This is a genomic window from Pontibacillus salicampi (genome assembly GCF_042434395.1).
GTDB classification, from domain to species: domain Bacteria; phylum Bacillota; class Bacilli; order Bacillales; family BH030062; genus Pontibacillus; species Pontibacillus salicampi.
Genome location: NZ_JBHLTP010000009.1, coordinates 114,423 through 172,093 on the forward strand (window position 1 = coordinate 114,423; position 57,671 = coordinate 172,093).

At 41.2% G+C, this 57,671-nt stretch carries 59 protein-coding genes (2 of these 59 cut by a window edge); 56 read left to right on the forward strand and 3 right to left on the reverse strand.

The features are described 5' to 3' along the window. From gmk to spoVM, 13 genes are all read left to right on the forward strand, one after another. Positions 1–576 carry the 3' portion of a guanylate kinase gene (gene gmk / locus ACFFGV_RS10905; protein WP_377347677.1) on the forward strand. Its footprint begins 45 nt before the window's first position, so 576 of the gene's 621 nt are visible here — the last part of the coding sequence; the start codon falls outside the window, past its left edge; it ends in the stop codon at positions 574–576. Beyond that, positions 573–797, forward strand: a complete 225-nt coding sequence (rpoZ, locus tag ACFFGV_RS10910; protein ID WP_377347679.1) for a DNA-directed RNA polymerase subunit omega — start codon at positions 573–575, stop codon at positions 795–797. The genes gmk and rpoZ overlap by 4 nt, the downstream gene beginning before the upstream one ends. Positions 798–966: 169 nt before the next feature. Next, positions 967–2,172 (forward strand): bifunctional phosphopantothenoylcysteine decarboxylase/phosphopantothenate--cysteine ligase CoaBC, encoded by a 1,206-nt coding sequence (gene coaBC / locus ACFFGV_RS10915; protein WP_377347681.1) that lies wholly within the window; start codon positions 967–969, stop codon positions 2,170–2,172. After that, a complete protein-coding gene (gene priA, locus ACFFGV_RS10920; RefSeq protein WP_377347683.1) occupies positions 2,172–4,583 on the forward strand; it encodes a primosomal protein N' in 2,412 nt (803 codons plus the stop codon). The genes coaBC and priA overlap by 1 nt, the downstream gene beginning before the upstream one ends. A gap of 15 nt (positions 4,584–4,598) precedes the next feature. Continuing rightward, positions 4,599–5,546: a methionyl-tRNA formyltransferase gene (gene fmt, locus ACFFGV_RS10925; RefSeq protein ID WP_377347685.1), complete on the forward strand. Its 948-nt coding sequence runs from the start codon at positions 4,599–4,601 to the stop codon at positions 5,544–5,546. Next, the gene (gene rsmB, locus ACFFGV_RS10930; RefSeq protein WP_377347686.1) at positions 5,539–6,900 is read left to right on the forward strand and encodes a 16S rRNA (cytosine(967)-C(5))-methyltransferase RsmB; all 1,362 of its coding nucleotides are present in this window, start codon (positions 5,539–5,541) and stop codon (positions 6,898–6,900) included. The genes fmt and rsmB overlap by 8 nt, the downstream gene beginning before the upstream one ends. A gap of 4 nt (positions 6,901–6,904) precedes the next feature. Next, positions 6,905–7,996, forward strand: coding sequence for a dual-specificity RNA methyltransferase RlmN (rlmN, locus tag ACFFGV_RS10935; protein WP_377347943.1), 1,092 nt, complete (start codon positions 6,905–6,907; stop codon positions 7,994–7,996). A gap of 5 nt (positions 7,997–8,001) precedes the next feature. After that, entirely contained in the window at positions 8,002–8,757 is a 756-nt protein-coding gene (locus tag ACFFGV_RS10940) for a Stp1/IreP family PP2C-type Ser/Thr phosphatase (RefSeq protein ID WP_377347688.1), read from the forward strand. After that, positions 8,757–10,796, forward strand: coding sequence for a Stk1 family PASTA domain-containing Ser/Thr kinase (gene pknB / locus ACFFGV_RS10945; RefSeq protein WP_377347691.1), 2,040 nt, complete (start codon positions 8,757–8,759; stop codon positions 10,794–10,796). Before ACFFGV_RS10940 ends, pknB begins: the two co-directional genes overlap by 1 nt. Then, positions 10,797–11,678 (forward strand): ribosome small subunit-dependent GTPase A, encoded by an 882-nt coding sequence (rsgA, locus tag ACFFGV_RS10950; protein WP_377347693.1) that lies wholly within the window; start codon positions 10,797–10,799, stop codon positions 11,676–11,678. It begins immediately after the preceding gene. 3 nt (positions 11,679–11,681) lie between these two features. Then, positions 11,682–12,332 (forward strand): ribulose-phosphate 3-epimerase, encoded by a 651-nt coding sequence (rpe, locus tag ACFFGV_RS10955; RefSeq protein ID WP_377347695.1) that lies wholly within the window; start codon positions 11,682–11,684, stop codon positions 12,330–12,332. Between the two features lie 537 nt (positions 12,333–12,869). After that, positions 12,870–13,544, forward strand: a complete 675-nt coding sequence (locus ACFFGV_RS10960) for a thiamine diphosphokinase (protein ID WP_377347697.1) — start codon at positions 12,870–12,872, stop codon at positions 13,542–13,544. A gap of 35 nt (positions 13,545–13,579) precedes the next feature. Further along, positions 13,580–13,663 (forward strand): stage V sporulation protein SpoVM, encoded by an 84-nt coding sequence (gene spoVM / locus ACFFGV_RS10965; RefSeq protein WP_377347945.1) that lies wholly within the window; start codon positions 13,580–13,582, stop codon positions 13,661–13,663. Between the two features lie 105 nt (positions 13,664–13,768). On the opposite strand, the gene rpmB is transcribed toward spoVM, so the two are convergent. Next, positions 13,769–13,957: a 50S ribosomal protein L28 gene (rpmB, locus tag ACFFGV_RS10970; protein ID WP_377347699.1), complete on the reverse strand. Its 189-nt coding sequence runs from the start codon at positions 13,955–13,957 to the stop codon at positions 13,769–13,771. A gap of 353 nt (positions 13,958–14,310) precedes the next feature. On the opposite strand from rpmB, the gene ACFFGV_RS10975 reads away from it, so the two are divergent. Then, on the forward strand, positions 14,311–14,673 hold the full coding sequence (locus ACFFGV_RS10975) for an Asp23/Gls24 family envelope stress response protein (protein ID WP_377347701.1): 363 nt from the start codon (positions 14,311–14,313) through the stop codon (positions 14,671–14,673). 38 nt (positions 14,674–14,711) lie between these two features. Continuing rightward, positions 14,712–16,379: a fatty acid kinase ATP-binding subunit FakA gene (locus tag ACFFGV_RS10980; protein ID WP_377347703.1), complete on the forward strand. Its 1,668-nt coding sequence runs from the start codon at positions 14,712–14,714 to the stop codon at positions 16,377–16,379. 461 nt (positions 16,380–16,840) lie between these two features. On the opposite strand, the gene ACFFGV_RS10985 is transcribed toward ACFFGV_RS10980, so the two are convergent. Then, complete coding sequence (locus ACFFGV_RS10985) at positions 16,841–18,106, reverse strand: NCS2 family permease (protein ID WP_377347705.1); 1,266 nt, start codon at positions 18,104–18,106, stop codon at positions 16,841–16,843. 267 nt (positions 18,107–18,373) lie between these two features. Between ACFFGV_RS10985 and sdaAB the strand changes: the two genes are divergently transcribed. The 9 genes from sdaAB (at position 18,374) to rnc (ending at position 26,438) form a co-directional block, all read left to right on the forward strand. Next, on the forward strand, positions 18,374–19,036 hold the full coding sequence (gene sdaAB / locus ACFFGV_RS10990; RefSeq protein ID WP_377347708.1) for an L-serine ammonia-lyase, iron-sulfur-dependent subunit beta: 663 nt from the start codon (positions 18,374–18,376) through the stop codon (positions 19,034–19,036). A 14-nt stretch (positions 19,037–19,050) separates the two neighbouring features. Next, positions 19,051–19,944, forward strand: coding sequence for an L-serine ammonia-lyase, iron-sulfur-dependent, subunit alpha (sdaAA, locus tag ACFFGV_RS10995; protein ID WP_377347710.1), 894 nt, complete (start codon positions 19,051–19,053; stop codon positions 19,942–19,944). A 5-nt stretch (positions 19,945–19,949) separates the two neighbouring features. After that, positions 19,950–21,986: an ATP-dependent DNA helicase RecG gene (gene recG / locus ACFFGV_RS11000; RefSeq protein WP_377347712.1), complete on the forward strand. Its 2,037-nt coding sequence runs from the start codon at positions 19,950–19,952 to the stop codon at positions 21,984–21,986. An 80-nt stretch (positions 21,987–22,066) separates the two neighbouring features. Continuing rightward, complete coding sequence (gene fapR / locus ACFFGV_RS11005; RefSeq protein ID WP_377347714.1) at positions 22,067–22,642, forward strand: transcription factor FapR; 576 nt, start codon at positions 22,067–22,069, stop codon at positions 22,640–22,642. Positions 22,643–22,644: 2 nt separating this feature from the next. Continuing rightward, the gene (gene plsX, locus ACFFGV_RS11010) at positions 22,645–23,652 is read left to right on the forward strand and encodes a phosphate acyltransferase PlsX (protein WP_377347720.1); all 1,008 of its coding nucleotides are present in this window, start codon (positions 22,645–22,647) and stop codon (positions 23,650–23,652) included. Next, positions 23,649–24,590, forward strand: coding sequence for an ACP S-malonyltransferase (fabD, locus tag ACFFGV_RS11015; protein WP_377347722.1), 942 nt, complete (start codon positions 23,649–23,651; stop codon positions 24,588–24,590). The genes plsX and fabD overlap by 4 nt, the downstream gene beginning before the upstream one ends. Before the next feature lie 2 nt (positions 24,591–24,592). Continuing rightward, on the forward strand, positions 24,593–25,333 hold the full coding sequence (fabG, locus tag ACFFGV_RS11020) for a 3-oxoacyl-[acyl-carrier-protein] reductase (protein ID WP_377347724.1): 741 nt from the start codon (positions 24,593–24,595) through the stop codon (positions 25,331–25,333). 87 nt (positions 25,334–25,420) lie between these two features. Beyond that, positions 25,421–25,657, forward strand: coding sequence for an acyl carrier protein (gene acpP / locus ACFFGV_RS11025; RefSeq protein ID WP_377347726.1), 237 nt, complete (start codon positions 25,421–25,423; stop codon positions 25,655–25,657). 82 nt (positions 25,658–25,739) lie between these two features. Beyond that, complete coding sequence (gene rnc, locus ACFFGV_RS11030; protein WP_377347728.1) at positions 25,740–26,438, forward strand: ribonuclease III; 699 nt, start codon at positions 25,740–25,742, stop codon at positions 26,436–26,438. 273 nt (positions 26,439–26,711) lie between these two features. On the opposite strand, the gene ACFFGV_RS11035 is transcribed toward rnc, so the two are convergent. Beyond that, entirely contained in the window at positions 26,712–26,939 is a 228-nt protein-coding gene (locus ACFFGV_RS11035; protein ID WP_377347730.1) for a DUF1128 domain-containing protein, read from the reverse strand. Between the two features lie 134 nt (positions 26,940–27,073). On the opposite strand from ACFFGV_RS11035, the gene smc reads away from it, so the two are divergent. From smc to ACFFGV_RS11195, 32 genes are all read left to right on the forward strand, one after another. Next, positions 27,074–30,646, forward strand: a complete 3,573-nt coding sequence (gene smc / locus ACFFGV_RS11040; protein WP_377347732.1) for a chromosome segregation protein SMC — start codon at positions 27,074–27,076, stop codon at positions 30,644–30,646. A 14-nt stretch (positions 30,647–30,660) separates the two neighbouring features. Further along, the gene (gene ftsY, locus ACFFGV_RS11045; protein ID WP_377347734.1) at positions 30,661–31,728 is read left to right on the forward strand and encodes a signal recognition particle-docking protein FtsY; all 1,068 of its coding nucleotides are present in this window, start codon (positions 30,661–30,663) and stop codon (positions 31,726–31,728) included. 86 nt (positions 31,729–31,814) lie between these two features. Next, the gene (locus tag ACFFGV_RS11050; RefSeq protein ID WP_377347736.1) at positions 31,815–32,138 is read left to right on the forward strand and encodes a putative DNA-binding protein; all 324 of its coding nucleotides are present in this window, start codon (positions 31,815–31,817) and stop codon (positions 32,136–32,138) included. A gap of 13 nt (positions 32,139–32,151) precedes the next feature. Then, a complete protein-coding gene (gene ffh / locus ACFFGV_RS11055) occupies positions 32,152–33,504 on the forward strand; it encodes a signal recognition particle protein (RefSeq protein ID WP_377347738.1) in 1,353 nt (450 codons plus the stop codon). 154 nt (positions 33,505–33,658) lie between these two features. After that, a complete protein-coding gene (rpsP, locus tag ACFFGV_RS11060; RefSeq protein ID WP_377347740.1) occupies positions 33,659–33,931 on the forward strand; it encodes a 30S ribosomal protein S16 in 273 nt (90 codons plus the stop codon). A 14-nt stretch (positions 33,932–33,945) separates the two neighbouring features. Beyond that, positions 33,946–34,173, forward strand: coding sequence for a KH domain-containing protein (locus ACFFGV_RS11065; RefSeq protein ID WP_377347742.1), 228 nt, complete (start codon positions 33,946–33,948; stop codon positions 34,171–34,173). A gap of 127 nt (positions 34,174–34,300) precedes the next feature. Continuing rightward, the gene (locus ACFFGV_RS11070) at positions 34,301–34,690 is read left to right on the forward strand and encodes a YlqD family protein (RefSeq protein WP_377347744.1); all 390 of its coding nucleotides are present in this window, start codon (positions 34,301–34,303) and stop codon (positions 34,688–34,690) included. Between the two features lie 9 nt (positions 34,691–34,699). Then, entirely contained in the window at positions 34,700–35,218 is a 519-nt protein-coding gene (rimM, locus tag ACFFGV_RS11075) for a ribosome maturation factor RimM (protein ID WP_377347746.1), read from the forward strand. Further along, positions 35,218–35,955: a tRNA (guanosine(37)-N1)-methyltransferase TrmD gene (gene trmD / locus ACFFGV_RS11080; RefSeq protein WP_377347749.1), complete on the forward strand. Its 738-nt coding sequence runs from the start codon at positions 35,218–35,220 to the stop codon at positions 35,953–35,955. The genes rimM and trmD overlap by 1 nt, the downstream gene beginning before the upstream one ends. Before the next feature lie 128 nt (positions 35,956–36,083). Further along, on the forward strand, positions 36,084–36,428 hold the full coding sequence (rplS, locus tag ACFFGV_RS11085) for a 50S ribosomal protein L19 (protein ID WP_377347751.1): 345 nt from the start codon (positions 36,084–36,086) through the stop codon (positions 36,426–36,428). Between the two features lie 163 nt (positions 36,429–36,591). After that, on the forward strand, positions 36,592–37,152 hold the full coding sequence (gene lepB, locus ACFFGV_RS11090) for a signal peptidase I (RefSeq protein ID WP_377347753.1): 561 nt from the start codon (positions 36,592–36,594) through the stop codon (positions 37,150–37,152). Positions 37,153–37,166: 14 nt separating this feature from the next. Further along, positions 37,167–38,027 (forward strand): ribosome biogenesis GTPase YlqF, encoded by an 861-nt coding sequence (gene ylqF, locus ACFFGV_RS11095; RefSeq protein ID WP_377347755.1) that lies wholly within the window; start codon positions 37,167–37,169, stop codon positions 38,025–38,027. A gap of 160 nt (positions 38,028–38,187) precedes the next feature. Next, on the forward strand, positions 38,188–38,961 hold the full coding sequence (gene rnhB, locus ACFFGV_RS11100) for a ribonuclease HII (protein ID WP_377347757.1): 774 nt from the start codon (positions 38,188–38,190) through the stop codon (positions 38,959–38,961). A 20-nt stretch (positions 38,962–38,981) separates the two neighbouring features. Further along, the gene (locus ACFFGV_RS11105; protein WP_377347759.1) at positions 38,982–41,027 is read left to right on the forward strand and encodes a hypothetical protein; all 2,046 of its coding nucleotides are present in this window, start codon (positions 38,982–38,984) and stop codon (positions 41,025–41,027) included. Beyond that, positions 41,024–41,293 carry an EscU/YscU/HrcU family type III secretion system export apparatus switch protein gene (locus tag ACFFGV_RS11110; protein WP_377347761.1) on the forward strand — a complete coding sequence of 90 codons (270 nt, stop codon included), beginning with the start codon at positions 41,024–41,026 and terminating at the stop codon, positions 41,291–41,293. The genes ACFFGV_RS11105 and ACFFGV_RS11110 overlap by 4 nt, the downstream gene beginning before the upstream one ends. Positions 41,294–41,572: 279 nt before the next feature. Continuing rightward, complete coding sequence (gene sucC / locus ACFFGV_RS11115) at positions 41,573–42,733, forward strand: ADP-forming succinate--CoA ligase subunit beta (protein ID WP_377347762.1); 1,161 nt, start codon at positions 41,573–41,575, stop codon at positions 42,731–42,733. An 18-nt stretch (positions 42,734–42,751) separates the two neighbouring features. Beyond that, positions 42,752–43,654: a succinate--CoA ligase subunit alpha gene (sucD, locus tag ACFFGV_RS11120; protein WP_377347764.1), complete on the forward strand. Its 903-nt coding sequence runs from the start codon at positions 42,752–42,754 to the stop codon at positions 43,652–43,654. A gap of 68 nt (positions 43,655–43,722) precedes the next feature. Next, a complete protein-coding gene (gene dprA, locus ACFFGV_RS11125; RefSeq protein WP_377347766.1) occupies positions 43,723–44,616 on the forward strand; it encodes a DNA-processing protein DprA in 894 nt (297 codons plus the stop codon). A 173-nt stretch (positions 44,617–44,789) separates the two neighbouring features. Next, on the forward strand, positions 44,790–46,871 hold the full coding sequence (gene topA, locus ACFFGV_RS11130) for a type I DNA topoisomerase (RefSeq protein ID WP_377347768.1): 2,082 nt from the start codon (positions 44,790–44,792) through the stop codon (positions 46,869–46,871). A gap of 294 nt (positions 46,872–47,165) precedes the next feature. After that, positions 47,166–48,059 carry a tyrosine recombinase XerC gene (xerC, locus tag ACFFGV_RS11135; protein WP_377347770.1) on the forward strand — a complete coding sequence of 298 codons (894 nt, stop codon included), beginning with the start codon at positions 47,166–47,168 and terminating at the stop codon, positions 48,057–48,059. Positions 48,060–48,096: 37 nt separating this feature from the next. Continuing rightward, the gene (hslV, locus tag ACFFGV_RS11140; RefSeq protein WP_377347772.1) at positions 48,097–48,645 is read left to right on the forward strand and encodes an ATP-dependent protease subunit HslV; all 549 of its coding nucleotides are present in this window, start codon (positions 48,097–48,099) and stop codon (positions 48,643–48,645) included. Positions 48,646–48,660: 15 nt separating this feature from the next. Next, on the forward strand, positions 48,661–50,052 hold the full coding sequence (gene hslU / locus ACFFGV_RS11145) for an ATP-dependent protease ATPase subunit HslU (RefSeq protein ID WP_377347774.1): 1,392 nt from the start codon (positions 48,661–48,663) through the stop codon (positions 50,050–50,052). 29 nt (positions 50,053–50,081) lie between these two features. Then, positions 50,082–50,861, forward strand: coding sequence for a GTP-sensing pleiotropic transcriptional regulator CodY (gene codY / locus ACFFGV_RS11150; RefSeq protein WP_377347947.1), 780 nt, complete (start codon positions 50,082–50,084; stop codon positions 50,859–50,861). A gap of 337 nt (positions 50,862–51,198) precedes the next feature. Next, positions 51,199–51,594, forward strand: coding sequence for a flagellar basal body rod protein FlgB (gene flgB / locus ACFFGV_RS11155; RefSeq protein ID WP_377347776.1), 396 nt, complete (start codon positions 51,199–51,201; stop codon positions 51,592–51,594). A 3-nt stretch (positions 51,595–51,597) separates the two neighbouring features. Further along, positions 51,598–52,050, forward strand: coding sequence for a flagellar basal body rod protein FlgC (gene flgC, locus ACFFGV_RS11160; protein WP_377347778.1), 453 nt, complete (start codon positions 51,598–51,600; stop codon positions 52,048–52,050). 5 nt (positions 52,051–52,055) lie between these two features. Then, on the forward strand, positions 52,056–52,373 hold the full coding sequence (gene fliE, locus ACFFGV_RS11165; protein ID WP_377347780.1) for a flagellar hook-basal body complex protein FliE: 318 nt from the start codon (positions 52,056–52,058) through the stop codon (positions 52,371–52,373). Positions 52,374–52,423: 50 nt separating this feature from the next. After that, positions 52,424–54,019 carry a flagellar basal-body MS-ring/collar protein FliF gene (fliF, locus tag ACFFGV_RS11170; RefSeq protein WP_377347782.1) on the forward strand — a complete coding sequence of 532 codons (1,596 nt, stop codon included), beginning with the start codon at positions 52,424–52,426 and terminating at the stop codon, positions 54,017–54,019. An 11-nt stretch (positions 54,020–54,030) separates the two neighbouring features. Next, on the forward strand, positions 54,031–55,044 hold the full coding sequence (gene fliG, locus ACFFGV_RS11175) for a flagellar motor switch protein FliG (RefSeq protein WP_377347784.1): 1,014 nt from the start codon (positions 54,031–54,033) through the stop codon (positions 55,042–55,044). After that, complete coding sequence (gene fliH, locus ACFFGV_RS11180) at positions 55,019–55,789, forward strand: flagellar assembly protein FliH (RefSeq protein ID WP_377347949.1); 771 nt, start codon at positions 55,019–55,021, stop codon at positions 55,787–55,789. The genes fliG and fliH overlap by 26 nt, the downstream gene beginning before the upstream one ends. Further along, complete coding sequence (gene fliI, locus ACFFGV_RS11185; protein WP_377347786.1) at positions 55,767–57,077, forward strand: flagellar protein export ATPase FliI; 1,311 nt, start codon at positions 55,767–55,769, stop codon at positions 57,075–57,077. Before fliH ends, fliI begins: the two co-directional genes overlap by 23 nt. Before the next feature lie 6 nt (positions 57,078–57,083). Next, positions 57,084–57,530: a flagellar export protein FliJ gene (fliJ, locus tag ACFFGV_RS11190; protein ID WP_377347788.1), complete on the forward strand. Its 447-nt coding sequence runs from the start codon at positions 57,084–57,086 to the stop codon at positions 57,528–57,530. A gap of 5 nt (positions 57,531–57,535) precedes the next feature. Then, positions 57,536–57,671 carry the start of a MotE family protein gene (locus ACFFGV_RS11195; protein WP_377347790.1) on the forward strand. Its footprint extends 461 nt past the window's final position, so only the first 136 of its 597 coding nucleotides appear in the window; its start codon is at positions 57,536–57,538; its stop codon lies beyond the right edge, outside the window.

Genomic DNA, 57,671 nt, shown 5'->3' on the forward strand with positions numbered 1-57,671 from the left:
GGAGTGGGAAAAGGAACGGTAAGAAAATCGCTCTTCGATTTGGACACAGAATTAAAATATTCTATATCCATGACTACTCGCCCTCCAAGAGAAGGGGAAGTAGATGGGATCGATTATTTCTTCAAGACGAAGCAAGAGTTTGAAGATATGATTGAAAATAATAAAATGATTGAGTATGCCCAGTATGTAGGGAATTATTATGGTACACCAAAAGATTACGTAGAAGAGCAGCTTGATAATGGGAATGACGTTTTTCTGGAAATTGAAGTGCAAGGGGCGCTTCAAGTGAAGGAGAACTTTCCAGAGGGTGTATTTGTATTCCTTATCCCACCAAGCCTCGAAGAATTAAAAGACCGAATTATTAGTCGTGGGACAGAAACAGAGGATAAAGTTACCAATCGATTAGCTGCAGCAAAGAAGGAAATTGAAATGATGGATTACTACGATTATGTAGTAGTCAATGATCAAGTAAGTACTGCTGTACAAACGATACAATCCATCGTTCGAAGTGAACATTGTAAACGCGAACGTGTGGCAATACAATATAAAAAAGCATTGGAGCGTGATGAATCATGATGCTAGAACCATCCATTGATTCTCTTTTGAAGAACATTAACTCAAAATACACTCTTGTGACGTTGTCAGCACGTCGTGCGCGTCAGATGCAAGATACGAAGAAATATTTGTTGGAAGACTTTGATTCAGAAAGTTATGTTGGGGTAGCGTTGGAAGAAATTAATAGCGGTAAACTCGACTTCACAAACGACTTTTGGGATGATAACGAAGAGCAGGAATAACAACCTTTTTAGGTTGTTATTTTTGTTTGTAGGTAAAACATACATACTAAAAATTAGCGTTACCTAATCATCAAATTTTATATCTTGACCCTTGCCGTTTACAATAGAAATACGATTACATTAAGAACTGATTATATACATTATCGTGAAGGATGCGGAGGTTATATACATGAATTTACGAGGGAAAAAAGTCGTACTTGGGGTTTCTGGTGGCATCGCAGCCTATAAAGCGTGTGCACTAACGAGCAAGCTTGTTCAAGCAGGAGCAAATGTCACCGTTATTATGACAGATAGTGCACAGGAATTCGTAACGCCGTTAACGTTTCAGGCTCTATCACGTAACCCAGTGTACACAGATACGTTCGATGAGAAAATCCCTGAGCAAATTGCACACATAGATGTGGCGGATTGGGCAGATCTCATTGTGCTGGCACCTGCAACAGCAAATTTACTAGGTAAGCTTGCTAACGGTATTGCGGATGATATGCTTTCTACTACATTACTTGCTAGTGAAGCGCCTGTTTATGTTGCTCCGGCGATGAACGTTCATATGTATGCCCATCCAGCAGTGCAGCGTAACCTGCTCCAGCTAGAGCAGGATGGCTACCAATTTATCGAGCCAGGGGAAGGGTATTTAGCCTGTGGTTATGTAGGTAAAGGACGGCTGGAAGAACCAGAAACCATCGTTCGAGTAATAGAAGAGCAATTAAACAAGAGGACAACCTTTCATAAGAAACGAATCCTCATTACCGCGGGACCGACCAAGGAAAAAGTGGACCCTGTTCGATATTTTACGAACCATTCCTCCGGAAAGATGGGCTATGCTATTGCGAGACAAGCTGTGCAGCTAGGTGCTGAAGTCACTCTTATTTCAGGTCCTGCGAATTTAGAGGTGCCTGCTGGTGTAAAGCATATTTCCGTTGAATCGGCTGCAGATATGTATGATGCAGTAATGGAAGCATATCCAAATCAAGATGTTGTTATTAAAGCAGCGGCAGTAGCAGATTATCGACCAAAACATCCTTTTAATGAGAAATTAAAGAAGCAAGGAGATAATCTGGTGCTAGAGCTGGAACGCACAAAAGATATTCTGCAGACGCTCGGGGAAAAGAAGAAGCATCAATTCCTAGTGGGCTTTGCAGCGGAAACAACGAAACCATTGGAATATGGAAAGCAAAAGCTCGAGAAAAAGAGGCTGGACGCTATTGTTATTAATAACATTACCGAAGCTGGGGCGGGCTTCAGTGGAGATACGAATAAAGTAACCTATGTGTCGAAGAGTGGGAATACAATAGATTTACCACTACAATCTAAGAATGACGTAGCGAAAGCCATTCTACAGCAGGTTGCTAAAGAGCTAAAGGATGATCGATAGTGAAGATAGCCCGTGTCATTGTGGATGTTCCGACTAGTCAAACAAACCGTTTGTTTGATTACACTATCCCAGATAAATATCAAGATGTACTTACTGTTGGTATGAGGGTTATTGTTCCCTTTGGCCCAAGAAAAATAATGGGATTTGTCCTCGACATCACTTCAGAATCCAAGTTAAATAAATTAAAGAACGTTCAGGATGTACTAGATTTAACTCCTGTATTGACAAAAGAGTTATTGGATGTGGGCAAATGGCTGGCTGAATCGACCCTGTGCTTTTATGTTTCTGCGTTTCAAGCAATGCTTCCTCAAGTGTTAAAGGCAAAATATGATAAGGAATTATGGCTGCTTGCAGAAGTGGAGGAGCTTTCACCTCAGCTTGAATCCTTGTTTGCAGGCAGGGGAGTAATACCATACGAAGAAATACAAGAGCATAACGTTTCGTATTCGGCTATTCAAAAGGCTGTAAAAGAAGGCATATTGGAAATCCACTATCAAGTAAATAGTAAAGAAACAAAAAAAACAGAAACGTATATAACTAATGCTTTAGAAGAAATGGAGCTGGAAGAAAAGTATGCAACGATGCCTCCTCAAGCGAAGAAGCAACGGCAAATTATTGCCTTCTTCCTAGAGCATCCGGGGGAAATAAAGCAAAAGGAGTTATTACATCGTTTATCTACAACGAGAGCTTCCTTAAAACCTTTGTTAGACAAAGGAGTATTACAAACTATCCAAAGAGAAGTGTATCGAGACCCTTATCAAGATCGAGAATACCAGCCAACGACTCCCTTCCCCTTAACGGAAGAACAAGCTGCTGCTATTGACCCCATCCATACATCCATTAGCAATCATACACACGAAACCTTTTTGCTGCATGGAGTGACCGGAAGCGGAAAAACGGAAGTGTATTTACAATCTATCCAGCATGTCCTAGATAAAGGTCAGGAAGCGATTGTACTCGTTCCGGAAATTGCTTTAACTCCACAAATGGTAGAGCGATTTAAGGGGAGATTCGGATCAAGAGTAGCAGTACTTCATAGTGCTCTATCGAAAGGGGAAAAATTCGATGAATGGCGGAAAGTTCAACGCAAAGAAGTCCAAGTAGTAGTGGGGGCGCGGTCTGCCATTTTTGCACCTTTTGAAAACCTTGGTATTGTCATCATAGACGAGGAGCATGAATCAAGTTATAAGCAGGAAGATTATCCAAGATACCATGCTAGAGACGTTGCAATCTATCGAGCAAAGCATCATACATGCCCAGTTGTTTTAGGCAGTGCAACGCCAACATTGGAGTCCTATGCAAGAGCTCAAAAAGGAGTATATACTTTGTTGTCACTTCCTAAACGGATGAACAATGCTTCTATGCCTCAAGTGGAACGAATTGATATGAGAGAAGAACTTCATGCTGGCAATCGTTCTATGTTCTCCAGAGACTTATTTGAAAAAATGGAGGATAGACTCCAAAAAGGAGAACAAACTGTTTTATTCCTTAATCGCAGAGGTTACTCAACATTCGTGATGTGCCGGGATTGCGGTCATGTAATGGAGTGTCCGCATTGTGACATTGCTTTAACCTATCATAGAAAATCAGAGCGCTTAAAATGTCATTATTGCTCTTATGAGGAAGCTATGCCAACAGAATGCCCTTCGTGCGAAAGTGATTCTATTCGGTATTTTGGTACAGGTACCCAAAAAATTGAAGAATCCTTGCAGCAATTACTTCCAGAAGCTCGAATCATCAGAATGGATGTAGATACAACGCGCAGAAAAGGATCTCACGAGAGGCTATTAACGAAATTCGGCAACCAGGAAGCAGACATTTTGCTTGGAACGCAGATGATAGCTAAAGGACTGGATTTTGCCAATGTTACACTAGTGGGGGTATTGGCTGCAGATGCCATGCTCCATTTGCCTGATTTTCGTTCGGCAGAGAAGACCTTTCAATTATTAACACAGGTTAGTGGCCGGGCAGGCCGTCACACTCTCCCTGGCGAAGTAGTGATTCAAAGCTATACTCCAGAGCATTATAGTATCGATCTTGCCAGCCAATATGATTATGAGGCCTTTTTTCTAAAAGAAATGAAGGTAAGGAAAATGTTTCAGTATCCACCCTATTATTTTTTAACGCTTATCACGGTATCACATGGGAACCATTTGTACACAATGGATGTAACACAAAAAATGACTCAGTTTCTAAAGGAGCAATTATCAGAACAATCCGTTGTGCTTGGGCCATCCCCATCTCCTCTTGCAAGGATTAAAGATAGATATCGATATCAAACCATGATAAAATACAAAAATGAACCTGGCCTTCACAAAGCCATGAATCGGTTATTTCAATTATATGAAGACCAAATCAATCAAAACGATTTACAAATATCCGTTGATTTTCAACCTTATCAAATGATGTAGAGAGGAGTGCATATGATGAAGCGTATAGTTTTCATGGGCACACCGGACTTCGCTGTACCGGTTTTACAGCAGTTAATCACAGATCAATACAACGTCGTAGCAGTCGTAACACAGCCAGACAGACCGAAAGGGAGAAAGCGAACGCTTACCCCTCCTCCAGTAAAAGTCGAAGCAGAGAAGCATGGTATTCCTGTGGTACAGCCCGAGAAGGTCAAAAAGGAATATGAGGATATCCTCTCCTTTGATCCGGACCTTATCGTGACTGCAGCATTTGGGCAAATTTTACCGAAGGCATTACTGGAGGTTCCGCAATATGGCTGTATTAACGTTCATGCTTCGTTACTGCCAGAATTGCGTGGAGGTGCTCCCATTCACTACGCCATTTTACAAGGTAAAAAAGAGACGGGCATTTCTATTATGTATATGGTAGAAGCCCTTGATGCTGGTGATGTGTTATCACAGGCTAGTGTAGCTATTGAGGAGACAGATCATGTGGGAACACTCCATGACAAACTGTCTGTTATTGGAGCAGAGCTGCTTAGCAGTACATTACCGAAGCTGTTAGAGGGAGAGATTACTCCTGTAAGACAAGATGAACACCTTGTTACATTTGCATCAAATATAAAACGAGAGCAGGAAAAAATAGATTGGAAACAGGATGCGGAGACGATTTACAATCATATCCGCGGATTACACCCATGGCCTGTAGCCTTTACAACTTATCAAAATAAGCCTTTAAAGGTGTGGTGGGGAGAAAAGGTAACTGGTTCCTTTGCAGGAGCTCCAGGAGAAATAGTGCGCTTAGATGAAGACGGGTTTGTAGTAGCTGCTGGTGATCAGAATGGTATTAAGCTTGTGGACATTCAACCTTCCGGTAAGAAACGAATGGATGCAGGAGACTTTCTTCGTGGTGCTGGGCAATCGCTACAAACTGGTGAAATGTTAGGAGAAGATCATGAGTAATATAAACCTACGGGAGGCTGCCCTCGACATTGTTACCCGGGTTGGGGAACAGGGAGGGTTCAGTCATCTTCTTATTAATCAAACCATTCAAAAGAAGGGGCTTAGTCAACGTGATACTGCTCTGTTGACAGAGATAGTATATGGCACGATACAGCGAAAAGATACGTTAGATTATTTCCTTAGTCCTTTCCTTCACAATAAGAACAAGCTAAAGCCTTGGGTGCTTTGGCTTCTTTATATGTCTTGCTATCAGATGATTTATTTAGAACGAGTGCCAGATCATGCCGTATTACATGAATCTGCCGAAATTGCTAAAAAGAGAGGACATAAAGGAATTGTTTCCATGGTAAACGGCGTGCTGCGAAATCTGCAGCGAAAAGGACCAGCCTCTCTCGATCAAATAAAGGACCCTATAGAACGTCTTGCAACCGAGACAAGTCATCCGGTATGGATGGTCCAACGCTGGGTCGCTATGTATGGGATGGAACAAACGTCTCAGATGTGTCATAAAAACCTGGAACGAGGGACGATGACTGTACGGGTGAACACCACCAAGTATTCCAGGGAAATGGTGTTACAGCATCTTAAAGAAGATGGATTTGAAGCAGCAGCAACCGATTTGTCCGCGGAAGGGATAACTATTTACTCTGGTAATATTTTGAATCATCCTTTGTTTCAAAACGGAGGATTGACGGTACAGGATGAAAGCTCCATGCTAGTCGGGGATATGCTTCAGCTGAACGATAATATGATGGTGCTCGATGCCTGCAGCGCACCTGGAGGCAAGACGACTCATATAGCTGAAAAGATGAACAATACAGGAAAAGTGTATGCTTATGATCTCCATAAGAAGAAAGTAGAACTTGTGAAGCAAAAGGCTGAGCAGCTTGGATTAACTACCATCATAACGGGAGCTTCTGATGCAAGAAATCTGCCAAACCTTCATGAACCGGAATCGTTTCATCGAATTTTATTAGATGCTCCTTGCTCAGGACTTGGTGTAGTAAGAGGCAAACCGGACATTAAGTATGCTAAATCAGAGAAGGATATTGACACCCTTTCCAAAATACAGTATGAATTGTTAGAATCGGTTAGTCTGTTGCTACAATTAAATGGTAAACTAGTATATAGTACGTGTACCGTGGACAAGAAAGAAAATGAAGAAGTGGTGAAAGCTTTTCTAACAGAGCATCCTGACTTTGAAATAGATGAAACATTTTTCGATGAGCTTCCGGTAGAGGCACAGCATTTACCTGGTAGAACTAAGTGGGGCTTGCAATTATTCCCGCAGGATTTTGATACAGACGGATTTTTCATAACGAGAATACAACGAAGGAGTGAACATCATGGCTGAATTAATGAAGAAAAAAAAGCAAAAAGAAACAAGGCCAAATAAAGGGAACTCCATCTATTCACTAACGCATGAAGAGCTAAAGAATTGGTTAGTTGAGAATGGGGAGCCTAAGTTTCGTGCCACCCAGATTTTTGAGTGGTTATATCAGAAACGAGTAGAATACTTTGAGGAGATGACAAACCTTTCCAAGGGGCTTCGAGAGAAATTAAACAATTCTTTCTCCATTACAACCCTAGAAACGGTTGTTGAGCAAAAATCCTCTGACGGCAGAACAATGAAATTTTTATTTGAAATGCATGATGGATATACGATTGAAACAGTACTCATGAAGCATGATTATGGTTACTCTGTTTGTGTAACCAGCCAGGTAGGGTGCCGAATAGGCTGTACGTTTTGTGCGTCTTCTATAGGAGGACTAAAACGACAATTGGAATCAGGAGAAATCGTAAGTCAGGTAATTAAAGTACAAAAAGCATTAGACGAGCGCAATGAGCGTGTTTCTTCAATCGTATTGATGGGAATTGGAGAGCCGTTTGATAATTATGACGAGATCATAGCATTTCTACGAACTATTAATCATGATAAAGGGATAAATATTGGAGCACGTCACATTACGTTATCTACTAGTGGGATTGTCCCTCGCATTTACGATTTTGCAGATGAGAAGACGCAGATTAATTTTGCCGTTTCCCTCCATGCCGTAACGAATGAACGACGGTCCAAATTAATGCCGATTAACAAGGCGTATCCTCTAGAAAAATTACTGCCATCGGTTAAATATTATAATGAGACGACTGGAAGACGTGTGACATTTGAGTATGGGCTGCTCGGAGGCGAGAACGATTCTGTAGAAGAAGCGAAGGATCTTGCTAATCTGATCAAGGATTATGACTTAAACATTCACGTCAACCTTATCCCGGTAAACTTTGTACCAGAGCGTAATTATGTTCGTACGGAAAGAAGTCAAATATTTGAATTTGAACGTACTTTGAAGGATGAAGGTATTAACGCCACTATTCGCCGTGAACAAGGGCATGATATTGATGCTGCCTGTGGTCAATTACGCGCGAAGGAGCGTAAAAGAGAGACGAGGTGAATCCCATGAATGGTTATTTTTTAACAGATAAAGGACAAGTAAGAAGTCATAATGAGGATTCAGGAGGCTTGTTTTTTAATCAAAACCACCAGATTTTAGCTGTAGTAGCTGATGGTATGGGTGGCCACCGTGCCGGAGATGTAGCAAGTAATATTGCTACTTCCTCCCTACATAATAAATGGTTAGACACAAGTGCTATTCATACCCCTGAGCAAGCTGAGACATGGTTAAGGGATACTATAAAAACTGTTAATAGTGAAATTTATGAGCATGCTATTCATAACGAGGAATGTCATGGCATGGGAACTACAGTAGTAGCTGTCATTTGTACAGATGAATTTTTTTCGGTAGCCCATATAGGAGATAGTCGGTGTTACCTAGCTAATGGTACAGGCTTTAAACAGGTAACGGAAGACCATTCCCTTGTTAACGAATTAGTAAGAACGGGCCAAATTTCCCCTCAGGATGCCGAACACCATCCGAGGAAAAACGTATTGCTAAAAGCGCTAGGAACGGAAGCAAATACAGAGGTTGATATTAGAACAGTAACGTGGGACCCGGATAACCAATTGCTATTATGCTCTGATGGCTTATCCAACAAGATGAGTGACGAAGAGCTCTATGATTTTGTGAAAACGCCTATGGTACTTGAAGATGCCGCCAGCAAGCTAGTTAATATTGCTAATGAGCGTGGGGGAGAGGATAATATAACCCTCGTCATTGTCCATCATGATGAACATGAGAAAGAGGGTGCTTCCTAATGTTAAAGGGACACCTTTTAAATGAACGGTATGAAATTAAGGAAATGATTGGCGGAGGTGGTATGGCCAACGTCTATCTTGCAACAGATACCATATTAAACCGTGATGTAGCTATTAAGGTACTTCGTTTGGAATACAACAATGATGATGAATTTATCGCAAGGTTTCGCAGGGAAGCCCACTCTGCCACAAGTTTATCCCATCCGAACATCGTTAATATATTCGATGTCGGAGAAGAAGAGCACATATACTATATGGTCATGGAATATGTAGACGGAATGACTTTGAAGCAATATATTCAAACCTATGGACCTGTGGAAGTACAGGATGCACTTGATATTACAAAACAAATTACCTCTGCCATATCCCATGCCCACGATAATGACATCGTACATAGAGACATAAAACCACAAAACATATTGATAGACGAATATAAGCAGGTGAAAGTAACAGACTTCGGTATAGCTATGGCACTCAGTGCAACGTCTCTCACACAAACCAATTCTGTTTTAGGATCAGTCCATTATTTGTCACCGGAACAGGCTCGCGGGGGGATGGCTACCAAAAAATCAGATATTTATTCTATCGGTATCGTATTATTTGAACTATTGACGGGGAGATTGCCATTTTCCGGCCAGTCCGCAGTATCCATTGCATTAAAACACCTGCAAAGCGAAACACCTTCCTTAAAGCGCTGGAATGCCATGATTCCTCAAAGTGTTGAGAATATAGTCCTGAAAGCAACAGCAAAAGATCCTTTTCACCGATATGATGATATCTATGATCTGGTAGATGATCTGGAAACGGCACTCCATCCAGACAGACAGCAGGAACAGAAATTTGAAGTACCTTTCGACGACAATGAAGAAGTAACTAAGGCTATTCCCATAATTACTAATGACATGTACAGTCAACACGATTCTAAAGAAAATACAATTGTGCATGATACGAATCACACAGAAACCCCGCCAGCCCAAGATGCCAAAAAGAAGAAGAAGAAAAAATGGAAAGGCTGGGTGTTTGGGAGTCTTGCCGTTATTGCACTAGTGGCGGTTCTTGCAGTATTTCTCATTCCAAAGCTTCTCATACCAAAGGATGTGGAAGTGCCAGACGTAACTGATATGTCTTATGAAGAGGCGTATAGTAAATTGAGTGAGCTGAAGTTAGATGTAAGTCAGGAGACGATGTATTCTGGTGATGTAGAGGAGGGGAATGTAGTTAAAACCAGCCCTGATAGTGGTTCTACTATAAAAGAGGGTGCTCCTATTAAGATTTATACGAGCTTAGGAAAAGAAAAAGTAGAATTTGAAGATTATACCGGTAAAACCTTCTCTCAAGTAAAGAAAATACTAGAAGAGCAAGGGTATTCCGTTCGGGCTATTCCACAAACGTCCTCAGACATACCAGAAGGGGAAATAATGGAGCATGTACAGCCTTCCCCTGGAGAGAAAGTTATTCCTGGTGAAGAGAATGTTATTTTTGAAGTGAGCAGCGGTCCAGAAAAAGTAACCATTCAAAGCTTAGAGGGGATGACACTCGAGGAAGTAAAAAATTATGTGAACCAAAACGATAAAATTTCCCTTAAAGAGCCTCAATATGAATACTCTGATACTGTCCAAGAAGGAACTGTTATTAGACAAGAACCAGAAGCTCTAACAGAAGTGAACAGTGGTGCAGAAATTCAAGTGTATATTTCTCAGGGGCCGGAAGAGAAGCCGCCGGTTAGTAAAGAGGTTTCCTTCACGGTAGAGGTGCCAGAGAATGAGAATAACTCCCAAAATCAAAATGGAGATTCATCGGATAACCAAGAAGGCTCTGATAAGGAAAAGCAAGCGGACGAGTATTCTGTAAAGGTATATATAGAGGATATGAATAACGATTATTCACAGGTAGCTATTGAGGAAACTATATCCGAAACAACGGATTATACGATTGACCTTACTATTGCGGATGGTGAAAAAGCGAAATATAAAGTGATGTTAGACGATAGTGTGTACAAAGAAGAAACGGTACCATACGAAGAGGGTGAAAGTAATTAAATGCCAACAGGAAAAATTATCAAGTCGTTAAGTGGCTTCTATTACGTGCAATCAGAAGGTCAAGTATATCCTTGCAAAGGCAGGGGGAATTTTCGAAAAAAGAAGATTACCCCTGTTGTAGGAGATGATGTAACGTTTGATAAGGACGAGAATAATGAAGGATATATACTCGAAATCAAAGAACGTAAAAATGAGTTTGTCCGTCCTCCGATTGCAAATGTAGACCAGGCTATTATAGTCGCTTCTGTAGCAGAGCCTGAATTTAAGCCGTTGTTACTCGACCGATTTCTCGTATTGGTTGAGGCTAAATCATTGAGTCCTATTATCGTGTTTACGAAAACGGATTTGTTAGATGATGCTTCTATGGAACAAATGGAAGAGTATAAGAGCGTCTATGAATCATTAGGATATACAGTCGTATGGGGTTCTTCTAAGATTGAGCATAGCCTGGAGGAACTGGCTCATCATTTGGCGGATCATACGTCACTTATCGCGGGTCAATCAGGGGTAGGTAAGTCCTCGATATTGAATGCACTTAAGCCTACATTAAATTTAGAAACGAACGATATTTCCAAAAGCCTTGGACGAGGCAAACATACAACGAGACATGTAGAGCTAATCGAAATGTATGGCGGCCTTGTTGCAGATACACCAGGATTTAGCTCGTTAGAATTAAACGAAATTGAACTAGATGAGTTACCAGACTGTTTCCCTGAGATGAGAAAGTACGGAGAACATTGTAAATTCAGAATGTGTCTGCATCATAAAGAACCGAAATGTGCAGTTAAACAAGCTGTGGAAGACGGAGATATAGCTTCCTTCCGTTATGAAGATTATTTACAGTTTTTTGAGGAAATCCAAACGAGAAAGCCGAGGTATTAATGTATGACTAAAATAGCTCCATCCATTTTATCTGCTGATTTTGCTGCTCTAGGAGCGGAAATTCAAGACGTAGAACAAGGGGGGGCCGATTACATTCATGTGGATGTAATGGACGGCCATTTTGTACCGAATATTACAATAGGACCTTTAATTGTAGATGCCATTCGACCTGTAACATCTTTACCTCTAGATGTGCACCTTATGATCGAGCAACCTGATCAATATATACAGGCTTTCGCTCAAGCCGGAGCAGACATCATTACTGTACACCAGGAAGCATGTCCCCACCTTCACCGCACGATCCAGCTTATTAAACAAGAGGGAGTGAAAGCAGGGGTTGTCCTTAACCCAGCTACACCGGTGGACACAATTAGACCCATATTGCAGGATATTGATATGGTTCTTCTAATGACGGTAAACCCTGGGTTTGGAGGACAATCCTTCATTGATTCCGTGGTACCGAAAATTGAACAGTTAGACAGTTTGAGAGAAGAGCTAAGTCTTTCCTTCGAGATTGAAATCGATGGAGGGGTCAAACCAGGTACAGCTAAAAAGTGTAAAGCAGCAGGAGCAGATGTATTGGTTGCAGGGAGTGCTGTTTTCAACCAAGAGGACCGTGCAGCTGCCATTCAAAGTATTCGAGAAGATGCATAACGTACAGGACTGTAGGAAGTCAGGCTGAATGGAGGGCGGTTTTGTTACCAATACTGTGATTAGCGGGGCGGAAAATAGCCCCTGTGGGATATCTCAGACGAGTCTGCCCATTTCCACCCCACTGTGCGATAAGTAATGGGAACAGAACCTAACGACAATAAAAGCCCCTGATCCGATTCCATGCAAATATTGATCGCTATCTTTCCTCAGGGCAGCAGAAGAGGTTCAGACTCATCATTCGATGGGTGTTGGCGAAACGGCGAGACTCCTATGGGACAGGAGAACAGGTGAGACCCCACAGCGACCGAAGGGAGCGAGGAGGCTCAGCGGACGCCCATGCAAAGCGAGTCGTTTTGCCAACATCGCCTCGATACACACATAGAAGAACCGACGGGACTTTCTCGACACTCTGACTGCCTATAGTAATAGGCAGTTTTTTATAACGTTTATCCTAAATGCAGCATTATTGGGCAAGAGCTTGAACGTTTCAAAGAGGGATACGTGAGGAATGGATGCTTAGAAAGGAAAGTGATAACAATGACAAAGGTGGCTATCGTTGGAGGAGGTCCTCGTGAGCACATTCCAGATTTAACTGTTTATGTAGAGGAGGAAATTATTTGGATTGGGGCTGACCATGGATCATTATCCTTGCTGGACCAGGGTATTATTCCCAATCATGCAGTGGGGGATTTTGACTCTGTCACTGCCGAGGAGAAGGACGACATCATGGAGCAGGCACACCAATTTAAGGAATACCCGGCAGAAAAAGATGAAACAGATTTAGAGATCGCTCTCCGCACAGCATACAAGTATAATCCTACTGTGCTGTATTTGTTCGGAGTTACCGGGGGTCGACTGGACCATGAACTAATTAATATCCAGCTGCTATATCCTTTGCATCAAAAGCAAATAAGAGGTGTCGTTATTGATAAAGGTAACTGGGTGGAATTGAAGGAGCCAGGCCTTCATGAGGTTGCTCATAGCGATAGGTATCCGCATATATCCTACATACCATTGACACCAGAAGTGAGCGGACTAACTCTTTCTTCTTTCTATTATCCACTTGAAAATGCCACCGTTACATGGGGATCTACGCTATGTATATCTAACAAGCTTATTTCAGAAAAAGGTACTTTTTCGTTTGAGGAAGGCATATTATTACTTGTAAAGAGCCGAGATGTAATAGGAGGATTAAATCCTGGCTTAGTTTAGCCCATAGTGGATCTATGTTAGAGGAGGGGGAACATATGAAGTTTTATACCATTAAACTCCCACGATTCATTGGTGGTTTCGTACGTGTTATAATAGGAACCTTCAAGAAAGACACCTAGGTTGGTATGTGCAAGGAAGTGAATAATTTGTCCTCTTTACTGTTATTTCATCCATACAAAAAAAGCACCCATTAACAGGGTGCTTTTTTTGATGGTGTAAGAGACTTACACACGCTGGAATTTACCAGATTTAAGCTCACGTGCAGAAATGTTAACTTTTTGTGGTTTACCGTCAATCATTACGCGAACTTTTTGTACGTTTGCTTTGAATTTACGTTTTGTAGCGTTCATCGCGTGGGAACGGTTATTTCCAGTTCTAGTTCTACGACCAGAAACGGCGCATTTACGACTCATAATTTTTCCCTCCTACTTGCAATAAAGCTTGTAACACGCTTTATATGTGTTCAAATACTTATTTAATTTATCATATGAATTACTGTTTTTCAACAGATATAGATAAATATATCAAGAAAACTAACTTGACAGATGATTCGTTTTCGTCCATTGTAGAAGAGGGTTTTTTCGCAATCTAGAGGAAAACAGGATGTTTAAAGCTGATGAATTAGGAACAATAAAGAAGAAGGAAGATGTCTTCATCCTACATAATAGCAGTCGAAATAGGGTGATGAAACCTTTGTTAGCTTTAAAAAACAGCAGGGTTATAGTAAAATGACCTTAAGTTTAAGTAGAACGAAGGAGGATATCAGATGTCCATCGATTTAAACACAAATTATGGTCATGTAACCATTACCAATGAAGTGATCGCCACAGTTGCCGGAGGTGCAGCTGTAGAATGCTATGGTATCGTTGGAATGGCTTCTAAAAATCAATTGAAAGATGGAATAGCGGAAATACTTCGCAAAGAAAACTTTTCCCGAGGAGTCATTGTACGCCAGGAAGAGGAACAAGTACACATAGATATGTACATTATTGTGAGTTATGGAACAAAGATTTCCGAGGTAGCGCACAATGTTCAATCCCAGGTTAAATACACACTAAACAAAACTGTCGGCTTATCTGTTAACTCTGTAAACATATATATTCAGGGTGTACGGGTGACCAACGAATAACTGAAACAAGCTTATAGGAGATGAAGGAGGAAATTGGAGTGACGATACGGACGTTAGATGGAGCAACTTTTGCAAAAATGGTACTCTCAGGAGCAAACCATTTAACGAATAATGCAAAAATGATCGACGCTCTTAACGTATTTCCCGTACCAGATGGAGATACAGGAACGAACATGAACTTATCCATGACTTCTGGAGCGGCAGAGGTTCACAAAGTGAAGGAAGATCATGTCGGCAAAGTGGCAAACAGTCTTTCTAAAGGACTGTTAATGGGAGCTAGAGGAAATTCTGGGGTAATTCTTTCACAATTATTCCGTGGATTTGCTAAATCAGTAGAAACGAAACAGACCATTACGACAGAAGATTTTGCGGAAGCGCTTAACGCAGGAGTAAAAACAGCCTATAAAGCTGTAATGAAACCAGTGGAAGGTACAATATTAACAGTTGCCAAGGATTCAGCAGAAGCATCGAAAGAGTTAGCAAAGAAACATGAAGACATAATTACGTTTATGGAAGAAATGATCAAGGAGGCTAAGGCCTCCTTGAAACGGACACCTGAATTACTTCCGGTTTTAAAGGAAGTTGGAGTTGTAGATAGTGGTGGACAAGGCCTCGTAACCATTTATGAAGGCTTTCTTGCCAACCTTAAAGGAGAACCATTACCAGAAGCTGCTGACACAGCTCCTAGTATGAATGAAATGGTCAATGCAGAGCACCATAAGCTAGCTCAGGATTTCATGAATACAGAAGACATTGAATTTGGTTATTGTACTGAATTTATGGTTAAATTTGAGGACGCCAAGCTTAAAGACAACCCATTTGATGAGGATACATTCCGTAATGAACTAAGTGAACTGGGTGACTCTTTGTTAGTTGTTTCAGACGATGAACTTGTTAAAGTGCACGTTCATGCGGAACATCCAGGAGAAGCGATGAATATGGCTCAGCGTTTTGGCAGTCTTATAAACATTAAGATTGAAAACATGCGCGAACAGCATACGTCTATCGTTGGAGAGCACAAGCAGGATTCAGCCCAGCAAGAGAAAGCTGAATTCGGTATTGTAACTGTAGCAATGGGATCTGGTATTAAGGAAATCTTTGAAAGCCTTGGTGCCTCTGTCGTCATTGAAGGTGGCCAAACGATGAACCCTAGTACACAGGATATTGCAGATGCCATTCAACAGGCTAATGCAAAGCAAATCCTTGTATTACCTAATAATAAGAATATCTTAATGGCTGCTGATCAAGCTGCTGCTTTAGCAGATGATCAAGTATTGGTTGTTCCGACAAAGACAGTTCCTCAAGGGATGAGCGCGATGCTTTCCTTTAATCCGGACGCGTCGATAGAAGAAAACCAGGAAACAATGAAAGATGCAGCTAAAGCAGTCAAGACAGGTCAGCTAACTTATGCGGTGCGGGATACTCAAATTGATGGCATGACTATCGAGAAGGGTAATTTTATGGGAATTTTAGAGAGTAAGATTTCCTCCACACACGAAAATAAGCTGGAAGCTGCTAAGCAATTGCTACAGGATATGATTGATGAAGAAGAGGATGAAATCCTAACTATTCTATACGGAGAAGAAGCTTCTCCGGAAGAAGTAGAGGCGTTAGAAGCCTATTTGGAAGAGCAGTTTGAAGATTTGGAAGTAGAAATTCATAACGGTAAGCAGCCAATATACTCCTTTATCTTTTCTGTAGAATAACGTGTAGTAGACGCGTTTCATACTGAGTTTAAAAAAAACTTGTAGAGAGTGTTTTTCTCTACAAGTTTTTTTATGCACTATTCCCTATACCTGCTACTTCATGGGATCAATAATGCTAGGTAAGGTTAGATGATGTAATAATAAAGTTGAAATGAAGTTTTCTTAATTCAGAGAATGGAAAACTTGATTTGGAGATAATTTGGAAGGAGTATAGAAAGAGCGGCTGATTGGGCTGGAATCACTCTGTTTTCCTACGGATCCACACGAGGTGGGGTCGCGTTCACCGTTGCTACAGCATGTAGCGCTTTTAGGTGAACTTCCTTACTTGCGGCTGAGCCTCCTACCTTCCTCACATATAAGTAACGGACCAGCATTATCTCGATTTGAAGTCTTCCACATATGGACGCTAAACAGAAATATGTATAAAAAAGCCACCCTTGTGAAAGGGTGGCTATCGTGTTCTAGCCTATTGCCTTAAAGACAAATTCTGCCAGGAACATACACGCTATGATAACAATCGGTACGGAAATTTCTTTTTTTTGACCAATCGCAAGCTTGACAATTGGATAGGCTATAAAGCCAAATGCCATGCCATCAGCGATGCTGTAGGTGAATGGTATCATGACAATAATTAGGAAAGCTGGAATCGCTTCTGACAAATCCTCAAGGGATATATGCCGAATATTTTGTACCATGAGTGCACCGACAATAATGAGAATCGGACTGATGGCCATAGATGGAATCCATGAAATAAAAGGGATAAACGCAATGGTGATAAGGAAAAGCAGACCAGTAGTAATGGACGCCTTACCTGTTTTTCCATCCGAAGCAATAACGGCAGCGCTCTCTGCAGATGATACAGTCGGTGATGTTCCGAAAAATGCGCATGTCAGTGCAGAAATAGACGTCGTTTGAAAAGATCTTTTAAATTTTTCCGGCTGATTCAGCATATTAAGCTGTCCATTTAACAGACCCATATTCTCAAACACTAACACGATGGTTAACGGAAAGACACTCATCCAAAAGGCGAGTTCATCTATGGCACCAAGTGATGGAGTGAAAATCCATTCTACATCGAAGGTCATGGATGAAGTATTACCATCCAGCACACCGAACAAGTATGCTAGTAAAGTGCCGCTTGCCATCGTGAATAGAAAATGGCCGGGTACATTCTTTACAAAAAGAAAAATGCCAATGGCTAACGTAATCAGTGTCACGAGTACGACAGGGGATGTTAAGGAACCAAGTTCCACTAAAGACCGTTCTCCCCGAACGACAACGCCGCCTTTCTCTAATCCAATTAGAGTTAAGAAAAAACCTAATCCTACAGTGATCGCATGCTTTAACGAATCAGGGATTGCTAATTGCAGCCAATTGGCGAGGCGTGTTGTAGCCACTATAATAAATAATATAGACGATACTAAGACGACGCCAAGCCCTTCCTGAAAGGTTAAGCCTGCTCCTTGTACAATGGAATAGGCAAACAAAGCGTTTACGCCCATCCCTGGAATGAGAATCATTGGTGCATTTGCCCAAAAGCCTAGCATCAGGCATCCGACCACACTAGCTAAAATGGTAGCTATCATGGCATTTTGTACAGAAACTCCTGCTTCGCTTAAGATGGAACTGTTTACTGCTACAATATAGACAGTAGTTAGATATCCCACAATCCCTGCTGATATCTCTTTTTTAAGCGGAGCGTGTGTCTGTAACTGCTGTTGTTTCATAATGCATTCCTCAAACAATAAATAGCCCTCTCCCGCCCGATTATGCCGTACATAATCCACAAGTTTATATTATAGAGATAGTTATCGAATTTAGCAACCAGAAGAAGGATTCTAAGCACTAGCAAATTCTGATATAATAGAAAGGCTGGTGAGATAGAATGAGTGAATGCGCTTACATGCTATCTCTGTTACACTGGTTATAAAAGAGAATAAGCTCTTCACTATACAATGTTTTTACACTTTTTATTCATATAGGATGGTGACAGAATGAAATTTAAATCTGTATTCGACATTATAGGACCTGTAATGATAGGACCATCTAGCTCTCACACTGCTGGTGCAGCTAGAATTGGCAGAGTGGCAAGAGATTTATTTGGCAGGGAGCCTAAATGGGCAAATATACACCTTTATGGATCCTTTGCAAAAACCTATAAGGGCCATGGGACAGATGTTGCGATTATAGGTGGATTATTAGACTTTGAAACCTATGATGAACGAATTAGTCAATCGTTAGATATAGCAAAGGAAAACGGAATGAAAGTACGGTTTTACGAAGAGGATGCCCATACTGACCATCCCAATACTGCACGTATTCGTATTGGAGACGATGATGGAGATATGGAGCTTGTAGGAATTTCCATCGGTGGTGGAAAAGCAGAAATTACAGAATTAAATGGCTTCGAGCTCCGTTTATCTGGTAACAATCCTGCGATATTAGTTATGCACAATGACAGATTCGGTGCAATAGCATCTGTGACACAGCTATTAGCAAAGCATGAAATTAACATTGGACATATGGAGGTGTCCAGGAAAGAGGTAGGCAAAGAAGCCTTAATGGTGATTGAAGTGGACCAAAATATAAGCGAGGATCAGTTAAAGGAATTAGAAACGTTTGATCATATATTACAAGTTGCCAGAGTTGTAGAATAAGAAAGGGGTACAGTATGAAAGTATTATTTCGAAATGTAGCAGAGCTTGTGGAGTTATGCGAAAGTGAAAATAAATCAATTTCTGATATTATGATAGAACAAGAAATGAAAGTGAGAGAAAAATCATTTGATGAAGTGTACAGCCAAATGGAAAAGAATTTGGATGTTATGGAAAAAGCAATTGAAGATGGTTTAAAAGGGGTGAAATCTGTTTCGGGCCTAACGGGTGGAGATGCAGTACTTATTCAGGAATATATGAAAAATCACACCCCATTATCTGGTAACATTGTGATGGATGCTGTCAGTAAAGCGGTGGCGACCAACGAAGTAAATGCAGCAATGGGAACTATTTGCGCAACTCCAACGGCTGGGAGTGCAGGCTGTGTGCCAGGTACATTATTTGCCGTAAAGAACCAACTGAATCCTACCCGTGATCAAATGGTGCGCTATCTATTTACATCAGGAGCGTTTGGGTTTGTAGTAGCTAATAACGCCTCCATTTCTGGAGCAGCAGGAGGATGCCAGGCAGAGGTTGGTTCTGCTGCAGGGATGGCTGCTGGTGCCATTGTCGAAATGGCAGGTGGAACTCCGGCTCAGTCAGCTGAAGCAATGGCGATCACCTTGAAGAACATGCTAGGATTAGTGTGTGACCCTGTTGCAGGACTAGTCGAAGTGCCATGCGTGAAACGAAATGCCATGGGGGCCTCCAATGCTGTCGTCGCAGCAGATATGGCGCTAGCTGGTGTTACTAGCAGGATTCCGTGTGATGAAGTTATAGATGCAATGTATAGAATCGGACAAACCATGCCTGTAGCATTGAAGGAAACCGCACAGGGTGGATTAGCAGCAACACCAACCGGTAGAGAATTAGAGGCAAAAGTTTATGGAGTTAATCTGAAGAAAGAGTGAGTGACGTGATGGAACAATCGGTTTTACAAATTTCCGGCATCGGGGAAAAGATGCAAGAATCATTAGAAGATATGGGCATTTATACAATTGGGGATTTCTTGTTCTACTTTCCGTTTCGCTATGAAGATTTTGAAGTGAAGCCATTAACAGAGCTTGCTCATGAAGAAAAAGCAACGATAGAGGGAGAGGTTGTCGGAGAACCTCTCCTTACCTTTTACGGGAAGAAGAAGTCACGACTGACCTTTACGGTTCAGGTCGAACAATTTGCTGTAAAAGCAGTAATGTTCAACCGAGCCTTCGCTAAAAAACAGCTTATCTCAGGAGAAACGGTGACGTTGACAGGAAAATGGGATCAGCATCGAATGCAAATTACTGTCAGCCAATTTAAGAAAGGGAAGATGAAGAAAGAAGCAGATATTCAGCCAGTTTACTCGTTAAAAGGAGATGTAAAGCTTAACTTATTCCGAAAATGGATGAGTAATGCGGTCAAAGAATTTGGAGAGCATGTTCCTGAAATTCTTCCTCCTGCATACTTGGATACATATAAACTGCCTGAGCGTGGTAATGCTTTGGAAACCATGCATTTTCCTAAGAATAAGAAGATGCTGAAGCATGCGAAACGAAGATTTATTTATGAAGAATTTTTGTTGTTTCAATTAAAAATGCAGCTGCTTCGAAAAATGAAGCGAGAAGCCACAACTGGAAATGCCATTCAATATAATCAGCAAGCGGTTCGTGCATTTGTGGAATCCTTACCATTTCAATTGACAGGAGCACAAAACAAATCGCTGCAGGAAATTATGAAAGACATGACCTCACCTTATCGGATGAACAGGCTCCTGCAAGGAGATGTCGGTTCCGGGAAAACCGCTGTTGCAGCAATCGCATTATATGCTTCCGTTACTGCTGGGAAGCAAGGCAGTTTAATGGTACCTACAGAAATACTCGCAGAGCAGCATTATGAATCGCTGCAGGAATTGTTCGGGGATCATGTTCAGGTTGTCCTTCTTACCGGTTCTGTGAAAGGGAAAAAGCGTAAGGAGATACTGCATCAAGTCGAGACGAAGGAAGCGGATATTGTTGTAGGAACACACGCTCTTATCCAACAGGAGGTTCACTTTAGTGACCTTGGCTTGGCGATTGTCGATGAGCAGCACAGATTTGGTGTAAACCAACGTCGTTCTTTAAGGGACAAGGGTTTGTTCCCAGATGTTTTGTTTATGACGGCTACCCCCATCCCTAGAACTCTTGCAATAACAGCCTTTGGTGACATGGATGTGTCCGTTATCGACGAAATGCCTGCCGGGAGGAAGGAAGTAGAAACCTATTGGGTAAAAGACCATATGTTGGATAGAGTATTGACATTCATTGAAAAAGAAGTAGAAAGTGGACATCAAGCATATGTGATAAGTCCTCTCATAGAGGAATCTGATAAGCTTGATATTCAAAATGCAGTAGATGTTTATCATCAGCTACAGCATTATTTTGAAGGGAACATTCGTGTTGGTCTGATGCATGGCAGATTAACCGCCGAAGAAAAAGAAGATGTGATGAAGCAATATGCCGATAACGAGGTCCAGGTGCTCGTTTCTACAACCGTTGTGGAGGTAGGAGTAAATGTTCCGAATGCTACGATAATGCTTATCTATGATGCGGAACGCTTTGGACTCTCCCAGCTTCATCAGCTGAGAGGAAGAGTAGGAAGGGGTTCAGAGCAGAGCTATTGTATTTTATTAGCAGATCCTAAAAATGATGTCGGTAAAGAACGGATGCGCATTATGACGGAAACCTCGAATGGCTTTGAGCTCTCTGAACAGGATTTACAGTTGAGAGGGCCAGGTGATTTTTTTGGCAGTAAGCAAAGCGGCGTTCCCGAGTTCAAAGTAGCTGACATGGTCCATGATTATCGAGCATTGGAAACAGCACGTCAAGATGCGCAGCATATTATTGAAGAGGGGCTGCTGGAAAGGGACCCTTCCTTTCAACAGCTGTATGATATGTTACAAGAGGACCCAGTACTAAAAGGGCAAGTATTGGACTAATTACAATCCATCCTTGCATAAGATAGTCAGGTATTATATATTACTATTAGTACCTAGTCATAAATGGACGGTGTAGCTTGATGAAACGAAATAAAAAAGAACGCCAGGAACGTCTTCAGGAGACAATCGTTGAAACGCCATTTATAACAGATGAAGAATTGGCCAGGATGTTTGGGGTTAGTATTCAAACTATCCGGCTTGATCGCATGGAACTGTCCATTCCAGAGCTTCGGGAACGCATTAAGTCTGTAGCTACCCATCAATGGAATGAAACGGTTAAAGCGCTTCCTATAGATGAAGTAATCGGCGAGATAGTCGATCTTGAATTAGATAAGAAAGCCATTTCTATTTTAGATATAAAGGATGAACATGTTTTTTCAAGAAACAGGATTGCGAGAGGACACCATATTTTCGCTCAGGCTAACTCCCTTGCAGTAGCTGTTATTAATGATGAGTTAGCGTTGACCGCAAAATCAGAAATCCGCTTTAAGCGTCAAGTTAATCAAGGGGAGCGAGTAGTTGCAAAGGCAACTGTTCGAGGCCATGACGATAAAGGAAGAACAATCGTCGCTGTGCAAAGTACGGTAGAGAATGAAATGGTGTTCTCAGGTGAATTTGTTATGTTTCGTTCAAATGATCATAAAGGAGAGGCCTAGCCGTGAGGATTGCAATAGATGCCATGGGAGGAGATCATGCTCCTAAAGAGGTTGTGCTTGGTGCTATAGAAGCAGTTAAGCTGAATAAGGACCTTCACATTACCCTCATAGGTAATGAAGAAACAATCAAAGCACATTTAGAGAGTAATATCTCTTCCATTGATATTATACATACAACAGAAGTTATTACATCAGAAGATGAGCCTGTTAGAGCAGTGCGCCGCAAAAAGAATGCATCTATGGTGTTAATGGCTCAAGAGGTAAAGGAAGGCCGAGCGGATGCTTGTATCTCAGCTGGAAATACCGGAGCTTTAATGAGTGCGGGCCTTTTTGTAGTGGGTCGTATTGAAGGAATTGATAGACCGGCATTAAGTCCGACACTACCTACTCTTGATGGCAGTGGATTCCTGTTACTGGACGTAGGGGCGAATGTCGATGCAAAGCCAGAACATTTAGTACAATATGCCATCATGGGCTCCATTTACGCAAAGGAAGTAAGAGGTATAGAGAATCCTCGTATTGGTCTTATGAACATTGGCACAGAAGCAGGCAAAGGGAATGACCTTGTTAAAAAGACGTATGAGCGTCTGCAGCAGGCACCTATTCATTTTGTTGGCAATATCGAATCTCGTGATTTGTTAAATGGAGAGGCAGATGTAGTCGTTGCAGATGGGTTCACGGGCAATATCGCTTTAAAGACTATTGAAGGAACAGCTATGTCTATGTTCTCTATGATAAAGGATACATTAATGTCGAACTGGAAGAGTAAGCTTGCAGCTGGCATGATTAAAAATGATTTACGTGGACTCCGAGATAAGCTTGATTATTCCGAATATGGAGGAGCTGCCCTGTTCGGGCTTGCGTCTCCAGTTATTAAGGCACACGGCTCTTCGAATGCTCGGGCGATTGTCAATGCGATTAATCAGGCTGTATATATGGTGGAGCATAATGTCAATGCTACGATTGAAGAAACGGTCTACCGTTTGAATCAAGAGGAGGATAACAGATGAAGAAGATAGCCTTTGTTTTCCCTGGGCAGGGCTCTCAAGGGGTTGGTATGGGAAAAGCTTTTTACGACCAATATGAGGATGTTCAGGCTCAGGTAAAGAAAGCAGATGAACTATTAGATATACCGTTATCTACGTATATGTTTGAGGGACCAGAAGATACGTTGACGAAGACAGAACATGCACAACCAGCACTTTTATTAACAAGTTCAATCATTACAGGCTTATTAAAGGAGCGCGGCGTACAACCTCAAATGGTAGCTGGGCATAGCCTTGGTGAATACAGTGCGTTAGTGGCTGCGAATGCTATTTCTATGGATGATGCCTTGAAGCTTGTACAAACGCGTGGTCGTTTGATGGAGGAGGCTGTCCCATCTGGAGAAGGATCCATGGCGGCAGTGCTTGGACTCGATGGTGAGTCTATCGAAGCTGTGACACAGCATGTGAGAGATAGTGGCGAAGTGGTGGAGATAGCTAATTATAATTGCCCAGGTCAAATTGTTATTTCTGGTTCTGCTAAAGGAATAGAGCTTGCAGTTGAACAGTTGAAAGAAAAGGGCGCAAAACGAGCGATGCCTTTAAACGTTAGCGGGCCATTTCATTCCAGTCTGATGAAACCAGCGAGTGAGAAATTTCAGCAAACATTAGAAACTGTTTCGATTCTGGATGCGGAAGTGCCTGTTTACGCCAATGTTACTGCTGAACCAATCAGGGATCAGACAAGGATTTTTGAATTGTTGATAGAGCAATTATATTCACCAGTACGTTTTCATGAAACGTTGGAGAAAATGGTGTCAGAGGACCTTGATGCTATAGTCGAAGTAGGTAATGGAAAAGTGTTAAGTGGGTTAGTACGCAAGGTGAACCGTCGAACAAAGACATTTGCCATACAGGATCCCGAGAGTTTAGAAGCATTTATAGAATGGTACAAGGAGGATTAAGCATGCTACAAGGAAAAGCTGCACTGGTGACAGGAGCTTCCCGAGGTATTGGACGGGCAATTGCTCTAGAGCTTGCAAAAAACGGTGCTAAGGTTGCCGTGAACTACGCCGGAAATGAACAAAAGGCTCAGGAAGTAGTAGACGAGATTCTATCCATGGGCTCAGAAGCCATAAAAATTCAGGCTAATGTATCTTCAGAAGATGAAGTGAAAGGTATGGTTAAGCAAGTTACGGAGCAATTCGGGAGGATTGATATCTTGGTAAACAATGCTGGCATAACGAGAGATAATCTATTAATGCGTATGAAAGAAGAAGAGTTTGACGAAGTTATTGATACAAACTTAAAGGGCGTCTTCCTTACAACGAAAACGGCCAGCCGACCAATGATGAAGCAAAAGGGTGGAAAGATCATCAATATTGCTTCTGTGGTAGGAGTTAGCGGTAATGCTGGGCAAGCGAATTATGTGGCAGCAAAATCGGGTGTTATTGGTCTTACCAAAACGTCTGCTAAAGAGCTTGCAACTAGGAATATTATCGTCAATGCAGTAGCACCTGGATTTATTGAAACAGATATGACGGATGACTTAACAGATGAGCAAGTAGAGTCAATGCAGAACATGATTCCGTTAGCTCGACTTGGAAACGGCGAAGATATTGCCAAGGTTGTTCGGTTCCTTGCTTCAGATGATGCGAATTATATTACGGGCCAGACTATTCATGTTGATGGTGGGATGGTCATGTAATTTGGGGCTGAGCGCTAGGAAAAATCTCGCCACCATCTAGTTTTTTTAAACGAAATCCTCTATAATTACTGAAGGGAGGTGACAAGAATGGCAGATGTATTAGAGCGTGTAAAAGGTATTGTAGCAGAACGTCTAGATGTAGACGCTTCTAAAGTTACAATGGAAGCTTCCTTTAAAGATGATCTAGAAGCTGACTCTCTAGATGTTGTTGAACTTGTTATGGAATTAGAAGATGAGTTTGACATGGAAATCTCTGATGAAGATGCAGAGAAAATTCAAACAGTAGGCGATGCTGTTAACTACATAAACAGCAGCAATCAATAATAGAGGTACAGAGTCTCGCCATTAAGCGAGACTTTCTCTGTATTCTATTGGTGCCGTTTAAGGAATCAATGAGATAGGTGGCATGAGAATAGTGGATTTTCAAACATTTCAACACCAGATTGGGATATCTTTTCAAAATCAGGCATTGTTAGAGCAAGCTTTTACCCATTCATCTTATGTGAATGAGCATCGTAGTAAGGAATATGAGGATAATGAGAGATTAGAATTTTTAGGAGATGCAGTACTAGAATTAGCTATCTCCCAATATTTATTTCGTAAATATCCAGAAATGGCAGAGGGAGAACTCACCAAATTCCGGGCTTCCATCGTATGTGAGGCTTCTTTGGTCCGTTTCGCCCATGATCTCCATTTCAGTGACCTAATTTATTTAGGTAAAGGGGAAGAGATGACAGGTGGAAGGACACGTCCAGCATTACTTGCTGATGTGTTTGAAGCATTCATTGGTGCCCTTTATCTAGATCAAGATTTTGATACGGTTATATCTTTCTTACAAACGTTTGTGTACCCAAAGATTAAAAAAGGTGCTTTTTCGCATGCGATGGATTATAAAAGCCAACTTCAGGAAGTCGTGCAACGAGAGCGTAATGGCATTATCGAATACGAAATAGTTGAGGAAAAAGGACCTGCTCATAATCGAGAATTTGTTGCCCATGTGTCTATTCAGGGGAAACGAGCAGGTATAGGTCTTGGCCGCACAAAGAAAGAAGCAGAGCAAAGTGCTGCAAAGGAAGCATTGCAATCATTTGATGTAGAAGTATAAGAAAAGTGCTGCAGAGTTAGTCTCGCAGCACTTTTTTTGATTGATGGTCAAACTAAAACTAATAGTTAGAACCTATTAAAATGAGCTGATTTAGTGTGGAAGAGCGCGTTAGGAAATATAGAGGAAAGCTATCCCGGCTCATCAACACGCCTCCCTTGAATTCTCCTGCAACAGTAGCAAGGATCCAGACTTCCGTATTTCGTCTGGAGAATAAAAAAGGGTATCTCCTATTTGTATGGAATGGATAAGGTAATACCCTTCTTATGTATTCTGTTAGACTTGCTTACGGAATTTGCCTAATTCTCCTACAACAGCTTGAATTTCTGATACGCTTAGCTGTCCCTTCATTTGAACCATGTCATATACTTCTTTAATATTGTCATACTGATCCATATCATAGTCCTCTGGATCCATTAACCCACGATTAACTACTTGTAGCTGTTCAGCAAGCTGATTGATCATAAAATGCAAATTGTCTGTAGTTGGATTGGATAAGTCCATTATTCTCCTCCTTGGCTAATCATTTCACATTGCTTTCTTCTAAGACCTTATTGTTTATGATAAAATAAATAAGTTGAAATTGAAAACAACAACTTAGAAAAAAACAAAAAGTTTATACATAGGAGGAAAATACGATGTTCCTCAAACGGTTAGATACAATAGGATTTAAATCGTTTGCCGATAGAGTTACGGTGGACTTTGTGCCCGGCGTAACAGCTGTGGTAGGCCCTAACGGCAGCGGGAAAAGTAACATTACTGATGCTGTACGTTGGGTACTGGGTGAACAATCTGCTAAATCATTACGAGGTTCGAAAATGGAGGATATTATTTTCGCTGGAAGTGATACTCGGAATGGTTTGAATTTTGCAGAGGTGACATTAACACTAGATAACGAGGATCAGGCATTGCCTATAGATTATCAAGAGGTGTCTGTTACAAGAAGAGTGTACCGTTCTGGTGAGAGCGAGTTTTATATAAATAAACAGCATTGTCGATTAAAAGATATTGTGGAGCTATTTATGGATTCTGGTCTTGGAAAAGAAGCCTTCTCCATCATATCTCAGGGTAAGGTAGAAGAGATCCTTAGCTCGAAGGCGGAGGACAGAAGAACGATATTTGAAGAAGCTGCTGGAGTTTTAAAATATAAGCAACGGAAGCAGAAGGCTGAATATAAGCTTGCTGAAACGCAGGAGAACCTTAATCGAGTAGAGGATATAATTTACGAAATTGATCACCAGCTTGAGCCGTTAAAAGAACAGGCGGCAATTGCTAAAGACTATTTAGAGAAAAAAGAAGAATTAGAACAGCACGAAGTTTCTTTATTAGTTGCTGAAATCGAATCTCTACACGGTCAGTGGGAATCCCTGCTAAAGCAATTAGAGGAACAGAAGGTGCAGGAGGGGCAGCTCAGCACCACAATACAATCCAAGGAAGCGAAGGTAGCCGAAGAGCGCGAAGCTGTTCAGGCGTTAGATGATTCCATCAATGAGCTACAAGAGTCACTCTTGATTGTAACCCAGGAATTAGAAAATCTAGAGGGTAAAAAAGAGCTGCTTTCAGAACGACAAAAGCATTACAAAGAGAATCAAACGAAAATGGAAGAGGATCTGTCTTCTTTGAAGCATCAAACAGAACAAACGAGACAATCCTTTGAAACAGAGCATACCAAATTAAATGAATTAGTAGAGAAACGGGACAATACAAAACAGCAGCTTCAGGAAGTAAAACAGAAGCTTGAGAACCTTAGTCAAAACCATGAAGAACAGATAGAGGAACTTAAAAGCGATTATATAGAGTATCTCAACCAGCAAGCTGCCAAACGGAATGAGCGAAAATCTATCCAGCAGCAAATGGAGCAGACAGATGTTAAAAATACAAGGCTGGAGGATAAATTCAAAGGGTTGCTGGAAGAGCGGCAAAACATTCAGACCCAGAAGGAAGCAGTAAAATCACAGGTAGAGGAAGCCCAACAAGATAGAAGCGTAAAAGAGCAAGAATTAAAAGAGATAGAGGACCAGCTTTCCTCTCTGCAAGAATCCTATCAGGACCAGCAGTCCAAGCTGTATAAGGGGTACCAGCATATTGAGAAGTTTCGATCCAAGAAAGAAATGCTGGAGGATATGAAGGAAGATTTCGCTGGGTTCTATCAAGGTGTGAAAGAGGTATTAAAAGCAAGAGAGCAGGGACAGCTAGCAGGTATAGAAGGAGCTGTTGCTGAACTTGTGGATATACCGAATGATTATATAACCGCTTTAGAGACCACACTAGGGGCTCAGGCTCAGCATGTTGTGACAGATCAGGAAGAGCCTGCAAGGAAAGCAATTGCCTGGCTGAAAAAGCATAACAAAGGAAGAGCTACATTCTTACCTCTTTCATCTATTCAGGCAAAATATATTCCTAATGATCGGTTGTCTACAGCGAAACAGCAGCCTGGTTTTGTTGGAATTGCCTCTGAGCTTGTCCGTTACGACCAAAAATACTCCAACATAGTGAAGCATCTTATGGGGCATGTCATCGTTGCAGATACATTGAAACATGCTAATGGTATTGCCGCTTCGACAGGCCGTAAGTTCCGTATTGTCACACTGGAAGGCGATGTAGTCAACCCAGGTGGCTCTATGACGGGTGGTGCGCAAAAGAAAAGTAACCAATCGCTATTTACTCGTGATAAGGAGTTAGCAGAGCTGACAGACCGGCTTCATCATTATGAGGAGAGAGCTCGGCAATTTGAAGAGGAAATCAAACAGCAGAAAGAGGAGATTACATCCTTAAAAGCTAAGCGACAGACGCTTCAATCTAATCTCGAGGATAGTAAGTCGCTTGAACAACAGTATCAATCCCAATTTAGAGAATGGGAGCTTAAGGAGCAGAACCTGAATGATCATCTCTCCTTATATGACCAGGATAAATCGCAGTTTGAGACAGATCAGCAGCAACTGCAGGAGCGAAATGTGGTGTTGTACGAAGAACTGCAGAGCATAGAACAAAAACTAGCCGCTACCCAGCAGGAAATCGATTCCTTAACAGAGCTGCAAAGTACACAAAAAGCTAGCTATAAACAATATCAAGATGAGCTGAATCAGTTGAATATCCAGTTAGCGGAACAGCAGACCCATGTGGAAAATCAACAGGAAAAAACAGAAACACTTCAATCTCAGCTTGCTTCTTTAGAAGAAACTACAACGAACCAGCAGCAAGAATTAGATGATTTAGAGCAACTGACCAAAGATGGAGAAACACAAGAGGATATCGATAATAGAATCGTGGAAAAACGAGGGTATAAAGAAAATAATACAGAATTGATACGGTCTAGAAGAGAAGAGCGGTCTGTTCGTTCACAAGGTATCGAAGATGAAGAGCGTGAATTAAAGGAGTTAAAGCGGAATTATCAGTCTCTTGTCAATGATATTCAGGATAAAGAAGTACGCTCCAATCGCTTGGATGTGGAGCTGGAAAATCGTTTAGAGCATCTTCGCACAGAATATATGCTTAGCTTCGAAAAGGCAAAAGCGACCTATCCAGCTGTAGACAACATGGAAGAGACAGAGACGAGAGTAAAATTAATTAAACGAGGCATTGAAGAACTCGGTACCGTAAATATTGGCGCTATAGACGAATACGAACGCATTTTAGAGCGTTATACGTTCTTAACAGACCAGCAAAATGACCTATTAGATGCCAAATCTACGCTGTATAACGTGATTGCTGAAATGGATGAAGAAATGGAGAGAAGGTTTGAACACACCTTTTCCCAAATTAAAGAGAAGTTTACAGTCGTCTTCCAAGAATTGTTTGGTGGCGGTCGAGCCGACTTGCGTATGACAGACCCAGACAATATATTAGAAACAGGTATTGAAATTGTAGCTCAGCCACCGGGGAAGAAATTGCAGCACCTTGGATTGCTTTCAGGAGGAGAACGAGCTCTTACAGCCATTGCCTTATTGTTTGCTATATTACGTGTACGACCAGTTCCGTTTTGTGTATTGGACGAGGTTGAGGCTGCCCTTGATGAGGCGAACGTCAATCGATTTGCACAATATTTGAAGGTATTTAGTGAAAATACTCAGTTTATCGTTATTACACACCGTAAGGGTACAATGGAGGAAGCTGATGTACTTTACGGAGTAACGATGCAGGAATCTGGAGTATCAAAATTAGTATCGGTACGTTTAGAGGAAACAAAAGAGCTAGTGGAAGGGAAGAAATAAGGAGGCTAAGAGACATGAGTTTTTTTAAAAAGCTTAAAGAAAAAATTACGAAGCGAGATGAAGAAGAACAGGTATCCTCTGCCGAAACGACTGTAGAGGATAAGGACGAAGATCTGGAAGAAAAGGAAAGCATTTCAGACAAGTTTAAGGATGGCCTGTCCAAGACACGCGATTCTTTTGCAAGTAAGGTAAACAATCTTGTTGCCAAGTATCGTACTGTCGATGAGGACTTTTTTGAGGAATTGGAAGAAATCCTTATCTCTGCAGACGTTGGAGTTAATACTGTTATGGAATTAATAGAGGAACTAGAGATGGAAGTAAAGCGACGTAACATTAAAGATACTTCTGCCATGAAAGAGGTAATCTCGGAGAAGCTGGTAGAGATCTATTACGGTGATGACGATGAAGAAATTGAAGAGCTCACATTAAATGAAGAGGGGCTCTCCGTTGTATTGTTTGTAGGAGTTAACGGAGTTGGCAAGACGACGACCATTGGAAAAATGGCTCAGCGGCTAAAGGACCAAGGAAAAAATGTTGTATTAGCTGCAGGTGATACGTTCCGAGCTGGGGCGATTGAACAGCTGGAGATCTGGGGGGAGCGTGTGGGTGTTCCTGTAGTGAAGCATAGCGCTGGAAGCGACCCTGCAGCTGTTATATATGATGGCATTAAATCGGCTCAATCCAAAGGCGCAGATGTGCTATTATGTGATACAGCTGGAAGACTCCAAAATAAAGTGAATCTCATGAATGAACTTTCAAAAGTGAAACGGGTTATTGAACGAGAGATTCCAGGTGCTCCTCATGAATCCTTGTTGGTCCTCGATGCGACGACAGGTCAAAACGCATTAAGCCAAGCGAAAACATTCTCCCAAAGCACCAATGTATCGGGCATTGTACTAACGAAGCTGGATGGTACAGCGAAGGGTGGTATTGTTATGGCGATACGAAATGAGCTGGACATACCGGTGAAATACGTTGGGCTTGGCGAGAAAGTTACGGATTTACAGTCCTTCGATGCACATGCTTTTGTATATGGCCTTTTTGCGGACATGCTAGAAGAAAATGAACAACAATCTTCATAAGGAAAGGGAAAAGCCTTGACAGTTACTATATGATTTTGTAGTATTTTTATATGTAAAGGCATTTCACTTAACAAGGGGTGCTGAGCTTGCTTGAAAAAACAACACGCATGAATTATCTATTTGATTTCTATCAAGAGTTATTAACCGATAAACAGCGGAGTTATATGGAGTATTATTATTTAGAAGACTACTCCCTTGGTGAGATTTCTGAGGCATTTGATGTTAGTCGTCAGGCTGTCTATGATAATATTAAACGAACAGAAGCGATGTTAGAGGAATACGAAGGAAAGCTGAACTTGTATAATCGTTTCCGAGAACGTCAACAATTATTGAAACAATTAAGAACTGCTTTGGAACAAGGGGAGAATGATGCAATGAGCATCATTTCTACACTTGAGAATTTAGATTAGGAGGACGGCTTATATGGCATTTGAAGGGTTAGCCGATCGCCTGCAGAATACCTTCCAGAAGATTAAAGGAAAAGGGAAGGTCACAGAGGCAGATGTAAAAGAGATGACCCGCGAAGTCCGGCTCGCTTTATTAGAAGCAGACGTTAACTTCAAAGTTGTAAAAGACTTTATCAAACGCATAAAAGAACGAGCAGTAGGTCAGGAAGTAATGCAAAGCCTAACTCCAGGACAACAGGTCATTAAAGTTGTCAAAGAGGAGCTCACGGATTTGATGGGGGGAGAGCAGAGTAAAATTGCTGTCGCCAATAAACCTCCTACTGTCATTATGATGGTTGGTTTACAGGGTGCTGGTAAAACCACCACCACAGGTAAACTCGCCAACCATTTACGGAAAAAGAACAATAAGAATCCTTTACTGGTAGCTGCCGACGTTTACCGACCAGCAGCAATCAACCAGTTAGAAACACTAGGTAAGCAGCTTGATATGCCTGTATTTTCACAAGGGACAGAAGCCAACCCAGTTGATATAGCAAACGGCGCTATCGAGCAAGCGAAGGAAAATCATAATGATTACGTCATTATTGATACGGCTGGACGCTTACACGTTGATGAGCACTTAATGGATGAACTTAAGCAAATTCATTCTAATGTAAAACCAGATGAGGTATTCCTCGTTGTCGATGCGATGACAGGACAAGACGCTGTAAATGTTGCTGAAACATTTAACGAGCAGCTTGATATTTCTGGCGTTGTGTTAACAAAGCTTGATGGTGATACACGTGGTGGTGCGGCATTATCTATTAAGGCCGTGACGGATAAACCAATTAAATTTGCTGGTATGGGTGAGAAGTTAGATGAATTAGAACCATTCCACCCAGATCGAATGGCATCTCGTATTTTAGGCATGGGAGATGTGCTTAGTTTAATTGAGAAAGCTCAAACGGAAGTGAATGAAGATCAGGCTAAAGAGCTCGAACAAAAAATGCGCGATGCTTCATTTACGCTAGATGATTTCCTGGAACAGATGGGTCAGGTTCGAAATATGGGACCACTTGAAGATTTAATTGGCATGATTCCAGGGGCGGACAAGATGAAGGGCTTAAAGAATGCGTCAGTAGATGAAAATCAACTGAACCATATTGAGGCTATCATTCGCTCTATGACCAAGAAGGAAAGAGAAGACCCAAATATTATAAACGCAAGTCGTAAGAAGCGAATAGCGAAAGGGTCGGGACGGAATGTTTCGGAAGTAAATCGACTGCTGAAGCAGTTCACCGACATGAAGAAAATGATGAAACAAATGACGAACCAAAAAGGTAAAAAAGGGAAAGGTGGCATGGGCGGGTTTAAATTACCGTTTATGTAATAGTTCCTTCCGTAATTTGCCGTTCAACTGAGCCCCTTTTGGCTTTTATTTTAATATGTAATGTAAAAACACTTTACACACTTTTGATTGTCTGCTACAATCTTTACTTGTGTAATGAAATTATAATTGAAAGAAATATATGGAGGTTTTTAATATGGCAGTAAAAATTCGTTTAAAGCGTATGGGTTCAAAGCGTAATCCATTTTATCGTGTAGTAGTTGCAGATTCCCGTTCCCCACGTGATGGTCGTTTCATCGAGGAGATTGGAACGTACAACCCAACAGCTACTCCTTCAGAGGTAACAGTTAATGAAGAGAAGGCGTTGGATTGGTTAACAAAAGGTGCAAAGCCATCTGATACAGTACGTAACCTTTTCTCTACACAAGGTATCATGGAGAAATTCCACGCTAAAAAAAATCAAAAGTAAAGTAGTGTGATATCATGCAATCCTTAATTGAAACAATGGTACGACCGCTGGTTGACTTTCCTGATGAAGTAGATGTTAGGGTGCAAGAGGAAGATCACAAAATTACTTATCATCTTTCCGTTCATAAAGAAGATGTAGGTAAAGTGATTGGAAGGCATGGACGTATTGCAAAAGCAATTCGAACAGTTGTCTATGCAGCGGCTTCCCATTCAAACAAAAGGGTTTATCTGGATATCATGTAACAAAGGGAGAGGGATAACCTTTCCCTTTTTTTACATCCTGCAGCCTTTTTCTAGGTACACAATTGAAGCCAGCCGCTGTAATGGTGGAATTAAATATATAGTTACTAAGGCAAACGGAGGACAGATCATGAAGATAATGAAAAAGGTTCCCGTTAAACAAGTACTTACGGAAGCGAGTAAAGCAAAACTGACAGCTGAATTTGAAAAACAGAAAAAACAATTAGATCAAGAATGCCAGCAACTTTCATTCGAGAAAAGAAGGATTGAAATGAAGCAAAACATTTCCCGAGAGGAAGTTTCCAAGCGGTTCCAAAAGGAAATTGATAGACGGAAAGAGAAAATTCGCTGGGTAGACTATAAATTAGAACAGCTCCACATTTTACCCTTGGGCAGTGAAATTACTGAGGGGGAAGTGGAGACGATGGTGGATGTACGTGTTGGGGACGATTGGGACGTCGTTATGAGTGAAGGAGCTATCGTCGTACAGGATGGAAAAGTGATAAGAATGGATGGATAGGTGATAAGAATGGAACAAGATTTGTTTACTATAGGAAAAGTAGTGAATACTCATGGTGTTCGTGGAGAGGTACGTGTCATTCAAGTAACTGATTTTGAGGATCGTTTTGAAGAGGGAAATGTTGTTTATTTCACTCATAAAGAGGCGAACGAAAGAAAGAAGCTCGTCATTGATGGACATCGTATGCACAAGAACTTTCACCTTCTTCATTTTCAGGGGTACGATAATATAAATGATGTGGAAGTGTTTAAAGGCGGAAGGCTTTCTATTATGAGAGAACAACAGCCCCCTTTGAATGAAGGAGAATTTTATTACCATGAAATTATCGGCTGCGATGTCGTTACAACAGCAGGGGAATCGGTTGGTAAAGTGAAGGAAATATTATCACCAGGTGCTAATGACGTATGGGTAGTGAAACGTAAACAGGCACAAGATGCACTAATTCCGTATATTACACAAGTTGTGCAGCACGTCGATGTACAAGAGAAGAAAATTGTAATTGAACCAATGGAAGGATTGCTAGACTAATGCATATTGATATTTTAACGTTATTCCCCCAAATGTTTGAGGGAGTCCTAAACCATTCTATAATGAAGCGTGCCCAGGATATGAACGCATTTTCGTATCAGACGATAGATTTTAGAGAGTACACGGAGAATAAGCATAATAAAGTAGATGACTACCCTTATGGGGGAGGAGCTGGTATGGTCCTATCCCCCCAACCTGTATTCGATGCAGTAGAAAAAGGTACAGCTCCTTCAGAGGAAAAACCTCCACGTATCATTTTAATGTGCCCTCAAGGCGAGCCTTATACACAGGCGAAGGCAGAAGAGCTTGCCCAGGAAGACCATCTCATTTTTATTTGCGGTCACTATGAAGGGTATGATGAACGCATTCGTACTCACCTTGCTACTGATGAAATTTCCATCGGTGACTATGTCTTAACCGGTGGTGAACTGGGTACAATGGTAGTGATGGATAGTGTCATACGGTTATTGCCAGGCGTTCTCGGCAATGAAGCCTCAGCTCCAGAGGATTCTTTCTCCAAAGGGCTGCTTGAGCACCCTCATTACACAAGGCCTAGAGAATTTAGAGGGGTGGAGGTTCCAGAGGTTTTATTATCTGGGAACCATGCTCATATCGATGAGTGGCGTCATCAACAATCATTGAAGAGAACGTACGAACGGCGAAAAGATTTGCTTACTGAATATGAGCTTTCCCCTAAAGAAAAACAATGGATTGATTCTATTGAAAAAAATGAGTAATCTATTGCGATATAGCAGGCAATGTGATATATTAAACTTTGTGCTTAAGTGATCGTACTTAAGAAAAAAACGATGTTCCGCTGCCAGGTACATCCAGGCATGAGCATTAGTGAAGAGGAGTGAAAACCATGCAAAACTTAATCAATGAGGTTACACAAGACCAGCTTCGTACGGATCTTCCTACATTTAAAGCAGGTGACACTGTTAAGGTGCACGTGAAAGTTGTAGAGGGTAACCGTGAGCGTATCCAGGTCTTCCAAGGTGTAGTTATCAAACGTCGCGGCGGAGGAATCTCTGAGACATTTACAGTTCGTAAAATTTCCTACGGTGTAGGAATTGAGCGTACATTCCCAGTTCATTCTCCACGTGTTGATAAAATTGAAGTAACCCGTCGTGGTAGAGTACGTCGTGCTAAGCTTTACTATCTACGTAACCTACGTGGAAAAGCAGCACGTATTAAAGAAATTCGCTAAGAACAACTATGGAAAAAGGAGCTTGCATTGTCAGGCTCCTTTTTGTTATAACGTAAAATGTTTAGGACAACCATAGACTCGAGGCTCTTATTATGTGCTTACATAAACAAGCCGTTAATGAATTGCATGTAGTTGGCTAGTTCAAGTATGTGGAGGGGTAAGGGTGACTGGAAAGCAAAGAAAAGAATGGTTTGACTGGATCAAAGCATTAGGAATTGCAGCCGTAATTGCTATCATAATACGAATGTTTTTATTTTCTCCAGTTATCGTAGATGGTCCGTCCATGTTACCTACTTTACAAAACGGAGATTATTTGATTGTGAATAAATTAAGTTACTCAATGGGAGAGCCTGAACGATTTGATATAGTCGTATTTCAGGCTACAGAAACGAAGAAGTATATTAAAAGGGTCATAGGCCTTCCAGGAGAGCATGTAGCCTATCGGGATGATAAACTATATGTAGATGAAAAACCGATAGAAGAGCCTTTTCTCAAGGAACGGTTAGATCAACTTGGAGACAACCAAACGTACACATTTGACTTTGCTTTAGAGGATTTGCCCGGAGGAAATCAAACAATTCCGGAAGGGTATGTGTTAGTGTTAGGTGATAATCGTAACAATTCTACAGATAGTAGAAGGTTGGGACTTATCTCTAAGGAGAACCTAATAGGCGAGACCCAATTTATTATCTGGCCTCCTAAACGAATAGGCCCGGTCGATTAAAAGAGGGTGGTACAATGACGATACAATGGTTTCCAGGACACATGGCCAAAGCAAAAAGAGAAGTAGAGGAAAAGCTCAAGCTAGTCGATTTTGTCATCGAGCTGGTAGATGCACGAGTACCTTATTCCTCTCAAAATCCGATGCTTCACAAAGTGTTAAACCAGAAAGCGAAAATGGTAATACTCATGAAGCGTGACCTTGCTGACTCCGCTGTCACAACACAATGGATAGAATGGTATGAAGAACAAGGGATTACTGCAATGGCGGTGGATGTAGAAAACAAGCAGGATCTTCAGGCTGTCGTACAAAAAGCAAAAGCATTAGGAAATGAAAAGCTAGAAAGATTGCGTAAAAAGGGAGTACGTCCTAGACCAGCCAGGGCTATGATTATCGGTATTCCGAACGTAGGTAAGTCTACGTTAATCAATAGGCTGGCTAAAAAGAAAATTGCCAAAATTGGAGATCGCCCTGGTGTTACACAAGCACAGCAATGGATTAAGGTGAAGAACGATTTTGAATTACTCGATACCCCAGGTATCCTGTGGCCTAAATTCGAGGAAGAAATTATTGGTTACCGTCTTGCTGTAGTAGGAACGATTAAGGATAATATTCTGCCAATCCCAGATGTAGCAGCGTTCTTTCTGAAATTTTTACAATTACAATATCCTTCCATTTTAGAAGAAAGATATGAACTGTCTCCTTATATGGAGGATATGGACGAAATCTTTCAGCATATCGGAAAGAAAAGAGGCTGTTTAGAAGCTGGAGGGCGTGTAAATTACGATAAGGTTGCAGAGGTTATCATTCGGGACATGCGCTCTCATCGATTAGGCGATATCTCTCTTGAAACACCTGAATCCATTAAGGAGTCCTGACATTTCACTAGAATGTCAGGATTTTTCATGTCCCGTCGGTCAATCATGCCATATCGTTACTGAATCCTCGAACTATGCAAAAGATAACATCCGGAATTAGAAGGTGTACCATAAACGTTTACGGGATTGTGGTCGATATAATAAAGAGGTGGAGAACATAATGTCATATACATATACAATAGCTCAAATTAAACAACATATAGAAGCTGGATTAACAACAGAGGAAGAACTAGCCTTTCGGAGAGATGCGCGGAAGGGTGTGCAGCAGCTTATGCGTAAGTATGATAGAGAGAGGGCAAAGCAGGAGGAGCTGCGTCAGCAATTTAATGACATGAGTAAATGGGAACGTGAGTGCAGAGCGCGTGGAAAAAGGTATATAGCTGGCATTGATGAGGCTGGAAGAGGACCGCTAGCGGGACCGGTTGTAGCAGCGGCTGTCATGCTGCCAGAGGACTTTTATTTACCAGGCTTAACAGACTCTAAGCAGCTTACTTTAGCAGAAAGGGAGCATTTTTTTACATATATTCAAGAACATGCTGTCAGCTATGGTATAGCTATGGTTGATAGTAAGACAATTGATGAAATAAACATTTTACAAGCTACGAAGCAGGCGATGCTCCAAGCAATTCAGCAGTTGAATCCTACTCCAGATCAGCTGCTTATAGATGCTGTTCCCTTGCCAGAGGCTTCCTTGACTTATCAATCTATGCCAAAAGGGGATCAGCGGAGTATTTCCATTGCTGCTGCTAGTGTGCTAGCGAAAGTTTCAAGAGATCGGTATATGAGCCAATTAGGGCAGCAATACCCAGGATACCATTTAGAGAAAAATATGGGATACGGCACGAAAGCCCATTTAGATGCTTTACGGAATCAAGGCGTCACCCCTTACCATCGGCTAAGTTTCGCCCCAGTTAAGGCTGCAGTAAAGCTATAAAAGAGAAGGGAGGGGCTGATATGTCTACAAGCCCTGTATCCAACCTGTTTCAAGCTCTTCAATCTAATCCAGCCAGTAAAGTACAGCAAAGCGTGAAGCCTGGACAAATGATTAGTGGCAAGGTTCTAAAGCTATACCCTCAGCAAAAAGCCCTAATTCAACTCGGGTCAAGGGAAATGACTGCTCAACTGGAGGCCTCCCTAGAGCTAAATGGCAGGTATGTCTTCCAAGTAAAGGCAAATGACCCTGTGCTTACATTACAGGTCATGCAGGAAGCGGTAACGAATAATATCGACCAAGTGGCCTCTATGCTAAAACAGCTCGGCTTTTCTGCCAATAAACAAAGAATCGACTTGGTTCAACAGCTATACAAAAACAACGTCCCGTTTACAGAGCAAAACCTAAAAGAAGCTTTTGCAATAATGGCCCAGGCAAAAGGAGGTAAGCTAGCTCAGCAAGTATTGTTGCATATGATGAAACATAGCATGCCTATCAGACTTCCAGTATGGCAAGCACTCCATAGTAGAATGGGGACAGAGACATCGTTTCTATCAACACTCCAGATTATGAAGCAGGAATTACCGCTGACAAGCAGCTCCTCTCCAAAAGCATTACAAGCTGTTCATCATAGCATGCAACGAATGATGAATAAATCTGTCTCAGAGTCTGTTCACTCTGTTATAGCTAACTTAGTGGACGCAGAAATGCATAGTAAGCATCAACCAACGATGGCCCTGTTGCAAAAAGCTGGACTGCTGTCTGGAGCTGTAACACTGAGAGATGCCCTCACTCAGCAAACGATTAGCGGTATTTCACATAGATTAGAAGGGTTGCTGAATAATCCTTCTACACTACACCAGAGGGAGTGGGGAGCAGTGAATGGGAAACAAACCAATTCCTTCATATCTGAAGGAGTGAAGCAGCTTGTTGCGCTAAAAAGCAGACAGGAAGGTAACCTTGGTGCAATACCTCACCCTCATCTTTCATCGGAACAAGTAATCAAGAATAAGCTTCATAGCATATACCAACAGCAATTACCTGTTTCACAAGGCATGAAACAGCAATTGTCCCATTGGGTTAATAGCCTGCAGCAGTTCACAACTTCCATGAAGGGTTCAAAAGAGAATGCTATCCCTTCCACTGACCAACAATGGAAAGCCTTTTTGCAACAAACGAGTTCGCTATTCCACTCAAGCAATGGTGAAAAACTGCTACAGGTCCTTCAGCGGTATATGCATCAGCATTCATGGAATTCATTGAAAACGTTGGTTGATGCAGCAGTCTTACCTGCCGTGGGTACTTCCAAGCAGGAGGCTATTCCTGCAGCTTTGCAGACATCCCTTTCTGATATTACGGCCAATCAATTAACAAAGGAAGAGCAGCACTCGTTAATTAGGTTATTATCTGTTTATAATCAAGGATCACAAAATCAATACGGAATTAGAGATTCCTTCTACATACAGTGGAAGTCAGCACTGGAAGCAAGCGGTATGAATTATGAACACAACCTGTTTAAGTCATTTCAAGACAATGAATCAATAACGGTTGACCACACCTTGAAGGGGGCTATTCTAAAAGGGATGCAGGAGAATATTTCTTCTGCGTTACTGGATAAAATGCAAAATGTGCTGCATCAATTAAATGGTATTCCCTTGCAGGTACAGGATACAGAACAAACGATGCAGCTGCAACTGCACCTTCCTGGGGAATGGTTCGGAATGGAGCAAAATCTCTTTATGGATATGGAAGGTAAGAAAAACGAAAATGGAGATATTGACCCTGATTATTGTCGCATTTTGTTCTATTTAGAATTAGCGGCATTAAAGGAAACCGTAATTGATATGAGAGTGCAGAAAAGAATTGTGCAAGTAACCATTTATTCCGTGAATGAAGCTGCAGCGGACGTAATTCCTGCCCTTAAACCGGCTTTAGAATCCGGTTTGGAGAAAATCGGTTATCAGTTATCTACGGTTCGTTTTAAATTACCGGATGAACAAGGAACAAATGGAAAGAAGACATCAGCTGTGCGTTCCTACTATGAAGGAGGCTTTGATTTGAAAATATGAATAATTCTAAGCGACAACAGGCAGTTGCCCTGCAATATGATTATGATCAGCATGATGCGCCAAAGGTCGTGGCGAGCGGCAAAGGATTAACCGCTGAGACAATAATTGAAAAAGCGAAGGAGCATCAGGTACCTGTTCAGGAGGACCCTACGCTTGTTCACTTATTAGGGCAGCTGGATATCAATGAATCGATTCCAGAAGAGTTATATCAGGCAGTTGCCGAGGTGTTCGCATTTGTGTATCAATTAGACAAACAGTCTGATTAGCAGGAAAGACATAGGTATATTCTGTTAGGAAAAAGAAAGAAAAAAACTCCAGTCTTTTATCATAATTTTTTTATAAGGATGTATGTAAACACATTATTATCTTAATGGCTGTTAAACGCGAATTATATTAGCATGTGGATTTTCCACATTTCTAAGGCTTTCCTGCAAATTGTATCGAAATAAAATAAAGTTTATACATATGTGTGGGAATTTGTAGACAATTCACACACATTTTTTATACAATGGTCATGCAGTGACAATTTGATGGGAGGATGGAACATGAATATTCATGAGTATCAAGGCAAAGAAATTTTACGAAGCTATGGCGTTGCCGTTCCAAATGGTAAAGTAGCCTATACAGTAGATGAAGCTGTAAGTGCAGCGAAAGAACTAGGCTCAAGCGTATCTGTCGTGAAGGCACAAATTCACGCAGGCGGCCGTGGAAAAGCAGGTGGCGTTAAAGTCGCAAAGAACGAAGAAGAAGTTCGTACATACGCAGATGACATTTTAGGAAAGCAGCTTATCACCCACCAAACAGGTCCTAAAGGCAAAGAAGTTAAGCGCTTACTGATTGAAGAAGGCTGCGACATCCAAAAAGAATATTATGTTGGTATTGTACTGGACCGTGCAACCTCTCGAGTAACGATGATGGCATCTGAAGAAGGTGGAACAGAAATTGAAGAAGTTGCTGCAGAGACACCTGAGAAAATCTTCAAAGAGGTCATTGACCCTGTTACAGGATTAATGCCTTATCAAGCTCGTCGTCTTGCATTCAACATTAATATTCCAGAAGAATTGCTAGGCAAAGCAGTTAAATTTATGATGGGACTATATACAGTATTTGTCGAAAAAGATTGCTCTATCGCCGAAATCAACCCATTGGTAACTACTGGAGACGGAGAAGTTCTTGCGCTGGATGCGAAATTGAATTTTGATGACAACGCTTTATTCCGTCAAAAAGATATTTTAGAATATAGAGATTTAGATGAAGAAGATCCAAAGGAAATTGAAGCTTCTAAACACGACCTAAGCTATATCGCCCTTGATGGAAATATCGGCTGTATGGTAAATGGGGCAGGTCTTGCCATGGCAACAATGGACATTATTAAGCATTATGGCGGTGAACCCGCGAACTTCCTTGATGTAGGGGGAGGGGCTTCCGCTGAGAAAGTAACTGAAGCGTTTAAAATCATTTTATCCGACTCCAGCGTAAAAGGAATCCTTGTGAACATTTTCGGTGGAATTATGAAATGTGATGTAATTGCTGAAGGAGTAGTAGCCGCTACAAAAGAAGTAGGGCTTGAGATTCCGTTAGTAGTTCGTCTAGAAGGAACTAATGTTGAGCAAGGAAAACAAATCTTAAATGAATCAGACCTTGATATCACAGCGTCTGAGTCACTAGCAGAAGCAGCTCAGAAAATTGTCGAGCTAGTAAAATAAGAAAGGGGACGGACCAAGATGAGTGTTTATATTGATAAGAATACAAAAGTAATCGTACAAGGGATCACAGGCTCTACTGCTCTTTTCCATACCAAACAAATGCTGGAGTATGGAACGCAGATTGTTGGCGGTGTAACACCGAAAAAAGGTGGTACAGAAGTTGAAGGAGTGCCTGTGTTTAATACAGTAGAAGAAGCAGTACAACAGACTGGTGCGACAGCATCTGTTGTATATGTGCCTGCAGCCTTTGCAGCGGACGCTATTATGGAAGCGGTTGATGCGGAGCTGGATATGGTAATCTGTATCACGGAACATATCCCTGTTATTGACATGGTTAAAGTAAAACGGTATATGGAAGGCAAGAAAACCCGTCTCGTAGGGCCAAACTGCCCTGGCGTCATTACACCAGATGAATGTAAGATAGGAATTATGCCTGGATATATTCATAAAAAAGGTCACATTGGCGTAGTATCCCGTAGTGGTACGTTAACGTATGAAGCAGTTCATCAGTTATCTGAAGCTGGTGTGGGGCAGTCAACAGCTGTTGGTATAGGTGGTGACCCTGTAAATGGAACGGACTTTATTGATGCTCTGCGTGCATTTCAGGAGGACCCTGATACGTTAGGTGTTATTATGATCGGAGAAATTGGCGGGACAGCTGAGGAAGAAGCAGCACGCTTTGTAAAAGAAAATATGGACAAGCCTGTTGTAGGCTTTATTGGTGGTAGAACTGCTCCTCCAGGTAAACGTATGGGCCATGCTGGTGCCATTATCTCTGGTGGCAAAGGAACAGCAGAAGAAAAAATATCTGTAATGAATGAGTGTGGAATTGAAGTAGCAGACACACCTGCTACAATCGGTGAAACGCTAATTAATGTTTTAAAGAATCAAGGACTTTATGAAAAGTGCAAAACGCATTAATGTAAGAAAACAGGTCTAGCTTCTGACATCAGAAGCTAGACCCTATTTTATGCAGAAGGGGCCCCGCTATGGAAACTATATCAATGAGGCTTAGTCATGTAGCTAGAGCCGTTAACGGAAATCGTAAAATCCTGCGATATTTATTAAGTGTAGATCCATCGCTTGAACATACATTTCACTACTCAGTTGAAGATTGGAAAACACTGCTTCGTCTTTCCTCTTCAAAAGCTCAAACCCTCTTTCAGTTTCTTCATAACTCAAACCAACAATTAGAAACGAGGCAATATGCCCATCAAAATATAATTCTGACTTCCTTTGATGAAGCATTTCCTGCCACGCTTCGGAACATACCAGATCCCCCTCTTGTATTGTATGTAATGGGAGATGTTTCATTGCTGAACTCTTTATCACTAAGCGTTGTAGGAACGAGAAAGCCTACGCTAAGCGCCTATTCCAAAATGGAATATATCTTAAAGCCTGTTATTCAAAAGCAGTGCGTCATCGTTAGTGGATTAGCAAAGGGAATTGATACCTTTGCCCATCAAATCGCGCTTCAGCATAGTGGAAGCACAATAGCAGTACTTGCATTTGGGTTCAAGCACTGCTATCCTTTAGAAAATCGTGTATTAATGAAGGAATTAGCTTCCGATCACCTTCTAATAAGTGAATATCCTCCTTTTCAGCGGCCACAAAAATGGTATTTTCCAGAACGCAATCGCCTTATCAGTGGATTAGGATATGGAACATTTGTAATAGAAGCGATGGAAAGAAGCGGTTCGCTGATTACTGCAGATCAGGCGTTAGAGCAAGGAAAAGAAGTGTACGCTCTTCCAGGGGATATCCAATCTTCAGCTTCAAAAGGATGTAATAATTTAATACAGCAAGGTGCTAAATTAGTTCAACACCCTCAAGACATTATGGAGGATATAGAACATGAGGCACAGATGATGGGTGGACTATGACAAATGGTGGATAATTTCACCAACCCATGCAAAATTTATCAAAAAATGCGTTTGACAAAGGTAAAGGAAATATTTAATAATAGGGAAGATTTTAAAATAAAACAAACGTTCTCGGAAGACAGAGAATGTCTACATTTTGAAAATACTTGAACCCTTTATGGGAGGAACTATATATGGCAGATTATCTGGTAATTGTAGAATCACCAGCAAAAGCAAAAACAATTGAACGGTATCTAGGAAATAAATATCAAGTAAAGGCATCTATGGGGCATGTTATTGACTTACCAAAGAGCCAAATGGGAGTTAATGTTGAAGATAACTATGATCCAAAATATATCACAATTAGGGGCAAGGGACCCATTCTTAAGGAATTGAAGACCGCAGCCAAGAAAGCAAAGAAAGTCTTTCTAGCAGCCGACCCCGACCGTGAAGGGGAAGCTATTGCATGGCACCTTGCGCACAGCTTGAACATGGATGAATCATCAGCTTGTCGAGTAGTATTCAACGAAATAACAAAGGATGCTATAAAAGAGTCCTTTAAGCATCCTAGAACAATAGATATGGATCTAGTGGATGCCCAGCAGGCTAGAAGGGTATTAGACAGACTAGTAGGTTATAACATTAGCCCGCTCTTGTGGAAGAAGGTAAAGAAAGGGTTAAGTGCTGGTCGAGTTCAATCTGTTGCCGTCAAACTAATTATGGACCGGGAAGAGGAAATAAATAATTTCCAGCCAGAAGAATATTGGAGCATTGAAGGTGCCTTCCAAAAAGGGAAAGATGCATTCGAAGGTGCTTTTTACGGATTAAATGGCAAAAAGAAGAAGCTAAGCTCCAAAGAAGATGTAGAGGATGTCATGTCCCGCATGGTTGGGACAGAATTCAGCGTGGACAAAGTAAACAAGCGAGAAAGACGTAGAAATCCCGCATCTCCGTTTACGACGTCTTCTCTGCAACAGGAAGCAGCGAGAAAATTAAATTTCAAAGCAAAGAAAACGATGATGCTTGCACAGCAATTATATGAAGGCATTGAGCTTGGGAAGCGAGAAGGAACGGTTGGTTTAATTACCTATATGCGTACCGACTCAACTCGTATTTCGCAAACGGCTAAACAAGAGGCTTCCTCTTATATTAGTGACAAGTACGGCCAGGACTATTTAGCAAAAGCCAGTGAGCAAAAATCAGGGAATAGTCAAAATGCACAGGATGCCCATGAAGCTATCCGGCCAACTTCAACGCTAAGAGATCCAAAAACGATTAAAGCTAATCTTTCTCGTGACCAATTCCGTCTATATAAGCTGATTTGGGAACGCTTTGTTGCCAGTCAAATGGCTCCAGCGGTCATGGACACAATGACCGCTCACTTGCTGAACAAAGAAGTAGAATTTCGGGCGACGGGATCAAAAGTAAAGTTTAAAGGCTTCATGAAAGTGTATGTTGAAGGAAATGATGATAACAAAAAGGATGAAGATAAATATCTTCCTGAATTAGAGGAAGGAATGACAGTAAAAGCTGCTAACATTGACCCGAATCAGCATTTCACTCAGCCGCCTCCTCGTTATACAGAAGCGCGTCTAGTGAAAACGTTAGAGGAAATGGGCATTGGACGTCCATCCACCTATGCACCTACGTTAGATACGATACAGCGGCGTGGATATGTAAGCCTTGATAATAAACGCTTTGTTCCAACAGAACTAGGTGAAATTGTCATTCAGATATTGCGAGAATATTTCCCGGAAATTATTAATGTAGACTTTACGGTAGAAATGGAAGGGAATTTGGATGCTGTAGAAGAAGGGCAAAAGCAATGGGTTCAAGTTATAGATGACTTTTATAAAGATTTTGAAAAACGCCTAGACAAGGCGGAAGAGGAAATGGAAGAAGTGGAAATCAAAGATGAGCCAGCAGGTGTAACCTGTGAAGAATGCGGCCATGAATTAGTATATAAAATGGGCCGCTATGGTAAATTTCTTGCTTGTTCCAACTTTCCAGATTGTCGTAACACCAAGCCACTTCTAAAAGAGATTGGTGTGAAATGTCCGAAGTGTAAAAAAGGAAATGTAGTCGAACGCAAAAGTAAGAAAAAGCGTACATTCTATGGGTGCGATCGATACCCAGAATGTGATTTCCTTTCCTGGGATAAACCAATTAGTCGTCCATGTCCAAAATGTGACTCTCTATTGGTGGAGAAGAAGGCTAAAAAAGGAACGCAAGTTCAATGTTCGAACTGTGATTATAAAGAAGAAGCGCAAAAGTAAGGTATGGGACTCCCCATACCTTTTTTGTTTGTATCGAGTATTTAAGTCTCGTTTACAAAAACTTTATTTGACACGTATTTTGTCGAAAGGCTATAATCTACGAGTGGTAAGGAAAACTACTTGACGGTTTTTTGAATAGAAGTAAAAAAATGGGTCTATCATGAATACAAAAAGAATATATTTACCTGAAATAAGAAACAATTCAGAATTTTATTATAATTTTGTGAAATTGATTGCATAAGGGTAGGAACTGTGTTAATATTTAAACGCCTTATGTGAGGTGAGCTGACGAATATGGAAAATCAATGTAAAGCTTTCTTGGAATATTTACAAATAGAAAAGAACGCATCAGCATATACAGTGGAATTTTATCAGCACGATATTGAAGCTTTCTTTCAATTTCTACATAAAGAAAGCATCCATCACCTGGCTGAAGTGGACTATTCCGTTATTCGTATTTATTTGACCGAGTTATTTACGCATCAATATTCAAGAAGAACGGTCTCTAGAAAATTATCCAGTTTACGATCATTTTATCGGTTTCTCGAACGAGAAGAGATGCTGGAAACCAATCCATTTATGAGCATTTCTTTACCAAAGATGGATAAACCCATCCCGGAATTTCTTTATGAAGAGGAGTTAGAAAAATTATTCCATGTTAGTGATCTTCAAACCCCTCTAGGGAAAAGAAATCAGGCATTGTTGGAATTGCTATATGCTACAGGTATTCGTGTAAGTGAATGTGTAAACCTGAGCATGGGAGATATTGATTTTTCTCTTGGAACGCTCCTTGTGCATGGGAAAGGAAGGAAGGAACGATATGTTCCGTTTGGGCGTTTTGCAGCAGAGGCCTTGGAGGATTATATATATAATGGAAGAAACTTGCTATTAGAGAAGTCCAATCAAACGACAAATCGCATCTTCCTAAATGCAAAAGGTACGAATCTAACAGAGCGAGGAGTGAGGATGGTATTGGATCAGCTTGTGAAAAAAGCATCCCTCACGATAGACATTCATCCTCATAAGCTTCGACATTCGTTTGCGACACATATGTTGAATGCAGGAGCGGATTTGCGTTCGGTTCAGGAGCTGTTAGGACATGAGCATTTATCATCAACGCAAATTTATACACATGTAACGAAAGATCATCTAAAAAGGATATATAACAATAGTCATCCTAGAGCATGAACAGGATGATAGGTTATCTGAGAAAGAGGTGTGAAGGATGGAACAACAGTTTCACGCAACGACCATTTTTGCTGTACAGCATAATGGGAAAGCGGCAATGAGCGGAGATGGGCAGGTTACATTTGGAAATGCGGTTGTTATGAAACATAAGGCAAGAAAAGTACGTACATTATTTAATGGTAAAGTATTAGCTGGCTTTGCTGGATCTGTGGCAGACGCCTTTACGCTTTTTGAAAAATTCGAGGCTAAGCTGGAAGCGTATGAAGGTAACCTGGCCAGAGCAGCAGTGGAGCTTGCAAAGGAATGGCGCAGCGATAAAGTATTACGTCGTCTAGAGGCAATGCTGATTGTCATGAACGAAGAGCAAATGTTCTTAGTTTCTGGTACTGGAGAGGTTATTGAACCAGATGATGGAATTTTAGCGATAGGGTCTGGAGGTAACTATGCCTTGAGTGCAGGAAGAGCACTGAAACGCTACTCAGCTGAAAAATCTGCTGGTGAAATTGCTCAGGCTGCCCTTGAAATTGCTGGGGAGATATGTGTGTACACTAATAACGAAATTGTGTTAGAGGTGCTTGGTGAATAAAGGAGGAGATGTAGATTGACTGATAATCTTACACCTAGGAAAATTGTCGAGCAGCTAGACCAATATATTATTGGCCAAAACAATGCAAAGCGTGCGGTTGCCGTAGCACTAAGAAATAGGTATCGCCGTATGAAGCTTCAAGATAAATTGAAAGATGAAATTGTTCCAAAGAATATACTTATGATTGGCCCTACAGGTGTTGGGAAAACGGAAATAGCAAGAAGGCTGGCTAAATTAGTCGGTGCCCCTTTTATTAAAGTGGAGGCGACGAAGTTTACAGAGGTTGGCTATGTTGGCCGTGATGTAGAATCTATGATTAGAGATTTAATGGAAACTTCCGTACGTATGGTGAAGGAAGAAAAGATGGAGCATGTAAAGGAACGAGCAGAAGAAAATGCTAACAAACGAATCGTCGAATTACTTGTTCCAGAGAAAAAGAAGCAAAATCAGTTTAAGAATCCATTGGAAATGTTCTTTAATCAATCTCAAAATCAGACGGAATCAGAGCCAGACCAGGAAGAACAAGATGTGGAAAGAAGAAGGAAACAAAGAGCCCAACAACTAGCAATGGGTGAATTAGAGGACCATATGGTTACGGTTGAGCTGGAAGAGCAGCAATCTTCTATGTTTGATATGCTCCAAGGTTCGGGAATGGAACAGATGGGTATGAATATGCAAGATGCTCTCGGACAATTCATGCCAAAGAAAACAAAAAAACGCCGTCTTACTGTAAGGGAAGCTAGGAAAGTATTAACCCAGGTGGAGGCGCAGAAATTAATAGATATGGATGAAGTGTCACAAGAGGCTGTGGAGAAAGTTGAACAGTCTGGAATGGTTTTCATTGATGAAATTGACAAAGTGGCTGGGCAAAGTGAACAATCAGCTAATGTATCCCGCGAAGGTGTCCAGCGTGATATCCTGCCTATCGTTGAGGGTTCTACTGTAACAACCAAATACGGACCCGTGAAAACGGATCATATTTTGTTTGTCGCTGCAGGAGCCTTCCATATGGCGAAGCCTTCCGATTTAATTCCAGAGCTGCAAGGCCGCTTTCCGATTCGTGTCGAATTAGAAAAATTAACGGTTCAAGATTTCATTAGTATTTTGACCGAACCATCCAATGCATTACTGAAACAATATAAAGCACTTTTAGAGACAGAAGGTATAAATGTTGAATTTTCTGACGAAGCTGTTACTAGACTAGCTGAAGTGGCTTATGAAGTAAACCAGGATACAGATAACATTGGTGCTCGTCGTCTACACACCATTCTAGAAAAGCTATTAGAGGATCTTTCTTTTGAGGCTCCAGACGTCACAATGGAAACCATTGAAATTACTAAAGCATATGTAGACGATAAACTAGCGTCCATTGCTAAAAATAAAGATTTAAGTCAATTTATATTATAGCAAGTCAGATTAGGAGGATTATTATGGAAATGAAATTATTAGATCGCGCACGTAACATTAACTCAATGCTGCAAAAAACGACTGGGAAATCTGTTAACTTTAACGACATGTCCGAAACTTTAAGAGATACAATTGGGGCTAATACATTTATTGTTAGTCGCCGAGGTAAGCTGCTCGGGTTCGCTATCAAACAGGAGATTGAAAATGAGCGTATGAAAAATATGTTGGAGGAGCGCCAATTCCCGCAAGATTATACACAGAATTTATTCTCCATAAAGGAAACAACTCCAAACATTGATATTAATAGTGAATTTACGGCTTTCCCAGTAGAGAACCGGGAGCTTTTCGAACATGGACTAACAACTATTGTTCCAATCATTGGCGGTGGTGAACGTCTTGGAACGCTCATTCTTAGCAGATTAACAGAAAGCTTTAACGAAGACGACCTTCTACTTGCAGAATATGGTGCAACGGTTGTTGGGATGGAAATTCTGCATGAAAAGACGGAGGAGATTGAACTAGAGGCTCGTAGTAAAGCTGTTGTACAAATGGCTATTAGTTCTTTATCCTATAGTGAACTAGAAGCAATTGAGCACATTTTTGAAGAGCTGGAAGGTAATGAAGGTCTTCTGGTCGCAAGTAAAATTGCAGACCGAGTCGGTATTACAAGGTCTGTGATTGTGAATGCACTGCGTAAGCTTGAAAGTGCAGGAGTTATTGAGTCAAGATCCCTAGGTATGAAGGGAACTTATATCAAAGTCCTTAATGACAAGTTCCTAGTTGAGCTCCAGAATATGAAATTAAATTAACTGTAAGCAATGTTAAACCTCCTTCCCCATTCGGGGAAGGAGATTTTTTTATGGGGGTGAAAAATTTAACATTATATTCATGTCTTTTGCCACACGACTATGTCATAATTAAATCAGGATTGTAGAAATATGTCGGATAACGTAAATAATACCAGACTATCTGATTAGTAAAATCATGCAAATGTATAGGTCTAAAGTATGATTGGTAAGTGAAAATATTGGTTTTTATGGTTAAATAGGGAATATATCTTATGGACAAGGTTTCGAGCTTTTTTTACAATTACCGTAGATACTAGGACTGAATTCATATTAATGTAGTGAAAAAGGAGGGGTGTTTATGCAATTATTCGGAAGCACTTTCCATACATTGGAGAATTCAATGAATTATGCATCAAAGAAAAACCAAGTGATTTCCAATAATATTGCCAATGTGGACACACCAGGATTCAAGGCAAAGGAGGTTGTCTTCGAAGACATTCTTAAGGAAAAAATGGGTCCTTCCTTGCAAACGAAAAGAACGCAAGAACAGCATATACCATTTACTGGACTGGAACAAAAAGGGTATAATGTCGTTTCCAACAATAGCACAGCTTATAATCATAACGGTAATAATGTAGATGTGGATAAGGAAATGAGTGATTTAGCGAAAAACCAAATATACTACCAGGCTTTAGTCGATCGACTTAATGGAAAGTTCACTAGCATGGAAAGTGTATTGAAGGGAGCGAAGTAAATCGTGAGTATATTTAGTTCTGTTAATGCAAGTGCGAGTGCTCTTACTGCGCAGCGTTTACGAATGGATGTTATCTCTTCCAATCTTGCTAATGCAGAAACCACTAGAGCTGTTCAAAACGAGAATGGAGGATGGGAGCCATACCGACGGAAGACCGTTACCTTTGAACCGAATGGACAATCCTTTCAAACGAACTTACATAATGCAATGGGGAGCAATTCGGAAGCACATGGAGTGAAGGTGACAGACATCAAAGAAGATCCCTCTCCTTCTAAGATGGTATATAACCCTAATCATCCAGATGCTAATCAAGATGGCTATGTAGCAATGCCTAATGTAGATCCATTAAAGGAAATGGTAGATTTAATGAGCACAACAAGATCTTATGAGGCAAATGTCACCGCGATGAATGCTAGTAAGAGTATGTTAATGAAATCTCTTGAAATCGGCAAATAGGGGGCATGAATATGAATACTATCGGAGATGCTTTTTCACATATACAAGCTGCATCACAAAACACAATAAGTGCTAAGCCAAAAACAACTCCTGCTGAAGCGCAAGCTAATTTTGCAGAAAGTCTTACGAACGCTATTAACGAAGTTAATGAAGCAAAGGAACAATCTAACATAAAAACAGAACAATTAGCTAAAGGCGAGATTGATAACCTACACGACGTTATGATTACTGCTCAAAAGGCTAGTATTACTCTGCAAACGGCCGTTCAGATACAGGGTAAGGTCGTTGATGCTTATAAAGAAATATCCAGAATGCAGGTTTAATTATTATCACTCTCTAGCAGTTGATAAAGTTCTTCAACACGGGGGCTATTATGAAAGAGAAGCTACAACTTTATACAGATAAAGTAAAAACCTTTTGGAAGAGTCGAAGTCTCACACAAAAGAGCTTATTAGCAGGTTCAGTAATTGCGCTGCTTGTTCTAGTAATTAGTGTGAGTGTTTTAGCTTCCAAAACAAATATGGCTCCGCTCTATAGTAATTTATCATTAGAAGAAGTGGGCCAAATTAAAGAAGAATTAGATACTAGAGGAATCACATACGAGATTTCAAACAAAGGTCAAACTATCCTTGTTCCATCTGATCAAACCGATGGGTTGCTAGTTGACCTAGCAGCTCAGGGGCTGCCTAATAGTGGAAACATTGATTATTCCTACTTTAGTGCGAATACATCATGGGGAATGACGGAAAATGAATTTAAAGTAATTGAACGGGATGCGATGCAGTCTGAAATAGCAGCGCTCATTTCTAGCATTGATGGTATCCAGGATGCCAAGGTGATGATTAATACTCCAGAAGAGTCTGTTTTTGTCGGAGAAGAATCGAAAGGTGCATCTGCATCGGTCGTTATACAGAAGCAATCCGGCTACACCATAAATGAATCACAAATAACATCCCTGTATAACCTCGTTTCCAAAGCTGTGCCAAATTTATCTACTGACAATATCGTCATTTCTGATCAGAATTTTAATTATTACGAGCTCAAAAATGGCTCAACAGTAGCAAATGGAACTACATACGAGAATCAACAAGGCATAAAAAAGAATATTGAAAAAGATATTCAACAACGTGTACAGCAAATGCTTGGAATGATGATAGGCAGGGATAAAGTAGTTGTATCAGTTACAGCAGATGTAGATTTTACACAAGAACAACGGACAGAGGAGCTGGTTGAGCCAGCAACAGATGAGGAAGATAGTATTCCAGTAAGCGTGGAACGAATTACCGAAACCTATTCGGGTAATCCCCCAGTAGAAGGTGGGACCCCGGGAGCAGGCGAAGATGATGTAACCAACTATAATGCAGAAGATGCAAATGGTGACGGCGATTATGAAATGGTGAAAGAAACCATTAATAATGAATTTGACAAGATTAAACGAAACATAGTAGAGAGCCCTTATAAAATTAGAGATTTAGGTATTCAAGTAGCAGTTGATAATAGTAAAGAAACTGATGCTTCAGATGACCAGGCAGCTGAGCTGACTGCTCAGGAGCAAACAACAGTTCAAGAGAGCATTAATTCCATATTAAGCTCTATCGTTACTACCTCCATAGCGAAAGAATACGGTGAGATAGAGCCAGAAAATAAAATATCAATTGTATTTCAGGAATTTACCGGTAGGCCGGAATCAACTGGCGGATCAACACCTGCTATTCCAAAATGGCTGTATGCTGTTGGGGGCGTACTGCTCGTCATAATAGCAACGCTGATTTGGCTGCTAGCTAGAAGGAATAGAAGCACAGAAATAATTAAAGAGGAAGTGGCACAGCCTGAACCAGTGTCAGTGCCAGATATAGAGGAAGAGAAAGAAACGGAGTCTACTGTACGTCGGAAACAGTTAGAACGTATGGCTAAAGAAAAACCAGAGGATTTTGCAAAGCTCCTCAGGTCCTGGATTGCGGATGATTAGGGGGAAGGACTATGGCAAAGAAAAAAGGAGAAATGAATGGAAGACAAAAAGCGGCTACTCTCCTTATTTCTCTTGGCCCGGATGTTTCAGCGCAAGTATATAAACATCTTACAGAAGAAGAGATAGAGAAATTAACGTTAGAAATATCATCAGTCAAGAAAGTAGAGCCAAATCAGAAAGAAGAAATTTTAGAACAGTTTCATCAATTAGCATTAGCACAGGATTATATTTCCCAAGGTGGAATAGGGTACGCTAAAACGGTATTAGAGAAAGCACTAGGTGAAAATGAAGCTACAAATTTAATCAACCGACTCACTTCTACTTTGCAAGTCAGGCCTTTCGACTTTGCGCGGAAAGCAGATCCAGCTCAAATATTAAATTTCATACAAAACGAACATCCGCAAACAATTGCGCTTGTCCTGTCTTACTTGGATTCAGAGCAATCGGCTCAAATTCTATCCGAGCTTCCGCAGGAAATGCAGGCAGATGTTGCCAAGCGTATCGCTGTAATGGATTCTACTTCTCCGGAAGTTATTAGTGAGGTAGAGCAAATTTTAGAACGTAAGCTATCCACAACTGTTACTCAAGACTATACTCAGACTGGTGGAATTGAAGCAGTGGTTGAGGTATTAAATGGCGTCGATCGAAGTACAGAAAGAACTATTTTAGATTCCCTGGAAATACAACACCCTGAATTAGCAGAAGAGATTAAGAAGCGTATGTTCGTCTTCGAAGATATTGTTACCTTGGATAACCGCGCTATACAACGTGTCATTCGAGAGGTGGAAAACGAAGACCTTATGCTATCCCTCAAGGTTGCAAGTGAAGAAGTAAAAGAAATTGTATTTAATAATATGTCTAACCGGATGGCAGAAACGTTCCGAGATGAAATGGAATTCATGGGTCCAGTACGATTAAGGGAAGTGGAAGAAAGTCAGTCTAGAATTGTTTCCGTGATTAGAAGACTGGAAGATGTGGGAGAAATTGTGATTGCTCGAGGTGGAGGTGACGATATTATTGTCTAACCAATCTAGAGTTATTGGAATACGATCTATTCAACCGAAGCAAATGAAAGCCGAAGCGTTGGAAGATACAGAAACCTCTTCTTCATTCCATGATGCCCAACAGCGTGCAAACGATATAATGCTTCATGCACAGCAGAAAGCTGCTCAAGCAATGAAAGAAGCAGAGGAACATATTGAGACATTAACAACCCAGTTTGAAGAAGAAAAGCAGCAATGGATAGAGAATGCCAAACAAGAAGGATACAAAGCTGGATTTGAGGAAGGGGAAAGGGTAGCGAATCAGGCTAACCAGGCTAAGCTCAATCAGGCAAATAATGTGATAAAGCTTTCAGAACAAGAGTATGTGAAGCGAGTGGAGGAAAGTGAAGAAGCCATTTTACAACTAGGACTTACAGCAGCAAGTAAAATAATCCACCAAGCTTTAGAGGAGGATCCCTCTCGTTATGTATCTATAGTGCGCTCTTTAATAGAGGAAGTGAAAGAACAAGAAACGATTCAATTGTTAGTTCACCCTGATTACTATCAACTAGTTATCGAACAAAAAGAAGAACTGCAACTGCTAGTTCAGCAGCGAGCATCCCTCACTATTCATCCCGAAGGAAGTCTTGAACCAAGCCAATGTTACGTGGAGTCTTCCTATGGGAGGATAGATGCTAGTGTCGATAGTCAATTGAAAGAACTCCGAACAATCTTGTCTCAACTGCTCGAGGAGGATAAAGAGAGTGAACGTGAATCAATTAATTAAAGAAATACCTGCCATCGATACATTCAAGCGATATGGAAAAATCCATCGCGTTGTTGGTTTGATGATTGAATCTAAGGGACCCGAAGCAAGTGTCGGAGAGGTATGTATCATTCATACATCCAAGAAACCTATTTTAGCTGAGGTGGTTGGTTTTCATAACGAAAATGTCCTGCTCATGCCTTATGCAGAGTTAATGGATCTTTCGCCGGGGTGCTTAGTAGAAGCGACAGGAAAACCACTGCAAATAAAAGTAGGACACGGTTTAATCGGTCAAGTCATTGATCCGTTAGGTAATCCGCTGTATGAAGATGCATCCCTTCCTAAGGGGTTACAGCCATACCCTACAGAGCAGTCTCCACCTAACCCGTTGTCCCGGCCTCGTATTACAGAGCCTATCCAAGTGGGCATTCGTTCCATTGATACACTTCTTACTGTGGGCAAAGGGCAAAGAGTAGGTATATTTGCAGGAAGTGGTGTCGGAAAGAGTACTATGATGGGAATGATAGCCCGTAATAGTGGTGCTGATATCAACGTAATTGCACTCATTGGAGAGCGCGGAAGAGAGGTTAAGGAATTTGTGGAAAAGGACCTCGGTGAAGAGGGATTAAGGAAATCGATAGTGGTGGTTGCTACATCTGATCAGCCTGCATTAATGAGAATCAAAGGGGCTTATACGGCTACTGCTGTCAGCGAATACTTTCGGGATAAAGGGTTTAATGTCAATCTAATGATGGATTCTGTAACCAGGGTAGCTATGGCACAAAGAGAAATTGGCCTAGCTACAGGAGAACCTCCGACTACGAAAGGATATACACCTAGTGTATTCGCAATACTGCCAAAGCTGCTCGAACGAACCGGCACCAACCATCATGGCACCATTACAGCTTTTTATACAGTCCTTGTCGATGGAGACGATTTAAATGAGCCAATTTCCGACACTGTTCGAGGGATATTGGACGGGCACTTTGTTTTAGATAGAAAGCTTGCAGAGCAGGGTCAGTTTCCTGCAATCAATATTCTGAAATCGATTAGTCGTGTGATGAAACAAATTACGTCAAAGGAGCAGCAAGATGCAGCGGGAGAGCTAAGGTCCATGCTTGCTACCTATGAAGAAAACCAAGAGCTGATTCAAATTGGGGCGTACAAGAAGGGGACATCGCAAGAAGTGGATCAGGCTATTCAGTATCATCCAGGAGTGATCTCTTTCTTGAAACAAGGAACAGAGGAGCAGGTTGAGCATAGGGAAGCCGTCGACCAACTATTCTCTTTATTAGGACGAAAGGGGTAATCAAGAATGGCTGAACTATCTACTTATCATAAGCTGTTGCAGATGAAAGAAACAGATAAGAACCTAGCACACAAGGACTACCAGGATTCTGTAGAAGTCTTTGAGGAAGTTGCTACAAAAATGTATGAGTTGTTGAAGAAAAAAGAGCAGGCGGAAGCGCATTATCAGAAGCAAATTCAGCACTCCATGCAAATAACGGATCTTCATACTTCGTTTCAGTATATCGATCGATTAGAAAAGCAAATTGCAAATTTACAGCAAGCTATCCATACAGCACGTAGTGACATGCAGCAAAAGCAGGAATCGTTAACCTCCGCTCATGTAGAAATGAAGAAATATGAGAAAATTATTGACCGGAAGGAATATCACATCCATACCGTCAGAACGTATGAAGAGAAGAAGCAGATGGATGACATGTCCATGCAACAGTTTTTAAGTCAAGGAATTAGGTGAATGTAATGGCGGGGAAAGAAGTACAAGACAGAAAGAAAACCAGCAAATTCCAGTGGTTTGTATTTGGGATATTAATACCACTAGTCTTTGCCATAACTGTTGCTCTGATTGTCATGACAATCGGGGGGGTGAACGTGTTTG

Excerpts from the sequence above, each read along its gene's own strand:
- xerC (WP_377347770.1), top strand. The coding sequence starts at position 47,166 with ATGGAAAATCAATGTAAAGCTTTCTTGGAATATTTACAAATAGAAAAG.
- smc (WP_377347732.1), top strand. The coding sequence starts at position 27,074 with ATGTTCCTCAAACGGTTAGATACAATAGGATTTAAATCGTTTGCCGAT.
- ACFFGV_RS10975 (WP_377347701.1), top strand. The coding sequence starts at position 14,311 with ATGTCCATCGATTTAAACACAAATTATGGTCATGTAACCATTACCAAT.
- rplS (WP_377347751.1), top strand. The coding sequence starts at position 36,084 with ATGCAAAACTTAATCAATGAGGTTACACAAGACCAGCTTCGTACGGAT.
- fliJ (WP_377347788.1), top strand. The coding sequence starts at position 57,084 with ATGGCTGAACTATCTACTTATCATAAGCTGTTGCAGATGAAAGAAACA.
- fapR (WP_377347714.1), top strand. The coding sequence starts at position 22,067 with ATGAAACGAAATAAAAAAGAACGCCAGGAACGTCTTCAGGAGACAATC.
- trmD (WP_377347749.1), top strand. The coding sequence starts at position 35,218 with ATGCATATTGATATTTTAACGTTATTCCCCCAAATGTTTGAGGGAGTC.
- rnhB (WP_377347757.1), top strand. The coding sequence starts at position 38,188 with ATGTCATATACATATACAATAGCTCAAATTAAACAACATATAGAAGCT.
- rpmB (WP_377347699.1), bottom strand. The coding sequence starts at position 13,957 with ATGAGTCGTAAATGCGCCGTTTCTGGTCGTAGAACTAGAACTGGAAAT.
- ffh (WP_377347738.1), top strand. The coding sequence starts at position 32,152 with ATGGCATTTGAAGGGTTAGCCGATCGCCTGCAGAATACCTTCCAGAAG.
- rpoZ (WP_377347679.1), top strand. The coding sequence starts at position 573 with ATGATGCTAGAACCATCCATTGATTCTCTTTTGAAGAACATTAACTCA.
- ACFFGV_RS10940 (WP_377347688.1), top strand. The coding sequence starts at position 8,002 with ATGAATGGTTATTTTTTAACAGATAAAGGACAAGTAAGAAGTCATAAT.
- ftsY (WP_377347734.1), top strand. The coding sequence starts at position 30,661 with ATGAGTTTTTTTAAAAAGCTTAAAGAAAAAATTACGAAGCGAGATGAA.
- ACFFGV_RS11070 (WP_377347744.1), top strand. The coding sequence starts at position 34,301 with ATGAAGATAATGAAAAAGGTTCCCGTTAAACAAGTACTTACGGAAGCG.
- ACFFGV_RS10960 (WP_377347697.1), top strand. The coding sequence starts at position 12,870 with ATGACAAAGGTGGCTATCGTTGGAGGAGGTCCTCGTGAGCACATTCCA.
- ACFFGV_RS11105 (WP_377347759.1), top strand. The coding sequence starts at position 38,982 with ATGTCTACAAGCCCTGTATCCAACCTGTTTCAAGCTCTTCAATCTAAT.
- rpe (WP_377347695.1), top strand. The coding sequence starts at position 11,682 with ATGACTAAAATAGCTCCATCCATTTTATCTGCTGATTTTGCTGCTCTA.
- rimM (WP_377347746.1), top strand. The coding sequence starts at position 34,700 with ATGGAACAAGATTTGTTTACTATAGGAAAAGTAGTGAATACTCATGGT.
- ACFFGV_RS11110 (WP_377347761.1), top strand. The coding sequence starts at position 41,024 with ATGAATAATTCTAAGCGACAACAGGCAGTTGCCCTGCAATATGATTAT.
- fmt (WP_377347685.1), top strand. The coding sequence starts at position 4,599 with ATGAAGCGTATAGTTTTCATGGGCACACCGGACTTCGCTGTACCGGTT.
- sdaAB (WP_377347708.1), top strand. The coding sequence starts at position 18,374 with ATGAAATTTAAATCTGTATTCGACATTATAGGACCTGTAATGATAGGA.
- rpsP (WP_377347740.1), top strand. The coding sequence starts at position 33,659 with ATGGCAGTAAAAATTCGTTTAAAGCGTATGGGTTCAAAGCGTAATCCA.
- codY (WP_377347947.1), top strand. The coding sequence starts at position 50,082 with ATGAAATTATTAGATCGCGCACGTAACATTAACTCAATGCTGCAAAAA.
- dprA (WP_377347766.1), top strand. The coding sequence starts at position 43,723 with ATGGAAACTATATCAATGAGGCTTAGTCATGTAGCTAGAGCCGTTAAC.
- acpP (WP_377347726.1), top strand. The coding sequence starts at position 25,421 with ATGGCAGATGTATTAGAGCGTGTAAAAGGTATTGTAGCAGAACGTCTA.
- spoVM (WP_377347945.1), top strand. The coding sequence starts at position 13,580 with ATGAAGTTTTATACCATTAAACTCCCACGATTCATTGGTGGTTTCGTA.
- topA (WP_377347768.1), top strand. The coding sequence starts at position 44,790 with ATGGCAGATTATCTGGTAATTGTAGAATCACCAGCAAAAGCAAAAACA.
- sucD (WP_377347764.1), top strand. The coding sequence starts at position 42,752 with ATGAGTGTTTATATTGATAAGAATACAAAAGTAATCGTACAAGGGATC.
- flgB (WP_377347776.1), top strand. The coding sequence starts at position 51,199 with ATGCAATTATTCGGAAGCACTTTCCATACATTGGAGAATTCAATGAAT.
- hslV (WP_377347772.1), top strand. The coding sequence starts at position 48,097 with ATGGAACAACAGTTTCACGCAACGACCATTTTTGCTGTACAGCATAAT.
- ACFFGV_RS10985 (WP_377347705.1), bottom strand. The coding sequence starts at position 18,106 with ATGAAACAACAGCAGTTACAGACACACGCTCCGCTTAAAAAAGAGATA.
- pknB (WP_377347691.1), top strand. The coding sequence starts at position 8,757 with ATGTTAAAGGGACACCTTTTAAATGAACGGTATGAAATTAAGGAAATG.
- ylqF (WP_377347755.1), top strand. The coding sequence starts at position 37,167 with ATGACGATACAATGGTTTCCAGGACACATGGCCAAAGCAAAAAGAGAA.
- coaBC (WP_377347681.1), top strand. The coding sequence starts at position 967 with ATGAATTTACGAGGGAAAAAAGTCGTACTTGGGGTTTCTGGTGGCATC.
- fabG (WP_377347724.1), top strand. The coding sequence starts at position 24,593 with ATGCTACAAGGAAAAGCTGCACTGGTGACAGGAGCTTCCCGAGGTATT.
- sucC (WP_377347762.1), top strand. The coding sequence starts at position 41,573 with ATGAATATTCATGAGTATCAAGGCAAAGAAATTTTACGAAGCTATGGC.
- fliG (WP_377347784.1), top strand. The coding sequence starts at position 54,031 with ATGGCAAAGAAAAAAGGAGAAATGAATGGAAGACAAAAAGCGGCTACT.
- ACFFGV_RS11035 (WP_377347730.1), bottom strand. The coding sequence starts at position 26,939 with ATGGACTTATCCAATCCAACTACAGACAATTTGCATTTTATGATCAAT.
- rsmB (WP_377347686.1), top strand. The coding sequence starts at position 5,539 with ATGAGTAATATAAACCTACGGGAGGCTGCCCTCGACATTGTTACCCGG.
- rsgA (WP_377347693.1), top strand. The coding sequence starts at position 10,797 with ATGCCAACAGGAAAAATTATCAAGTCGTTAAGTGGCTTCTATTACGTG.
- fliF (WP_377347782.1), top strand. The coding sequence starts at position 52,424 with ATGAAAGAGAAGCTACAACTTTATACAGATAAAGTAAAAACCTTTTGG.
- ACFFGV_RS11065 (WP_377347742.1), top strand. The coding sequence starts at position 33,946 with ATGCAATCCTTAATTGAAACAATGGTACGACCGCTGGTTGACTTTCCT.
- rlmN (WP_377347943.1), top strand. The coding sequence starts at position 6,905 with ATGAAGAAAAAAAAGCAAAAAGAAACAAGGCCAAATAAAGGGAACTCC.
- sdaAA (WP_377347710.1), top strand. The coding sequence starts at position 19,051 with ATGAAAGTATTATTTCGAAATGTAGCAGAGCTTGTGGAGTTATGCGAA.
- fabD (WP_377347722.1), top strand. The coding sequence starts at position 23,649 with ATGAAGAAGATAGCCTTTGTTTTCCCTGGGCAGGGCTCTCAAGGGGTT.
- fliE (WP_377347780.1), top strand. The coding sequence starts at position 52,056 with ATGAATATGAATACTATCGGAGATGCTTTTTCACATATACAAGCTGCA.
- rnc (WP_377347728.1), top strand. The coding sequence starts at position 25,740 with ATGAGAATAGTGGATTTTCAAACATTTCAACACCAGATTGGGATATCT.